The organism is Ferrovibrio sp. (assembly GCF_002796975.1).
In the GTDB taxonomy this organism is placed as follows: Bacteria; Pseudomonadota; Alphaproteobacteria; order Ferrovibrionales; family Ferrovibrionaceae; genus Ferrovibrio.
In genome coordinates this window covers 91,124-145,944 of record NZ_PEKV01000004.1, presented here as the reverse complement: position 1 = coordinate 145,944, position 54,821 = coordinate 91,124, and the positions used below count along the sequence as shown (strand labels likewise).

The 54,821-nt window shown below is 63.9% G+C and carries 55 protein-coding genes and 2 pseudogenes (1 of these 57 cut by a window edge); 33 read left to right on the top strand and 24 right to left on the bottom strand.

Annotated features, from left to right (window positions below):
• Both CTR53_RS03355 and hppD read right to left on the bottom strand, forming a co-directional pair.
• Positions 1–1,054: the 5' portion of a homogentisate 1,2-dioxygenase gene (locus CTR53_RS03355; RefSeq protein ID WP_290809382.1), read on the bottom strand. Its footprint begins 98 nt before the window's first position; the window shows 1,054 of its 1,152 coding nt (coding positions 1–1,054); it begins with the start codon at positions 1,052–1,054; its stop codon lies off the left edge, out of view.
• Between the two features lie 23 nt (positions 1,055–1,077).
• A complete protein-coding gene (gene hppD, locus CTR53_RS03350; protein ID WP_290809381.1) occupies positions 1,078–2,145 on the bottom strand; it encodes a 4-hydroxyphenylpyruvate dioxygenase in 1,068 nt (355 codons plus the stop codon).
• Positions 2,146–2,258: 113 nt separating this feature from the next.
• Between hppD and CTR53_RS03345 the strand changes: the two genes are divergently transcribed.
• Positions 2,259–2,702, top strand: a complete 444-nt coding sequence (locus tag CTR53_RS03345; RefSeq protein WP_290809380.1) for a MarR family winged helix-turn-helix transcriptional regulator — start codon at positions 2,259–2,261, stop codon at positions 2,700–2,702.
• 8 nt (positions 2,703–2,710) lie between these two features.
• Here CTR53_RS03345 and CTR53_RS03340 read toward each other — a convergent pair whose 3' ends face one another.
• Positions 2,711–3,343, bottom strand: a complete 633-nt coding sequence (locus CTR53_RS03340; RefSeq protein WP_290809379.1) for a DedA family protein — start codon at positions 3,341–3,343, stop codon at positions 2,711–2,713.
• Between the two features lie 20 nt (positions 3,344–3,363).
• On the bottom strand, positions 3,364–4,347 hold the full coding sequence (gene thiS / locus CTR53_RS03335) for a sulfur carrier protein ThiS (RefSeq protein ID WP_290809378.1): 984 nt from the start codon (positions 4,345–4,347) through the stop codon (positions 3,364–3,366).
• 246 nt (positions 4,348–4,593) lie between these two features.
• Here thiS and maiA point away from each other — a divergent pair, with 246 nt between their 5' ends.
• The 3 genes from maiA to CTR53_RS03320 are packed head-to-tail and all read left to right on the top strand — an operon-like array spanning position 4,594 to position 7,715.
• Positions 4,594–5,238 (top strand): maleylacetoacetate isomerase, encoded by a 645-nt coding sequence (maiA, locus tag CTR53_RS03330; RefSeq protein WP_290809377.1) that lies wholly within the window; start codon positions 4,594–4,596, stop codon positions 5,236–5,238.
• A 4-nt stretch (positions 5,239–5,242) separates the two neighbouring features.
• Positions 5,243–6,304: a TAXI family TRAP transporter solute-binding subunit gene (locus CTR53_RS03325; RefSeq protein WP_290809376.1), complete on the top strand. Its 1,062-nt coding sequence runs from the start codon at positions 5,243–5,245 to the stop codon at positions 6,302–6,304.
• 10 nt (positions 6,305–6,314) lie between these two features.
• The gene (locus CTR53_RS03320; RefSeq protein WP_290809375.1) at positions 6,315–7,715 is read left to right on the top strand and encodes an ATP-binding protein; all 1,401 of its coding nucleotides are present in this window, start codon (positions 6,315–6,317) and stop codon (positions 7,713–7,715) included.
• A 4-nt stretch (positions 7,716–7,719) separates the two neighbouring features.
• Here the strand turns inward: CTR53_RS03320 and gph are convergent, their stop codons facing one another.
• Positions 7,720–8,388, bottom strand: a complete 669-nt coding sequence (gene gph / locus CTR53_RS03315; RefSeq protein ID WP_290809374.1) for a phosphoglycolate phosphatase — start codon at positions 8,386–8,388, stop codon at positions 7,720–7,722.
• Positions 8,389–8,516: 128 nt separating this feature from the next.
• Between gph and glmU the strand changes: the two genes are divergently transcribed.
• Genes glmU through CTR53_RS03285 form a run of 6 tightly spaced genes read left to right on the top strand, consistent with a single transcriptional unit; the run spans position 8,517 to position 15,661 of the window.
• Positions 8,517–9,866, top strand: coding sequence for a bifunctional UDP-N-acetylglucosamine diphosphorylase/glucosamine-1-phosphate N-acetyltransferase GlmU (gene glmU, locus CTR53_RS03310; protein WP_290809373.1), 1,350 nt, complete (start codon positions 8,517–8,519; stop codon positions 9,864–9,866).
• A gap of 12 nt (positions 9,867–9,878) precedes the next feature.
• Positions 9,879–11,705: a glutamine--fructose-6-phosphate transaminase (isomerizing) gene (glmS, locus tag CTR53_RS03305; RefSeq protein WP_290809372.1), complete on the top strand. Its 1,827-nt coding sequence runs from the start codon at positions 9,879–9,881 to the stop codon at positions 11,703–11,705.
• 14 nt (positions 11,706–11,719) lie between these two features.
• Positions 11,720–12,325, top strand: coding sequence for a protein-tyrosine-phosphatase (locus CTR53_RS03300; RefSeq protein ID WP_290809371.1), 606 nt, complete (start codon positions 11,720–11,722; stop codon positions 12,323–12,325).
• On the top strand, positions 12,312–13,670 hold the full coding sequence (gor, locus tag CTR53_RS03295; protein WP_290809370.1) for a glutathione-disulfide reductase: 1,359 nt from the start codon (positions 12,312–12,314) through the stop codon (positions 13,668–13,670). Before CTR53_RS03300 ends, gor begins: the two co-directional genes overlap by 14 nt.
• A 1-nt stretch (position 13,671) precedes the next feature.
• Positions 13,672–14,196 (top strand): bifunctional adenosylcobinamide kinase/adenosylcobinamide-phosphate guanylyltransferase, encoded by a 525-nt coding sequence (gene cobU / locus CTR53_RS03290; RefSeq protein WP_290809369.1) that lies wholly within the window; start codon positions 13,672–13,674, stop codon positions 14,194–14,196.
• 4 nt (positions 14,197–14,200) lie between these two features.
• Positions 14,201–15,661 (top strand): cobyric acid synthase, encoded by a 1,461-nt coding sequence (locus CTR53_RS03285; RefSeq protein WP_290809368.1) that lies wholly within the window; start codon positions 14,201–14,203, stop codon positions 15,659–15,661.
• Here the strand turns inward: CTR53_RS03285 and cbiB are convergent.
• Positions 15,645–16,664 carry an adenosylcobinamide-phosphate synthase CbiB gene (gene cbiB / locus CTR53_RS03280; RefSeq protein WP_290809367.1) on the bottom strand — a complete coding sequence of 340 codons (1,020 nt, stop codon included), beginning with the start codon at positions 16,662–16,664 and terminating at the stop codon, positions 15,645–15,647. The genes CTR53_RS03285 and cbiB overlap by 17 nt on opposite strands.
• Here cbiB and cobD point away from each other — a divergent pair.
• Positions 16,645–17,700 carry a threonine-phosphate decarboxylase CobD gene (cobD, locus tag CTR53_RS03275; RefSeq protein ID WP_290809366.1) on the top strand — a complete coding sequence of 352 codons (1,056 nt, stop codon included), beginning with the start codon at positions 16,645–16,647 and terminating at the stop codon, positions 17,698–17,700. The genes cbiB and cobD overlap by 20 nt on opposite strands.
• Here the strand turns inward: cobD and CTR53_RS03270 are convergent.
• Genes CTR53_RS03270 through CTR53_RS03255 form a run of 4 tightly spaced genes read right to left on the bottom strand, consistent with a single transcriptional unit; the run spans position 17,690 to position 21,534 of the window.
• The gene (locus CTR53_RS03270; RefSeq protein WP_290809365.1) at positions 17,690–18,475 is read right to left on the bottom strand and encodes an ABC transporter permease; all 786 of its coding nucleotides are present in this window, start codon (positions 18,473–18,475) and stop codon (positions 17,690–17,692) included. The genes cobD and CTR53_RS03270 overlap by 11 nt on opposite strands.
• Positions 18,472–19,335, bottom strand: a complete 864-nt coding sequence (locus tag CTR53_RS03265; RefSeq protein WP_290809364.1) for an ABC transporter permease — start codon at positions 19,333–19,335, stop codon at positions 18,472–18,474. The genes CTR53_RS03270 and CTR53_RS03265 overlap by 4 nt, the downstream gene beginning before the upstream one ends.
• Positions 19,332–20,426, bottom strand: coding sequence for an ABC transporter ATP-binding protein (locus CTR53_RS03260; protein WP_290809363.1), 1,095 nt, complete (start codon positions 20,424–20,426; stop codon positions 19,332–19,334). Before CTR53_RS03260 ends, CTR53_RS03265 begins: the two co-directional genes overlap by 4 nt.
• A gap of 1 nt (position 20,427) precedes the next feature.
• Complete coding sequence (locus CTR53_RS03255; protein WP_290809362.1) at positions 20,428–21,534, bottom strand: polyamine ABC transporter substrate-binding protein; 1,107 nt, start codon at positions 21,532–21,534, stop codon at positions 20,428–20,430.
• Positions 21,535–21,783: 249 nt separating this feature from the next.
• Between CTR53_RS03255 and CTR53_RS03250 the strand changes: the two genes are divergently transcribed.
• Positions 21,784–22,830: a glycosyltransferase family 1 protein gene (locus CTR53_RS03250; protein ID WP_290809361.1), complete on the top strand. Its 1,047-nt coding sequence runs from the start codon at positions 21,784–21,786 to the stop codon at positions 22,828–22,830.
• Positions 22,831–23,044: 214 nt separating this feature from the next.
• Here the strand turns inward: CTR53_RS03250 and CTR53_RS21185 are convergent, their stop codons facing one another.
• Entirely contained in the window at positions 23,045–23,746 is a 702-nt protein-coding gene (locus tag CTR53_RS21185) for a hypothetical protein (protein WP_367158937.1), read from the bottom strand.
• 239 nt (positions 23,747–23,985) lie between these two features.
• On the opposite strand from CTR53_RS21185, the gene CTR53_RS21180 reads away from it, so the two are divergent.
• The 3 genes and pseudogenes from CTR53_RS21180 to CTR53_RS03240 all read left to right on the top strand — a co-directional run bounded on the left by CTR53_RS21180 (position 23,986) and on the right by CTR53_RS03240 (position 25,569).
• On the top strand, positions 23,986–24,102 hold the full coding sequence (locus CTR53_RS21180; RefSeq protein WP_367158936.1) for a LuxR C-terminal-related transcriptional regulator: 117 nt from the start codon (positions 23,986–23,988) through the stop codon (positions 24,100–24,102).
• 623 nt (positions 24,103–24,725) lie between these two features.
• Positions 24,726–24,959: pseudogene (locus CTR53_RS03245) on the top strand (2-hydroxyacid dehydrogenase); the annotation flags it as partial.
• A 106-nt stretch (positions 24,960–25,065) separates the two neighbouring features.
• Complete coding sequence (locus tag CTR53_RS03240) at positions 25,066–25,569, top strand: NAD(P)-dependent oxidoreductase (RefSeq protein WP_290809360.1); 504 nt, start codon at positions 25,066–25,068, stop codon at positions 25,567–25,569.
• Positions 25,570–25,577: 8 nt separating this feature from the next.
• On the opposite strand, the gene CTR53_RS03235 is transcribed toward CTR53_RS03240, so the two are convergent.
• The gene (locus CTR53_RS03235; protein WP_290809359.1) at positions 25,578–26,471 is read right to left on the bottom strand and encodes a transglycosylase SLT domain-containing protein; all 894 of its coding nucleotides are present in this window, start codon (positions 26,469–26,471) and stop codon (positions 25,578–25,580) included.
• A gap of 122 nt (positions 26,472–26,593) precedes the next feature.
• Between CTR53_RS03235 and CTR53_RS03230 the strand changes: the two genes are divergently transcribed.
• From CTR53_RS03230 to CTR53_RS03205, 6 genes are all read left to right on the top strand, one after another.
• Positions 26,594–27,718 carry a hypothetical protein gene (locus CTR53_RS03230; RefSeq protein WP_290809358.1) on the top strand — a complete coding sequence of 375 codons (1,125 nt, stop codon included), beginning with the start codon at positions 26,594–26,596 and terminating at the stop codon, positions 27,716–27,718.
• 33 nt (positions 27,719–27,751) lie between these two features.
• Entirely contained in the window at positions 27,752–28,156 is a 405-nt protein-coding gene (locus CTR53_RS03225; protein WP_290809357.1) for a rhodanese-like domain-containing protein, read from the top strand.
• On the top strand, positions 28,153–29,289 hold the full coding sequence (locus CTR53_RS03220) for a CaiB/BaiF CoA-transferase family protein (protein WP_290809356.1): 1,137 nt from the start codon (positions 28,153–28,155) through the stop codon (positions 29,287–29,289). Before CTR53_RS03225 ends, CTR53_RS03220 begins: the two co-directional genes overlap by 4 nt.
• Positions 29,290–29,351: 62 nt before the next feature.
• Positions 29,352–30,134 (top strand): SDR family oxidoreductase, encoded by a 783-nt coding sequence (locus tag CTR53_RS03215; RefSeq protein WP_290809355.1) that lies wholly within the window; start codon positions 29,352–29,354, stop codon positions 30,132–30,134.
• 151 nt (positions 30,135–30,285) lie between these two features.
• Positions 30,286–30,879 (top strand): TetR/AcrR family transcriptional regulator, encoded by a 594-nt coding sequence (locus CTR53_RS03210; RefSeq protein ID WP_290809354.1) that lies wholly within the window; start codon positions 30,286–30,288, stop codon positions 30,877–30,879.
• Positions 30,876–31,298 (top strand): PaaI family thioesterase, encoded by a 423-nt coding sequence (locus CTR53_RS03205; protein ID WP_290809353.1) that lies wholly within the window; start codon positions 30,876–30,878, stop codon positions 31,296–31,298. The genes CTR53_RS03210 and CTR53_RS03205 overlap by 4 nt, the downstream gene beginning before the upstream one ends.
• 97 nt (positions 31,299–31,395) lie before the next feature.
• Here the strand turns inward: CTR53_RS03205 and CTR53_RS03200 are convergent, their stop codons facing one another.
• Positions 31,396–31,863, bottom strand: a complete 468-nt coding sequence (locus CTR53_RS03200; protein ID WP_290809352.1) for a carboxymuconolactone decarboxylase family protein — start codon at positions 31,861–31,863, stop codon at positions 31,396–31,398.
• A gap of 230 nt (positions 31,864–32,093) precedes the next feature.
• Between CTR53_RS03200 and CTR53_RS03195 the strand changes: the two genes are divergently transcribed.
• The 7 genes and pseudogenes from CTR53_RS03195 to CTR53_RS03165 all read left to right on the top strand — a co-directional run.
• Entirely contained in the window at positions 32,094–33,641 is a 1,548-nt protein-coding gene (locus CTR53_RS03195; RefSeq protein ID WP_290809351.1) for an acyl-CoA carboxylase subunit beta, read from the top strand.
• A complete protein-coding gene (locus CTR53_RS03190) occupies positions 33,638–34,930 on the top strand; it encodes a GTP cyclohydrolase II (RefSeq protein ID WP_290809350.1) in 1,293 nt (430 codons plus the stop codon). Before CTR53_RS03195 ends, CTR53_RS03190 begins: the two co-directional genes overlap by 4 nt.
• 5 nt (positions 34,931–34,935) lie before the next feature.
• Positions 34,936–36,171 (top strand): URC4/urg3 family protein, encoded by a 1,236-nt coding sequence (locus CTR53_RS03185; protein ID WP_290809349.1) that lies wholly within the window; start codon positions 34,936–34,938, stop codon positions 36,169–36,171.
• Between the two features lie 25 nt (positions 36,172–36,196).
• Positions 36,197–36,835 carry a uracil phosphoribosyltransferase gene (gene upp, locus CTR53_RS03180; protein ID WP_290809348.1) on the top strand — a complete coding sequence of 213 codons (639 nt, stop codon included), beginning with the start codon at positions 36,197–36,199 and terminating at the stop codon, positions 36,833–36,835.
• Positions 36,836–36,930: 95 nt separating this feature from the next.
• On the top strand, positions 36,931–37,581 hold the full coding sequence (locus CTR53_RS03175) for a FecR domain-containing protein (protein ID WP_290809347.1): 651 nt from the start codon (positions 36,931–36,933) through the stop codon (positions 37,579–37,581).
• Between the two features lie 496 nt (positions 37,582–38,077).
• Entirely contained in the window at positions 38,078–39,208 is a 1,131-nt protein-coding gene (locus CTR53_RS03170; protein ID WP_290809696.1) for a type III PLP-dependent enzyme, read from the top strand.
• Between the two features lie 365 nt (positions 39,209–39,573).
• A pseudogene (locus CTR53_RS03165) lies at positions 39,574–41,115 on the top strand (PAS domain-containing sensor histidine kinase); the annotation flags it as partial.
• Between the two features lie 45 nt (positions 41,116–41,160).
• Here CTR53_RS03165 and CTR53_RS03160 read toward each other — a convergent pair.
• Both CTR53_RS03160 and CTR53_RS03155 read right to left on the bottom strand, forming a co-directional pair.
• Entirely contained in the window at positions 41,161–42,129 is a 969-nt protein-coding gene (locus tag CTR53_RS03160) for an NADPH:quinone oxidoreductase family protein (RefSeq protein WP_290809346.1), read from the bottom strand.
• On the bottom strand, positions 42,126–43,298 hold the full coding sequence (locus CTR53_RS03155) for an MFS transporter (protein ID WP_290809345.1): 1,173 nt from the start codon (positions 43,296–43,298) through the stop codon (positions 42,126–42,128). The genes CTR53_RS03160 and CTR53_RS03155 overlap by 4 nt, the downstream gene beginning before the upstream one ends.
• A gap of 130 nt (positions 43,299–43,428) precedes the next feature.
• Between CTR53_RS03155 and mtnA the strand changes: the two genes are divergently transcribed.
• From mtnA to CTR53_RS03140, 3 genes are all read left to right on the top strand, one after another.
• Entirely contained in the window at positions 43,429–44,523 is a 1,095-nt protein-coding gene (mtnA, locus tag CTR53_RS03150; RefSeq protein WP_290809344.1) for an S-methyl-5-thioribose-1-phosphate isomerase, read from the top strand.
• A gap of 116 nt (positions 44,524–44,639) precedes the next feature.
• Positions 44,640–46,694 carry a bifunctional aldolase/short-chain dehydrogenase gene (locus tag CTR53_RS03145; protein WP_290809343.1) on the top strand — a complete coding sequence of 685 codons (2,055 nt, stop codon included), beginning with the start codon at positions 44,640–44,642 and terminating at the stop codon, positions 46,692–46,694.
• Positions 46,691–47,245: a septation protein A gene (locus CTR53_RS03140; protein ID WP_290809342.1), complete on the top strand. Its 555-nt coding sequence runs from the start codon at positions 46,691–46,693 to the stop codon at positions 47,243–47,245. The genes CTR53_RS03145 and CTR53_RS03140 overlap by 4 nt, the downstream gene beginning before the upstream one ends.
• Positions 47,246–47,248: 3 nt before the next feature.
• Here the strand turns inward: CTR53_RS03140 and CTR53_RS03135 are convergent, their stop codons facing one another.
• Positions 47,249–47,470 carry a biotin/lipoyl-binding carrier protein gene (locus CTR53_RS03135; protein ID WP_290809341.1) on the bottom strand — a complete coding sequence of 74 codons (222 nt, stop codon included), beginning with the start codon at positions 47,468–47,470 and terminating at the stop codon, positions 47,249–47,251.
• A gap of 92 nt (positions 47,471–47,562) precedes the next feature.
• On the opposite strand from CTR53_RS03135, the gene CTR53_RS03130 reads away from it, so the two are divergent.
• Positions 47,563–48,381: an SPOR domain-containing protein gene (locus CTR53_RS03130; protein WP_290809340.1), complete on the top strand. Its 819-nt coding sequence runs from the start codon at positions 47,563–47,565 to the stop codon at positions 48,379–48,381.
• 7 nt (positions 48,382–48,388) lie between these two features.
• On the opposite strand, the gene CTR53_RS03125 is transcribed toward CTR53_RS03130, so the two are convergent.
• From CTR53_RS03125 to CTR53_RS03110, 4 genes are all read right to left on the bottom strand, one after another.
• Positions 48,389–48,955 carry a hypothetical protein gene (locus tag CTR53_RS03125; RefSeq protein WP_290809339.1) on the bottom strand — a complete coding sequence of 189 codons (567 nt, stop codon included), beginning with the start codon at positions 48,953–48,955 and terminating at the stop codon, positions 48,389–48,391.
• A gap of 7 nt (positions 48,956–48,962) precedes the next feature.
• The gene (locus CTR53_RS03120; protein ID WP_290809338.1) at positions 48,963–49,523 is read right to left on the bottom strand and encodes a response regulator; all 561 of its coding nucleotides are present in this window, start codon (positions 49,521–49,523) and stop codon (positions 48,963–48,965) included.
• Positions 49,524–49,815: 292 nt separating this feature from the next.
• Positions 49,816–51,636, bottom strand: a complete 1,821-nt coding sequence (gene typA, locus CTR53_RS03115; protein ID WP_290809337.1) for a translational GTPase TypA — start codon at positions 51,634–51,636, stop codon at positions 49,816–49,818.
• A gap of 173 nt (positions 51,637–51,809) precedes the next feature.
• Positions 51,810–52,541: a LysR substrate-binding domain-containing protein gene (locus CTR53_RS03110; protein WP_290809336.1), complete on the bottom strand. Its 732-nt coding sequence runs from the start codon at positions 52,539–52,541 to the stop codon at positions 51,810–51,812.
• Between CTR53_RS03110 and CTR53_RS03105 the strand changes: the two genes are divergently transcribed.
• A complete protein-coding gene (locus CTR53_RS03105; RefSeq protein WP_290809335.1) occupies positions 52,540–53,082 on the top strand; it encodes a hypothetical protein in 543 nt (180 codons plus the stop codon). The genes CTR53_RS03110 and CTR53_RS03105 overlap by 2 nt on opposite strands.
• Here the strand turns inward: CTR53_RS03105 and CTR53_RS03100 are convergent.
• From CTR53_RS03100 to CTR53_RS03085, 4 genes are all read right to left on the bottom strand, one after another.
• A complete protein-coding gene (locus CTR53_RS03100; RefSeq protein ID WP_290809334.1) occupies positions 53,033–53,413 on the bottom strand; it encodes a hypothetical protein in 381 nt (126 codons plus the stop codon). The two genes, CTR53_RS03105 and CTR53_RS03100, sit on opposite strands and share 50 nt — an antisense overlap.
• Before the next feature lie 8 nt (positions 53,414–53,421).
• Positions 53,422–53,781: a hypothetical protein gene (locus tag CTR53_RS03095; protein WP_290809333.1), complete on the bottom strand. Its 360-nt coding sequence runs from the start codon at positions 53,779–53,781 to the stop codon at positions 53,422–53,424.
• 179 nt (positions 53,782–53,960) lie between these two features.
• Positions 53,961–54,539: a PAS domain-containing protein gene (locus CTR53_RS03090; protein ID WP_290809332.1), complete on the bottom strand. Its 579-nt coding sequence runs from the start codon at positions 54,537–54,539 to the stop codon at positions 53,961–53,963.
• Between the two features lie 20 nt (positions 54,540–54,559).
• Positions 54,560–54,820 carry a SelT/SelW/SelH family protein gene (locus CTR53_RS03085; RefSeq protein WP_290809331.1) on the bottom strand — a complete coding sequence of 87 codons (261 nt, stop codon included), beginning with the start codon at positions 54,818–54,820 and terminating at the stop codon, positions 54,560–54,562.
• Position 54,821 lies beyond the last annotated feature (1 nt).

Below are 54,821 nucleotides of genomic sequence, written 5' to 3'. Positions count from 1 at the left end.
GGGTATCCAGCATCACGGCGACCTCGTCGGTCTCTTTCTTCGTTGCCTTGGCGCCGGCTGCGAAAGCCTTCGGATGCGGGCCATGGGTGAAGCCGCAGGGATGCAGGCTGATCATGCCGGGATGGATGTTGTCGCGGCTGAAGAAGCTGCCCTTGTGATAGAAGATGACTTCGTCATAGTCGTCGTTGTTGTGGAAGAACGGCACTTTCAGCGCCTCCGGATCGCTTTCGATCGGGCGTGGCACGAAGGTACAGACGACGAAGCGCGAAGCCAGGAAGGTGGTATGCGCGCTGGGCGGCAGATGATAGCGGTGGCTCATCAGCGGGCGGATGTCGCGCCAGTTCAGCTTCACCACGGTGAGGTCACCCTTCCAGCCCACGACGTCGAGCGGATTGAACGGATAGGTGACGGTGGAAAGCTGGCCGCGCCGCTTGATCACGATGCGCCACTGCCGCGGTGTCTTCTGCTGCGCCAGGAAAGCCTCGTCCAGTTTCGGAATCTGCAGCACGCCGGGATCGAAGATGGCATGCGGCCCGACCAGGCCCTTGTCGGGCAGGCGGTAGCTGTCGTTGGTCGCCTCGATCAGCAGGAGTTTGCTCAACGTCTTCGGCTCCAGCCGCCACATCGTGCCGCGTGGCAGCATGATGTAGTCGCCTTCGTTGTAGGTGATATGGCCGAAGTCGCAGAACAGCGAGCCTTCGCCGTCATGGACGAAGATCAGCTCGTCGCCGTCGCCGTTGCGCACCAGATGATCCATCGCCCTGTCCATTGCCAGATGGCGATACTGGCAATGCGGATTGCTCAGCAGCGTGCGCGCCTTCCAGACGCAGTCGACGGTATCGGCGAATTTTGCCGTGTCGAAGGCGCGGGGTTTGAGCGGTCCTTCCCAGTCGATCCAGCCGGTTGGCGGATTCTGGTGATAGAGATGCGCGGCCGGGCCGAAGAAGCCCTCCTTGCTCATCTCGCGTTCGTAAGTGCCCTCGGGGAGCGCGACATGGGCCTGTTTCGCCGCAACGCCCTCGGCGTGGCTCATCGGGATCCAGTTCTTTGTCATGACGCGTCTCCTCCGTAACTCTCTTAATTCGCCTTCAGCACGCCGCGACGGATCTGGTCGAGTTCGATTGATTCGAACAGCGCCTTGAAGTTGCCTTCGCCGAAGCCGTCGTTGCCCTTGCGCTGGATGATCTCGTAGAAGATCGGCCCGATCACGTTATCGGTGAAGATCTGCAGGAGAAGCCCCTGGCCCTTGGTCGGCGCGCCGTCGATCAGGATCTGCAGTTCCTTCAGGCGGGCGACATCCTCGCCATGGCCGGGCAGGCGGTCGTTGATCTGGTCGAAGTAGGTGTCGTTGGTCGACTGGAAGGGCAGGTCGCGACTGCGCAGTGCGCTCACCGTACCGTAGATATCGTCGGTGCCCATCGCCACATGCTGGATGCCCTCGCCGTGATAGGCATTCAGGTATTCGGCGATCTGCGACTTGTCGTCCGAGCTTTCGTTGATCGGGATGCGGATCTTGCCGCAGGGGCTGGTCATCGCCTTCGATTTCAGGCCGGTCAGCTTGCCCTCGATGTCGAAATACTTGATCTCGCGGAAATTGAAGAGGCGTTCGTAGAACTCGGCCCACTCGCCCATGCGGCCGCGATGCACGTTGTGGGTCAGGTGATCGACGTAGGTGAGGCCGACGCCCTTGGGGTTGCGCTCGGTTCCCTCGATGGGCACGAAGTCGACATCGTAGATCGTGCCGCGCGCGCCATAGCGGTCGACGAGGTAGATCAGGCTGTCGCCGATGCCCTTGATCGCCGGGATATTCAGTTCCATCGGGCCGGCCTGCGCCTCGACGCCCCAGGCACCGAGTTCGACGGCGCGCTTATAGGCCTTGGGCGCATCCTTGACGCGGAAGGCCATGGCGCAGATCGAGGGGCCGTGGATGCGGGCAAAGCTCTGCGCAAAGCTGGCCGGCTCGGCATTGAGGATGAAGTTGACATCGCCCTGGCGGTAGAGCGTCACGTTCTTGGAACGATGGCGGGCGACGGCCTGGAAGCCCATACGCTCGAACAGGGCCGCCAGCCTGGCAGGTTCCGGCGCGGCATATTCGATGAACTCGAAACCATCGGTCTGCATCGGATTGTCGAAAAGATCGGCCATGGAACGTATCCTCCCGGGCACGGAATCGATGTTGCGGTTGGACTGTATATTAGTTACAATTGAAACTAAATTCAAGGCCACCGACGAAGCGTGGCCGCGTTGAAGCAGGGGACATGGCTAAAACCACACTGCATCTGGAGAAATTCCTGCCTTACCGGCTGTCGGTGGTGACCAACCGCATCTCCGGCGCGCTGTCGCGCCACTATGCAGACCGTTTCGGCATCGGCATTCCCGAATGGCGGGTGATCGCCAATCTCGGTCGCCATCCCGGCATCACGGCGAATGACGTGGTCGAGCAGTCGGCGATGGACAAGGTGACGGTGAGCCGCGCCGTGGCGGCGCTGGAAAGCAAAGGCTTGCTGGCGCGCAAGCGCGACATCAATGACAAGCGCAAGTCGCGGCTGACGCTGTCGGCGAAAGGTCAGGCGGTCCATGCCGAGATCGCGCCGCTGGCGCTGGGCTTCGAGCGCGACCTGCTGACGGCGCTGTCGCCGGACGAAGTCGCGCAGCTCGAACGCATCATCGACAAGCTGAACGGCAAGATGGACAGTTTGTAAGGCTGTCTCTACTCGGTCGAAACCGGCGGTGTGACCTGCTTCTGCTGCTGGGCGGCGACCTTGGCCTCGAAATTCGCCTTGCCGCGGCGGTGCACGAAGAACAGCACCGTGCCGACCACCGCGAAGATGCCCAGCATGATCAGGCCGAAATCCTTGGCGATGTTGCCGAGCATCGCCTCGAAGGCGACGCCGAGCAGGTAGCCGGCCCAGGAAAACACGTTGGCCCACAGGCCGGCGGCGATGAAATTCAACCCGGCGAAGCGCGGCCAGGAAATCAGGCTCATGCCCATGGCCAGCGAGGAGAAATTGCGTACGCCGTAGATGAAGCGGAAGCTGAGAATGAAGCCGACATGGTATTTGTGCAGCATGTCGAGTGCGACGTTGACGCCGCCCTGCAGGCGCGGGAAGCGCTTGAGCAGTTTGTGGCCCCATTTGCGGCCGATCCAGAAATAGAGCTGATCGCCGCAGAAACTGCCGACCCAGGCCGCGACGATCAGCCAGTGAATATGGAGCAGGCCCTGGCTGGCGGCGGCGCCGGCGAAGATGACGAAGGTCTCGCCTTCCAGAAAGGTCCAGATGAAGGTGAGAATGTAGAACCACTCACGATACTGCTGGATGAGGGCGTAAATATCGATGTCCACGGTCGCTCGGCCTCGCGCGGTCAGATCAGGCCGGCGAGCGGCGAGGAGGGATCGGCATAGAGTTTCTTCGGCATGCGGCCGGCCTGGTAGGCCAGCCGGCCGGCTTCGATTGCCAGCTTCATGGCGCGCGCCATGCGGATCGGATCCTTGGCCTCGGCAATGGCGGTGTTCATCAGTACGCCGTCGCAGCCCAGTTCCATGGCCACGGCGGCATCGGAGGCAGTGCCGACGCCCGCATCGACCAGCACCGGCACTTTGGCATTCTCGATGATGATGCGGATGGTGACCGGGTTCTGCAGGCCCAGCCCCGAACCGATCGGCGCGGCCAGCGGCATGATCGCGCAGGCGCCGAGGTCTTCCAGCTTCTTGGCCGCGATCGGATCGTCGGCGCAGTAAACCATGACGTCGAAACCGTCCTTGACCAGCGCCTTGGTGGCTTCCAGCGTGGCTTCCATATCGGGGTACAGCGTCTTCTGGTCGCCCAGCACTTCAAGCTTGACCAGCTTCCAGCCGCCGGCTTCGCGCGCCAGCCGCAGCGTGCGGACAGCATCGTCGGCAGTAAAACAGCCGGCGGTGTTGGGCAGGTAGGTGTATTTCTTCGGGTCGACGTAATCGACCAGCATCGGCTTGTTGCGGTCGGTGACATTCACGCGCCGCACCGCCACCGTGACGATCTCGGCGCCGGAGGCCTCGATGGCCAGCCTGGTCTCTTCGAAATCCTTGTACTTGCCGGTGCCCACGAGAAGCCGCGAACGGAAGCGCTGGCCGGCCACCTCGAAGTAGTCATCGTTGCCGAGTGGCGCGTTGCCGCCGCCGATGAAATGCACGATCTCGATCTTGTCGCCGTCGTTCAGGCCGGTGGCGGTATAGGCGGAGCGCGGCACGATCTCGCGGTTCAGTTCGATGGCGATCTTGCGCGCATCAAGTTCGAGCGAGGACAGCAGTTCGGCCACCGTGCCTGCGCCGGTCATGTCCCGCATCTCGCCGTTAATCGTCAGGCGCATCTCGACTTTACCCTACTGGCCCCCAAAAACACCCGGCCCTCCGGCCAAGGTCTGTGCCTGGCGCCGGCTCGGCCCCAATCCTCGCCGCCTGCTCCGGCAGCCCCCTTCAGATGGGAGTGTCGCGGAGCGCAGACAATAGAGCGCGGTATGCTGCCGCGGCAACCCTTTCGGGTGAGCGCGGAGACCCATCAAGGCTTTGTAACATAACGGCGACTGGGCTAGAATCCCGATCAGGAGGAGGCAAGCATGCTGCTGTACGGCTATTTCCGGTCTTCGGCCGCCTATCGGGTCCGGATTGCGCTCAATCTCAAGGGCCTCGCCTACGACCAGACCTTTGTCCATCTTGCCAAGCTGGAACAGCTTGCTGAGAGCTTTGCAGCGATCAATCCGCAAAAACTGCTGCCCGTCCTGAAGCCGGACAACGACGGTCCGCTGCTGACCCAGTCGCTGGCGATCATCGAATATCTGGAAGAAACCCATCCGCAGCCGGCGCTGCTGCCGAAAGACCCGCTGAAGCGCGCCCGGGTGCGCGCACTGGCGCTCGCCGTGGCCTGCGAAATCCACCCGATCAACAATCCCCGCGTGCTGCGCTACCTGACCGGCAAGCTGGGTGTCAGCGAAGCGCAGAGGGACGACTGGTATCGTCACTGGGTCGAGGAAGGCCTGCAGGCGATCGAGCAGATGCTGGTCTCCAGTCCGCAGACCGGCCGTTTCTGCCATGGCGACACGCCGACGCTGGCCGATCTCTGCCTGGTGCCGCAGGTCGCCAACGGGCGGCGCTTCAAGGCCGACCTGTCGGGCTGCCCCACAGTGGTGCGCATCGATGCCGAATGCCAGAAGCTGAAAGCCTTCGCCGATGCGGCGCCGGCCAACCAGCCGGATGCCGAATAACCGGATGACATCACGCCCCGCCAGCCGCCGCTTCGGCGCCTGCATCGGCGCAGCGATGGTATTTGCAGCCCTGATGTCCGATGCGGCGCCAGCCGGGGCGCAGAGTTCAGCTGTTCCGGAGAATACCAGCCTGCTGCGCATCGGCACCGGCGGCCAGTCCGGGACGTATTTTCCCATCGGCAGCCTGATCGCCCGGGCTGTCAGCGACATGCCGGTCGGTCCCGGCTGTGCGGTGGCGGATGCGCGCGATGGCCGCTGCGGCGTGCCGGGCCTGGTCGCGGTGGCGCAGACCTCGAACGGTTCGGTCGCCAATGCCGTCGGCCTGCAGAACGGCGAGATCGAAATGGCGCTGGTGCAGGCCGATGTCGCCGACTGGGCCTTCAACGCACAGGAAATCTTCGCCGGCAAGGGTAAGCACGACCGCCTCCGTTTTGTCGCCCACCTGTATTCCGAGGCTATGCATGTCGTCGTGCGGCGCGAGGCCCGCATCAGCGTCGTCAGCGACCTGCGCGGCCGCACGGTGGCGATGGACGAGCCGGGCTCGGGCACGCTGGTGCATGTGCGCAACCTGCTGGGGGCCTATCGCCTGTCGGAAACCGATCTGCGCCCGGTCTATATCAAGCCCGACCTGGCGCTGCCGCGCCTGCTGATCGGCCAGCTCGATGCGTTTTTCATCGTTGCCGGCTGGCCGACCAAAGCGGTGAGCGACACGCTGGCCAGCGGGCAGGCCAGTCTGGTTGGCATCGACGCCGATGCGGCAAACCGCCTGGTGCGGCAGAATCCCTTCCTCAGCTATGGGCAGATACCCGCCGGCACCTATCCGGGGCAGCCTGCTGTGTCGACACTGATGGTGGGGGCGCAGTTGCTCGTGCGCGCCGATCTGGCCGACGAACGCGTCTATGCTGTGCTGGAGGCATTGTGGAATCCCCGCGGTCAGGCCCTGCTCAGTGCCGGCCATCCACGCGGCACGGATGTCCGTTTCGCCGATGCCCTGACAGGCCGCACCCTGCCGCTGCATTCCGGCGCCGAGCGTTTCTATCGCGCCCACGGCAGCCTGGCCAACTGAGCGCATCTGCATGCTTGGCCGTCGCCAGATCACTTTCATCATCGTGCTTGTCGTGCTGGGCGCGCTCGGCGTTGCACTCTATGTGCAGAATGCCCTGACTTCGGTGGCGCGTGACCTGCCTGTCACCCTGCTCGATCAGGAACGCGATGCCGAGACCATGATCCGCGAGGTGGCCAATCTCGCCTGGGCCATAGAGGCCTGGCAGCATGATCCGCAGGGCGATAGCCGGGCACGCGTGGTGGCGCATCTGATTTCGGCGCGCGCCCGCGCCGACGCGCTGCGTGCCAACTACAATCTCGATAACATGGTGGGCGCGGCCGGCATGCACGCGGTGGCCAGCCCGGCCTTGCAGGACCTCGGGCGCTGGCTCGATGAGGGCGTGCCGGGCCAGCCGGCCGGCTCGCCGGCGGTGCTGGCGCTGATGCAGGCGCGGGTGCGCGATGCCGAATTCCGGCTGATCGCGCTGCTGGACCAGTCGCGCGGCACGGCGCGCGAGATGCTGCTGAACCAGGAACGCCGGCTCGACCGCTTTGCCGATGGCGTCGGCCTTCTCACGGCTTTCATCGCCATGCTGGTGATCGGCCTGCTGGTGCTGCTGTTCCGTGAGCGCCGCGTGGTCGACCTGAAGGAGCAGGCCGAGCTGACGGCGCTGGCCGCCAAGCGTTCGGCCGAGGAAGCCAACCGCGCCAAGTCGGAATTCCTCGCCAATATGAGCCACGAGCTGCGCACGCCGCTGAATGCCATCATCGGCTTCTCGTCGATCATCCGCAACGAGATGCTGGGCAAGGTGAGTATCCCGCGCTATCGCGAATATGCCGGCGACATCCATGCCAGCGGCGAACATCTGCTGGCCATCATCAACGATATCCTCGATCTGTCGAAGGTGGAGGCAGGCAAATACGAGCTGGCCGAGCAGGATTTCGATGCAGACGAGATCATGACGGCAGCGTTGCGTCTGGTGCGCGAGAAGGTCGAACGCAGCGATATCGATCTGAAGGTCAATCCGCCGAATACAGTGGTGCAGTTGAGCGCAGATCGCCGTGCGCTGCTGCAGGTGCTGATCAACCTGCTGGCCAATGCGCTGAAATTCACCGAGCGCGGCCGTATCACATTGTCGGGCGAGATGACCGACGGCGGCGGCTTTGTCTATACGGTGGCCGATACCGGCATCGGCATGACGCCGGCGCAGATCAAGATCGCGCTGCAGCCCTTCGGTCAGATCCAGAATGCACTGACGCGCGCGCAGTCGGGCACCGGACTGGGGCTGCCGTTGAGCGACCGCATGGTGCGCATGCATGGCGGCTGGCTGGAAATCCAGAGCACGCCAGGCCAGGGCACGCGCGTCAGCGTGCATCTGCCGCCGAGCCGTGTGATCGGCGGCGGCTTCCAGGCCGCGGCGAACGAGAAGTAGGCGGCTACCCGCCCAGCGCCACCAGCGCCTCGGGCAGTTCCGAGAAATGGTCGATCAGCCGGTCGCCGCCGAGATCCTTTGCCGGAATCTGCGTATATCCGAAGCTGACCACCACGCAGGGCAGGCCGGCGGCCTTGGCCGCATTCACGTCGTTGGCGGAATCCCCTACCATCGCGGCCCAGGCGAACTCCGTGCCGAGTTTATCGAGTGTGCCACGGATATGGCCGGGATCGGGCTTGCGCACCAGCAGGCTGTCGCCGCCCACCACGGCGCCGAAGAAGCCGCTCAGGCCAAGCTGGTCGAGCAGGCTGCGGCTCAGGGCTTCGGGCTTGTTGGTGCAGACCGCGAGCGCATAGCCCTGCTCGGCCAGCGCAGCGAGGCAAGTGGCGACGCCGGGAAACGGCCGGCTGGTCTCGGCGATATGGCGGCCGTAATAGATCATGAAATCGTTGAATGCGGCCTCGAACGCGGCCGGGTCGGGCATCCCGCCACTGGCTCTGAAACCCTTCTCGATCAGGGCGCGGGCACCGTCGCCCACCATGCTGCGCACCGACTCAAGCCCGATGGCTGGCCGTCCGGCCTGGGTCAGCGCATAGTCGGTGGCGGCGGCAAGGTCCGGCGCGGTATCCACCAGCGTGCCGTCGAGATCGAACAGAATTGCCTTGTGAGTCATGGTGTTACAATTCGAAAGACCCTGAAACAGACGGAAAGACGATTTGATTTCCGTTGCCTAGGGCGGCTATGACACTGTCCGCCGCGCCGAAAGGCGGCGAATCGCGTTTTTGTACACGGAAGCAAAGCATGGCGAAACGGCCAGTAGCAGTCATCATTCTGGCAGCAGGCCAGGGCACGCGCATGAAGTCGGCGCTGCCCAAGGTGCTGCACCCGGTGGCCGGCCGCGCGATGCTGGGCCATGTGCTGGACGCTGCGGCCACGCTGAAGCCTGATCGTATCGTGGTCGTCACCGGCAAGGGGCAGGAGGCCGTCGCTGCCGCTGCCCAGCCGGCGAAGATCGCGATCCAGCATCCGGCGCGGGGCACCGGCCATGCCGTGATGGCGGCGCTGCCGGCACTCAAGGGTTTCAAGGGCGATGTCATTGTGCTGTTCGGCGATACGCCGCTGCTGACGCCAGATCTGGTGAAAAACCTGCTGGCGGCGCGGCGTGGCAGGGGCGATCCGGCTGCCGTGATCGTCGGCTTCCGCCCGGCCGATCCGGCCGCCTATGGCCGTTTGATCGTCGACGCGACGGGTAAGTTGCTCAAGATCGTCGAATTCAAGAATGCGTCCGCGGATGAGCGCGCCGTGCGGCTGTGCAATGCCGGGTTGGTGGCCTTCGATGGCGCGCGTCTGCCGGCTTTGCTCAGGAAGCTGACCGACAGGAACGCGCAGGGCGAATTCCTGCTCACCGATACGGTTGAGCATGCCAGTGCGAAAGGCTGGACCTGCCGCGTGGTGGAGGCCGATCCGGTCGAGGTGATGGGCATCAACAATCGCGCCGAACTCAGCGTCGCCGAAGCGGCGATGCAGCAGCGCCTGCGCGTGGCCGCCATGGCCGGCGGCGTGACCATGACCGCACCGGAGACGGTTTTCCTGCGCAAGGACACGCAGTTCGGTCGCGACGTCACCATCGAGCCCTTCGTGGTCTTCGGCCCAAAGGTGAGTGTGGGCGACAATGTCGTGATCCGCAGCCACAGCCATATCGAGGGTGCGACGATTGCCGCGGGTGCCACCATCGGGCCTTATGCGCGTCTGCGTCCGGGTGCGAAGATCGCAGAAGACGCACATATCGGCAATTTCGTCGAGATCAAGAATGCGGCCATCGAACGTGGGGCCAAGGTCAATCACCTGACCTATATCGGCGATGCCCGCGTGGGATCGAAGGCCAATATCGGCGCCGGCACCATCACCTGCAATTACGACGGCTTCGACAAGCACCATACCGATATCGGCGCGGGGGCCTTCATCGGGTCGAATGTAGCCCTGGTCGCACCAGTGAAAATCGGCGATGGCGCCATTGTCGCGGCCGGCAGTGTGATTACCCGCAATGTCCCGGCCGACGCAATCAGCCTCGGCCGCGGCCGTCAGGAAGATAAACCGGGCAAGGCAGCCGCCTTCCGCCGCATCAAGACGGCAGCCCGCAAGAAGAAGTAAGGAGTTTCCAGCATGTGTGGAATTGTCGGTGTCGTCGGCACGCGAGATGTCGTTCCTCTGCTCGTCGACGGCCTGAAGCGGCTGGAATATCGCGGCTATGACTCGGCCGGTGTTGCCACGCTGGTGAAGAATGGCACGCTGGAGCGCCGTCGCGCCGAGGGCAAGATCGTCAACCTGCAGCAGCGTCTCCAGGATGAGCCGCTGCAGGGTCTGATCGGCATTGCGCATACGCGCTGGGCCACGCATGGCGTGCCAAACGAATCCAATGCGCATCCGCATGCCACCGAGCGCGTCGCGTTGGTGCATAACGGCATCATCGAGAATTACCGCGAACTGGGCGAGGAGCTGGTTGCCAAGGGGCACGAGTTCCAGAGCCAGACCGATACCGAAGTGGCGTTGCGCCTGATCGACCAGTATCTGGTCGAAGGGCTGAAACCGGAAGACGCCGTGAAGACCGCGCTGGGTCGTCTGCGTGGCGCTTTTGCGCTGGCCATCCTGTTCCATGGCGAGACCGACCTGCTGATCGGCGCACGTCGCGGTGCGCCGTTGGCCGTCGGTTTCGGTAATGGCGAGATGTATCTCGGCTCGGATGCCCTGGCGCTGGCGCCGCTGACCGACAGGATCGCCTATCTCGACGAGGGCGACTGGGTGGTGCTGAGCCGTGATGGCGCGCGTTTCTTCGACGCCGACAACAGGCAGGTCCAGCGCACCGTTCGGCCGACCGCGATCAGCGGCGCGATGATCGGCAAGGGCAACTACCGCCATTACATGCTCAAGGAAATCTACGAGCAGCCGGCGGTGATGGGCGACACCATCAACACCGTGGTCAGTCCAGCCGATCGCTGGGTGCATCTGCCCGATCTCGGCATTGATCTGGCGAAGATCAGCCGCATCACCATCGTGGCCTGCGGCACCTCGTATTATTCCGGCCTGGTGGCGAAATACTGGCTCGAACGCTATGCCCGCATCGGCGTCGAGGTCGATGTCGCGTCCGAATTCCGCTATCGCGAGGCGCCGGTCGACCCCAACAGCCTGTCGATCTTCATTTCGCAGTCGGGCGAGACGGCCGACACGCTGGCTGCCTTGCGCTATGTGAGAGCCAATGGCGGTCGCACGCTGGTGATCGTCAACGTGCCTGAAAGCAGCATGGCACGTGAAGCCGATGGCGTACTGCCGACCAAAGCCGGTCCCGAGATCGGCGTCGCGTCCACGAAAGCCTTCACCTGCCAGCTGGTGACGCTGGCCGCCTTCAGCCTGGCAGTCGCCCGTGCCCGCAAGGCCCTGAGCGAGGCGGAAAGCGCCAAGCTGATGGCCGCGCTGATGGAAGTGCCGGCTCAGGCCGCCGAGGTGCTGAACCACGACGAGGAGCTGCAGGCGCTCGCCGAGAAGATCATGGATGCGCGCGATGTGCTGTATATCGGCCGCGGCCCATGCTTCCCGCTGGCGCTGGAAGGGGCACTGAAGCTGAAGGAAATCTCCTATATCCATGCCGAAGGCTATGCCGCCGGCGAACTGAAGCACGGTCCGATCGCGCTGATCGACGAACAGGTGCCGGTGATCGTGATTGCGCCGAGCGACGCGCTATTCGAAAAGACAATTTCCAACATGCAGGAAGTGATGGCGCGCGGCGGCAAGGTGATCTTCATGTCGGACAAGACCGGCCTGTCGCATGTCGATGAGCGCACCTTCGCCACCGTGGTTCTGCCGCAGGTCGAACCCTTCGTGGCGCCGATCCTCTATGCCATTCCGGTCCAGCTGCTGGCCTATCATGTCGCCGTGCTGAAGGGCACCGATGTCGATCAGCCGCGCAACCTCGCGAAATCCGTCACTGTTGAATAAGGAGATATGGCTGGATGAGTACCGTTGAACGTGGGTTGATGCCGTTCCGTATCAGCATCTGCGGTGTGGCCGAACTGCATGAATTCGCCGGTAATGTCAGCCATATCCTCGGCATCCTGGACCCCGGTACGCCGCAGCCGGAAGGTTATGTGCATCATCCGAAGGCGCTGCGCGACGAATTCCGCTTCTATGATATTGTTACGGAAGAAAGCAGCCGCGCGCTGCCCACCGAGGCCGATGTCACCGACATCCTGAAAGTGGGCGAGAAGCTGGCGGCCCAACCGGTGCAGCATCTGCTGGTGCATTGCTACGCCGGCGTGTCGCGCTCGACCGCCTCGGCCGTCACGCTGATGGCCCAGCGCAATCCGGCCCGCGCTGCCGATATCTTTGCGGCATTGGGTGATATCCGGCCCAGGGCCTGGCCCAATACGGTCATGATCGGCCATGCCGACCGCCTGCTGGGCCTGGGCGGCACGCTTGTCGAAGCGCTCCGGCTGCACCACATTGCGGTAGCCCACCGCTATCCCGAGGTTCGGACCTTGATCTCCAGCGTGGGGCGCGGGCATGAGTTGCCGGCGGAATATCACGCAAAAGGATCGGTCCCGGATGAGCCAGTATGATTTTGACCTTTTCGTAATCGGCGGCGGTTCGGGCGGCGTACGCGCCGGGCGTATCTCGGGCGGTTACGGCGCTCGGGTCGCGGTGGCCGAGGAATACCGCTACGGCGGCACCTGCGTGATCCGCGGCTGCGTACCGAAGAAGCTGCTGGTCTATGGATCGCAATTCGCGCATGACTTCGAGGATGCCGCCGGCTTCGGCTGGACGGTCGGCGAGACCAGGTTCGACTGGGCAACGATGATTGCCAACAAGGACAAGGAAATTGCCCGGCTGGAAGGCATCTATCGCAAGCTGTTCGAGAATGCTGGCGCCAGGACCTTCGATGGCCGCGCCACCCTGAAGGATGCGCATACCGTCCTGATTGGCGACAAGAGCGTCACCGCCGACAAGATCCTGATCGCCACCGGCGGTCATCCTGTGAAGCCGGCCGTTCCAGGTGCCGAGCTGATGATCACCTCGAACGAGGCCTTCCATCTCAAGGAGCAGCCGAAGCGGATCGTCATCGTCGGCGGCGGCTATATCGCGCTGGAATTCGCTGGCATCTTCAACGGTTTCGGTTCCAGGGTGACGCTGCTCTATCGCGGCGAGCAGATACTGCGCGGCTTCGACGAGGATATCCGCAGCCATCTGGCCGGCGAGATCGGGAAATCTGGCATCGACCTGCGCTGCAAGACCGATCTGACGAAGATCGAGAAAACGAAAGACGGCGCCCTGCTGGTGCATCTGACCGATGGCAGCACACTGGAAGTCGATGCCGTGCTGGCTGCCACCGGTCGCAAGCCCAATACCGGTGGATTGGGCCTCGAAGTGGTTGGCGTCAGGACCGATGCCGAAGGCGCCGTGGTGGTGAACGAATATTCGCGCAGCAGCGTGGAGAATGTCTACGCGGTGGGCGACGTCACCAACCGCATCAACCTCACGCCGGTGGCGATCCGCGAAGGCCATTGCTTCGCCGACACGGTGTTCGGCAAGAAGCCGCGCTCGCCCGATCATGCCGACGTGCCGGCGGCCGTGTTCAGCCAGCCGCCGGTCGGCACGATTGGTCTCAGCGAGACCGATGCGCGCGCCAAATACGGTGAGGTCGATGTCTACCGCACCAGCTTCCGCCCGTTGAAGGCGACAATTTCGGGCCGCGACGAGCGCGTGATGATGAAGCTGGTGGTGGACGCCAAAACGGACCGCGTGGTCGGGGCGCATATGGTGGGCGAAGACGCCGGCGAAATCATGCAGGGGCTGGCGATTGCCATCAAGGCCGGCGCGAAGAAAGCCGATTTCGACGCCACCATCGGCATTCATCCCACGGCGGCGGAGGAATTCGTCACCATGCGCGAGAAAGTGAAGGCCTGATATGACCGTGCGCGCCGATGCGAGGATCACCCTGATCCTGGGCGGCGCGCGGTCGGGGAAGTCGCGTCTGGCCGAACAACTGGCCGAAAAGCGCCCGGGCCGGCTGGTCTATATCGCCACCGCCGAAGCCTGGGACGACGAGATGAAGGCGCGGATCGCTGAACACAAATCCCGTCGGGACGACCGCTGGCATAGTATCGAGGCGCCGATTGCCGTGGCCGAAGTGCTGCGCGCGCTGCCGCCGGATACCGGCGCCGTGCTGGTCGACTGCCTCACGCTCTGGCTGTCCAACCTGATGCATGCCGGCCGCGATCTCGGCGCCGAGATCGCCGGGTTGCTGACGGCGGTGAATGCCGTGAAGTTCCCGGTTCTGCTGGTGTCGAACGAAGTGGGGCTGGGCATCGTGCCTGACAATAAACTCGCGCGCGATTTCCGCGATGCACAGGGCCGCCTCAACCAGGCTGTCGCCGCCGCGGCCGATCATGCGATTTTCATGGCTGCGGGATTGCCGCTCGTGCTGAAATAGCACGATGAAACAAGCTCGCGCGCTGATGTTCCAGGGCACCGGCTCCGATGTCGGCAAGTCGGTGCTCTGCGCCGGCGTGATCCGCACGTTGGTGAAGCGTGGCCATCGTGTGCTGCCCTTCAAGCCGCAGAATATGTCGAACAATGCCGCCGTCACGGCGGATGGCGGCGAGATCGGCCGTGCCCAGGCCTTGCAGGCCCGCGCAGCAAACGTGCCGGCCAGCGTGCATATGAACCCCGTGCTGCTGAAGCCGCAGGGCGACCGCACTGCACAGATCGTGGTGCAGGGCAAGGTTTATGCGCAGGCCGACGGGCGCAGCTATCTCAACCGCAAGGCCGAACTCTGGCCTTTCGTGGCCGAGAGCTATGCCAGGCTGAAAGCAGATGCCGATTTCGTCATCGTCGAAGGCGCGGGTTCGCCGGCCGAGGTCAATCTGCGCGCCAACGATATCGCCAATATGGGGTTTGCCACCCGCGCCGATGTGCCGGTCGTGCTGGTCGGCGACATCAACCGCGGCGGTGTGATCGCCTCGCTGGTGGGAACGTCGGTGCTGCTGGAGCCGGAAGAACTGGCAATGATTGTCGGCTATGTGATCAACAAGTTCCGCGGCGATGTCAGCCTGTTCGACGACGGGCTGAAGATCATTACGCAGCGCACCGGCTGGCAAAGCTTCGGCGTGCTGCCCTTCCTGTCCGAAGTGGCGCGTCTACCAGCGGAAGACGCCGTGGTGCTGGATGATCCACAGGCCGAGACGGGCGAGATCGTGATTGCCGTGCCGCTGCTGAAGCAGATCGCCAATTTCGACGACTTCGATCCGCTCAAGCAGGAGCCGGGCGTGCGCCTGGTTTTCGTACCCCCGGGCCAGACATTGCCCACCGAGGCGGCGCTGGTGATCCTGCCGGGCTCGAAGGCCACGATCTCCGATTTAAAATTCCTGCGCGCACAGGGCTGGGATGTCGATCTGGTCGCGCATCTGCGGCGCGGTGGGCGTGTACTCGGCATCTGCGGCGGTTACCAGATGCTGGGCCGCAGCATTGCCGATCCACAGGGCGTCGAAGGCGCAGCCGAAACGGTCGAGGGGCTGGGGTTGCTCGCCGTGGATACCGTGCTGGCCGGCGCCAAGACGCTGACTGAAACCGATGGCTTCGAGCGTTCCACCGGCGAGGCGGTGCGCGGCTACGAAATGCATGTCGGCGACACGCAGGGCGAAGATACTGCGCGGCCGTTGCTGCGCCTGTCCGGCCACCATGATGGTGCGGTCTCCGCCGATGACCGCATCGCCGGCTGTTATCTGCACGGGTTGTTCGCCAGCGATGCTTTCCGGGCCGCTTACCTGTCGCAGCTTACCGGCCGCAACATGGCGGTGCGCAATTACGAGGCCGGCGTGGACACCGCACTGGATGCATTGGCGGCCGGCATCGAGCAGCATCTCGACGTTGACGGCCTGATTAAAGCAGCGCGATAAGGGCGCCTGCCAGCGTGGCGCCGAACAGCAGCAGCCCGGCAATTGCATAAAGCCTGAGGGCGCGACGGATATCGGCCGCTGAGGCATCGCTGCGGCCATCACCCATCCAGTGATCGTCCACCATACCTTCGGCATAGCGGCGCGGCCCGGCCAGTTTCAGCCCCAGTGCGCCGGCCATCGCCGCTTCGGGCCAGCCGGCATTGGGTGAACGATGCCGGCCGGCATCGCGTTCGACGGTGGTAAAGGCGTTGGTTGCCGAGGCGCCGGGCAGGATCGCGGCGGCAACGATCAACAACAGGGCCGAAAGCCGCGAGGCCGGCAGGTTGACCAGATCGTCGAGCCGCGCGGCAGCCCAGCCGAAGGCACGATAGCGGTCGGATCTGTGGCCGATCATGCTGTCGGCAGTGTTGATCGCCTTGTAGAGCGCGATGCCGGGCAGGCCGCCGATGGCGAGCCAGAAAGCAGGCGCCACCACACCATCGGAGAAATTCTCAGCCAGGCTCTCGATGGCAGCACGGCTGACGCCAGCTTCATCCAGGCTTTCCGGGTCGCGACCGACGATCATCGCCACAGCCGCGCGACCGCCGTCGATGCCGTCCCGCTCCAGGCCGCGCGCCACGGCGATCACATGGTTCCACAGATTGCGCGAGGCCAGCAGGCTGGCGGCGAGCACGGCTTCGAGGATCCATGCATCGGCCGGCAGCAGGCTGTGAAGGACGGTGCGGATCACACTGACGACATACCAGACCGCGACCAGCAGCACGACCAGCGCGACAATGCCGCCGAGGCGGCGCAGCAGGTTGGAGCGGGCCGGATTGTTGAGATGGCGTTCCAGCAGCCCGATCAGCGCGCCGATCCACACCACCGGATGACGGATTGCACGATGCAGTGCATCGGGCCAGCCGAGCAGGGCTTCGAGGCCAAGCGCGACAACAAGAATCCAGAGGTTGATTGCAGCCGGGTACACCGTAAGATCGCCGCCGATGACAGATGACCCTACCATGGGCGCTCCGGTAGCTTCCGGTCAACCTACGCACGCCATGTCACATGGCGGCGATCTCAGCACCCTGCGCCAGGCTTACGCAGGCGACTGGATCGATCTCAGCACCGGCATCAATCCGTTTGCATGGCCGATCCCGCAGCTGCCGTCCGATTCATGGACGCGGCTGCCCGGCCAGGACGACATGGATGCGCTGCTGCAGGCGGCGCGGCAGGCCTATGGCGCGCCCAGCGGAGAAGCGGCCGGCATCGTCGCCGTGCCCGGCACGCAGGCGGCGATCCAGCTGCTGCCGCGCTTGTTCGCGCGCCCCGATGGCGTGCCGGTGCGGATCGGCATTCTCGGTCCGACCTATGGCGAGCATGCGCATGTCTGGCGCTCAATGGGGCATGTCGTGGTCGAGATCGACGGTGTGCCGGGCAGCCTGCAGGGGCTGGATATCCTGCTGGCAGTGAACCCGAACAATCCGGACGGTCGTGGGTTGGGTCTGCCACTGCTGCGGCGCTGGCATGCCGAACTCGCCGCGCGCGGCGGCTGGCTCATCCTGGACGAGGCCTTTGCCGATGTGGCGCCGGAAGTCTCGCTTTGCATTGATGCCGGCAAGCCCGGCCTGGTGATCCTGCGCAGCTTCGGCAAGTTCTTTGGCCTCGCCGGGTTGCGGCTGGGTTTCGTGCTGGGGCCCGGGATGGTTACCGAGGCGATCCGTATCGCGGCCGGCCCCTGGGCGGTCAGCGGCCCGGCATTGCAGATCGGCACGGCCGCGTTGCTGGATATCGACTGGCAGGCACGGATGCGCGAAGACCTGCGCGCCCGCGCGCGCCGCTTCGACCAGATGATGCGCGATCGCGGTATCCATGTGCTGGGTGGCACCTCACTGTTCCGGCTCGCCAAGATCACCGATGCCGCCGGCTTTGCCGCTGCGCTGCGCGGGCAGGGTATCCATGTGCGCGTGTTCGACACTCAGCCGCAGTGGATGCGGTTCGGCCTGCCGGCCGACGAGGCGGAATTCTGGCGGCGCTTCGACGCCGCGCTCAATTCCTAGAAACGATCGTCCGCTTGTAGAGCAGGCTGGCGGCGATGACGAAGACGCTGACCAGCGCGATCAGCAGCGTGGAAATTGCGTTGATCTCGGGCGAGACGCCCAGCCGCACGGCCGAGTAGACCCGCACCGGCAGGGTCGTGGCGCCGGGTCCGTTGACGAAGGAGGCCAGCACCACGTCGTCCAGCGACAGGGTGAAGGCCAGCAGCCAGCCGGCGACCAGCGCCGGCAGCAAAGCCGGTACGGTGACCAGCAGGAAGGCGCGTACCGGTCCGGCACCGAGGTCGCGCGCGGCAGCTTCGAGATCCGGATCGAGGCCGACCAGCTTGGCCTGCACGATCACCAGCACGAAGGCGGCGCCCAAAGTGGCATGGGTGAACATCACCGTCAGCAGTCCGCGTTCGATATCCAGCGACACGAACAACAGGAGGGTGGCGACGCCGAGGATCACTTCGGGCAGCACCATCGGCGCCAGCATCAGGCCGGCGAGCACCTGCCTGCCGGGGAAACGGCCGAGCCGGGTGAAGGCCAGCGCGCCGAGCGTGCCGACCAGCGTGGCCAGCGTGGCGGCGGCGGCGCCGATCTGCAGCGAATGCAGAGCCGCTTCCAGATAGGCCGAACTGGAAAACAGCACGCGATACCAGTGCAGCGAAAAGCCGCCCCAGACCGTGACCAGCTTGGAAGCATTGAAGGAAAAAACGACTACCAGCAGGATCGGCAGGTAGAGGAAGGCGAGGCCGAAGGCCAGCGTGGCGATATTGACGCGACTCAGCTTCATCGCGACGCCTTGCCGAGTTCCAGCCGCTGCAAGGTCATCGCCGGCACCAGCAGCAGCAGGGTGAGCACGACTGCCAGCGCGCTGGCCAGCGGCCAGTCGCGGTTGGAGAAGAATTCGGTCCACAGCGTCTGGCCCAGCATGATGGTGGCCGAGCCACCGAGCAGGTCGGGGATGACAAACTCGCCCGCCATCGGGATGAAGACCATCAGGCCGGCAGCGAGAATGCCCGGCCGCGCCAGCGGCACGGTGACCAGCCAGAAGGCGCGGATCGGCGTGGCGCCGAGGTCGATGGCGGCTTCGGTCAGGCGCGGCGATTGGCCGGCGAGGCTGGCATAGATCGGCAGGATGGCAAACGGCAGGTAGCTGTAGGTCATGCCCAGCACGACGCCGAAACCGGTATTGACCATGATGAGCGGCGCGTCGATCACGCCGAGCCAGAGCAGTGCGGCATTGATCAGGCCTTCCGGCTTCAGCAGCGCGATCCAGGCATAGACGCGGATCAGGAACGAGGTCCAGAACGGCAGGATGATCAGCGTCAGCAGCAGCGGCTGCCAGCCGCGCGGCGCCTGCGTCACTGCACGCGCGATGGCAAGGCCGATGATCAGACAGCATAGTGTGGCAAGGCCGGCATAGAGCAGGCTGTTGCTGACGGCCCGCAGGTACAGCACATCCTCCAGCAGCAGGCTGTAATTGATCAGACTGGCGGCCAGCGCGCCATCCTGAAACAGCGGCGTATAGGGCGGTTGTGCCAGCTGCGCCTCGGCGAAACTGATCTTGAGGATCAGCAGCAGCGGCACGATCACGAACACCGCCGTCCACAGCAGCGGCAGAGAGAGAAGACCAAGGCGGCGGGCCGTCACTCCTGACCTCGCAGCGGCACCAGCGCATCAGCGTCCCAGCAGAGCCAGACCTGCTGGTCGAGTTCGAGCAGCGGTTCATGCAGCGCATTGAGCTGCGAGGCCTTCAGCACCTGACCGTCATCCAGCCGGACCGAAATTCCGGTCTTGTCGCCGATATAGTCGATATCTGTGATGGTGCCCGTTGCGATATTGGGTGCGACATTCGCCACGGCTTCTAGCGGTTCGCGCGAAATCTCGATCTGCTCCGGCCGCAGCGACAGTTCCTGCCGGCCATTGCGGGTTGAGCGTTCGGGATCGGCGCTGTAATGCAGCCGCAGAATACCGCTGCGCGCCGAGACCAGACCGCCGCTGCCGCTTTCCACTGCTGCATTGAACAGGTTGGTGTCAGCCATCAGGCTGGCGACGAAACGGTCGATCGGCCGGTCATAGATCCGGCGCGGTGCATCCAGCTGGCGGAAGCGGCCATGGTCCATCACTGCGATACGGTCGGCCAGTGCCATGGCCTCGTCGTTGTCATGGGTGACGAAAACAAAGGCGATTCCGGTCTGGCGGTTGAGTTTGCGCAACTCGGCCTGGGTCTGCTGGCGCAGGCGTTTATCCAGCGCGCCAAGCGGTTCATCCAGCAGCAGGATACGCGGACGCTTCACCAGCGCGCGGGCGAGGGCGACGCGCTGCTGCTGGCCGCCCGACAACTGATGCGGCTTGCGTGTGGCGAAACTGGCGATCTCCAGCATCGCCATGACCTCTGCCGTGCGCGCGGAAACTTCGGAGGCCGGCAGGCCCTCGCGGCGCAGGCCGAAGGCGATGTTGTCGCGGACATTCAAATGTGGAAACAGCGCATAGGACTGGAACATCATGTTGACCGGTCGCTGATGCGGCGGCAAAGCCGTGATGTCGCGGCCATCCAGCAGGATATGGCCGCTGTCCGGCGTCTCCAGTCCGGCAATCATGCGCAACAGGGTGGATTTGCCGCAGCCCGAAGGACCGAGCAGAACAATCGATTCGCCGTTCTCGACACTCAGGTCGAGAGTGTTGACCACAGGTTCGGCGCCGTAGGATTTACAGACACCGGCAAGCTGGAGCAGGGGCACCCTAGTTGCCGCCCTTGATACGGGTCCAGGTGCGGCTGATCGTGCGCTGTTCCGCCTGTGTCGACGGCACGACGGTATAGAGGTTTTTCAGCGCCTCGGCTGGCGGGAATACGTCCTTGTCGGCCGTGGCCTCTTTTGACACCAGCGGCAGCGAGTCAGGAATGGCGTTCGGGTACTGCACGGCATTGGTGATCTTCGCCATTGTCTTGGGCTGCAGCACATAGTTGATGAAGGCATGGGCGTTGTCGGGATTCGGCGCATCGGCCGGGATCACCATCACGTCGAACCACTGCTGCGCGCCCTCCTTTGGCAGCAGATACTGCACGCGCACGCCCTTCTTGGCCTCTTCGGCGCGGGTGCGCGCCTGCAGGATGTCGCCCGAGAAACCGTAGGCGAGACAGGCGTCGCCGTTGGCCAGATCGTTGATGTACTGCGAAGAATGGAACTTGCGGATATAGGGCCGCACTTTCATCAGCACGGCTTCGGCCTTACTGATGCTGGCGGCGTCTTTCGCGTTCGGATCGAGGCCAAGATACTTCAGCGCGGCGGGCAGGATCTCATCTGGTGCATCCAGCATCACCACGCCGCAATCGGCGAATTTCGACACCACTTCGGGATCGAACAGCATGCGTAACGAATAGGAGGGCGGGTTGGGCATACGCTGCCTGATCTTGTCGGGGTTCAGCCCGATGCCGCTGGTGCCCCAGAGATAGATCGCGGCATGCCGGTTGCCGGCATCGTATTTGGCCAGACGCTCCATCTGCGCCACATCGAGTCTGGACAGGTTGGGGATCTTCGTCTTGTCGAGGGGACGCAGCAGCTTCGCCTGCACCTGACGCGCCATGTAGTACTGCGTCGGCACCACGACGTCATAGCCGCTTTTGCCAGCCAGCAGTTTGGCCTCCAGCGTGTCGTTACTGTCATAGACGTCGTAGCGCACCTTGATGCCGGTCTCGGTCTCGAAATCCTTCAGCACCTGCGGATCGACATAGTCCGACCAATTGTAGACGTTGACGACCTTCTCCTGGGCCCGGGCTTCGTGAATGCTGGCGCTAAAGGACATGACGGCCAGCAGGGCGGCGAGGAGGGGCAGGCGAGACAGGCTCATAATACAGCGGCTCCGGTTTCGGTTGCCGGATTATGACAATCCGTCCATGGCCGGGCAACGCCGGGATTCCGATCCATTCCGCCGGTAACCCTTTGCGGATTGTCATCAAGGCTTCACCGCTGTCTCCGACTTATCCCCAGCCTTTCATCGTGCTGTCACCGAATCGCGATGAAATAGGGAATCGGTGATTCAGCCCGGTCATACGGCCCAGTTGCCTGGCGACCTGGTGCGAGGGGGAGAAAGAATGGCATGCGTATTCTGATCGTCTCGGATGCCTGGCATCCGCAGGTCAACGGCGTGGTGCGGACGCTGACCAAGACCCGCGAGGTGCTGGAAAAGCGCGATAATGTGGTCGAGGTGATCGGTCCCGGCGAGTTCCGCCGCGTACCATGCCCGACCTATCCCGAGATCGAACTGTCGATCCTGCCTTATCGCAAGCTGGTGAAACTGATCCAAGCCTTCGCACCGGATGCGATCCATATCGCCACCGAGGGGCCGCTCGGGATGGCGGCGCGCAAATACTGCAAGCGCTACGACCTGATCTTCACCACCGCCTACCACACCAAATTTCCCGAATACGTGCAGGAGCGGACCGGCATTCCGCTCAGCTGGAGCTACGCCTTCATGCGCTGGTTCCACAATGGCGGTGCCGGCATGATGGTGGCGACCGACAGCCTGGCGCAGAGCCTGACCGACCGCGGATTCAAGAATTTGCGCATCTGGTCGCGCGGCGTCGATGTCGAACGCTTCAAGCCACGTCGGAAAGACATCCTCGACCTGCCGCGCCCGATCTACCTCTATGCCGGCCGCGTCGTGGTCGACAAGAATGTCGAGGCCTTCCTCAAACTCAAACTGGATGGCACCAAGCTGGTGGTCGGCATCGGCCCCGATCTGGAAGGCTATCGCGCGAAATATCCCGAAGCGGTGTTCGCCGGCTATCTGGAGAACGGGCATCTCGCCAGCTATTTCTCGGCCGCCGATGTCTTCGTCTTCCCCAGCCTGACCGACACTTTCGGTCTGGTGGTGATCGAGGCGCTGGCCTCCGGCGTGCCGGTCGCGGCCTATCCCGTCACCGGACCGATCGACATCATCGGGCCGCATCCCGAAGTCGGTGCGCTCGACGACGACCTGGAGGTTGCGATCAGGGGTGCGCTGGGCAAGTCACCGGAAGCCTGCCGCGACCTCGCGCTGCAGTATTCCTGGGATGCGTGTACGGACCAATTTTTGCGGAATCTGGTGCCGCTGGAACATCCGGTGCCGCGGGCTTCCGTTACGTCAGCCGCGAAAGCTGCCTGATCACAAATCATTCATCCAGATAGTTGCCTTGTGTGCGGGCGCCAGCTTCCCTCTTGCGACCCGTACGGCAAGCTATAGAACTGTGCCTCCTCGCGCAGAGCGAGTAAAATTGCACGGTCTCAATTCTGAACTTGAGTTTGTACGAACAGTCGCGCATTGACTGCGCGCAATTTGACGTCCGCGGGGAAGCTGAATGTCATATTCCGCGATTAACTCATCGACGTTGCTGCAGAGACTGTATCTCGCGGCGGCCGATGACCAGAATTTGGCGCCGTTTCTGAGCGAGTTTGCGCTTGCCTACAATGCGAGCCTCGCCACGATTGCGACCATGGAGGGCCCGTCGCGCCGCGATGGCCTGCGCGTTTCCGGCTGCGCCAATGAATCCGAAGAGGCGCCGCGCCTGCCGGAATACTATGCGGTGCGCAGCCCGTTCCGTCCGATCATGATGTTGAAAAGCAATCTCGGCCGCGTGCTGACATCCAGCAGCATGCTGTCGCCCGAACGCCAGGCCCGCGACCAGTTCATCAACGAGTTCCTGCGCCCGGCGGGCCATCAGTATCTCGCCACCGGAATCTTTGCCCAGGACGGCGACCGCTTCAATTACTTCGTACTCAATCGCGGCGACCGCTTCGGCGAGTTCGATGACGATGCCGTTGCCGGCCTGAGCGATATGGTTCCGCATCTCCAGACCATGTTCCAGCTGCGCGGCACGATGATCGCGCGCGACCGGCATCTCGATTTCTTCAATGCCTCGATGGCAGAGCGCGGTGTCGGTCTGGTCGTGCTCGACCGCAGCGGCCGTGTACAGTCGATGAATGAGATCGCCTCGTCGATCCTCTGCGACAACGACGGACTGGTGCTTGCGGGCGGGTCGCTGGCCGCCGTCGATGCCGACGACAACCGGAAACTGCAGCATGAGATGTTCTCGCTGCTGAACAGCCCGATCCTGTCGCGGCCGGGCGCCAATGTATTCGTGCGGCGCCGGGCCGGCGGCCGGCCTTACCGGCTGCAGATCATGCCGCTGTCGCTGCGCAAATACTATTTCGCCGGCGATGGCGTGGAACTGGCGATCCAGATTTTCAGCGAGCCGGTGGCAGAGAGCGGCGTCGACGCCGATTTGGCCNNGCAGGACATCCGGTCAAGCGGGTGGCGCAAATGCTGGGCAACAGCGTCAACACCATCCGCGTGCACCGGCGCAACCTGTATCGCAAGCTCGGCGTGGCGCGGCATTACGATCTGGTGCGCCTGCTCGGTCATGGTTTGGGGAATTAGGCGGGAACTGCACGGCCAGGGTCTGCATGCAGCACGGCAGGGGTCCGCAATCCTGCCGACGGATTGCGGCGTCGCATCAATCTTGTTTTTCGCCTGGAAAAATGCTAATATTCCTAATATGAGAACAAGTGTTCGCATACATGAGTATGCGCATCGAAGTTCATTCAACGCCGATACCTGCTGCTGTTGGATATCGTAGATAAGAAAATCAATGCCTTGCGCATATTCGCAAGAAGTTATGCGGGATTCAACGGGACAGAACGGGACGAAACAGGACGAAACGGGATGGAACTGGCCTTGAACAGGACGGAACTGGCCTCGAGTGGGGCGGAACTGGCCCCAACAGAGAGATGGCGAGCTGATATCAGCGGCAGCGATACCACCTGATATGCGATCAGTAAGATCGAAGCCGAACAGCCCGACCAGCTTCGAACCGTAGAGGCGGAAACGATATCCTCGCGCGCGCCGATCTTGTCGGGGATCGGCAGATTGCCGGGCCCGGGAAAGTGGCGCAGGGCCGGCCGTGGCCGGGCCATTTGGTCCAATGGTTCTGCGGCTTGCGGGTGGCGGTATCCCCCCGCTAGGGTTCCTGCCAACTCATATATCAGTTGGAGGAAAGCCCGATGGCCGCCGAAATCCTGCAGACCACCGCCATGCCGCCGGCCATCCAGAAGGTGCTGGACGGCAGCTACACCGTGCACAAGCTGTGGGAAGCCAAGGATAAGGCGGCTTTGCTGAAGGAGATCGCGCCGCGCGTGCGCGGCATGGCCACCTCGGGCGGCGCGGGCGCGAGCCGCGAGCTGATCGAGGCACTGCCCAAGCTCGAAGTGATCTCCAGCTTCGGTGTCGGCTATGATTCCATCGACATCGGCTGCGCCAGGGAGCGCGGCGTCACCGTCACCAATACGCCNNCGCTGGCCGAAGGACAAGTTCCCGCTCACCGACAAGCTGGGCGGCCGCATCATGGGCATCGTCGGCGCCGGCCGCATCGGCCAGGCGATCGCAAAACGCGCCGAAGCCTTCGGCCTGCAGATCGCCTATTTCGGTCCGCGCAAGAAGGCGGAACTGTCCTGGCGCTACTACGACAACCTCGTCGCCATGGCGAAGGATGTCGACATTCTTATGATCTCCTGCCCGGGCGGCAAGGAAACCAACCAGCTGGTGAATGCCGCGGTGATCGATGCGCTGGGCGCCGATGGTTATATCGTCAATATCGCACGCGGCAGCGTGGTGGAGGAACCGGCGCTGGTGAAGGCGCTGGTGGAGAAGAAGATCGCCGGTGCGGGGCTCGATGTGTTTGCCGACGAACCGAATGTGCCGGAGGCGCTGTGGTCGCTCAACACGGTGGCGCTGGCGCCGCATGTCGGTTCAGGCACGCATGAAACGCGCCAGGCGATGGGCGATCTGATGCTGAAAAACCTGGAAGCCTGGTTCGCCGGCAAGCCGGTGCTGACGAAAGTAGTTTGAGGCGGGTGTCAGCTCTCGCTGCTGTCGAAGCTGCTCTTGGGGCTGCCCAGCCCCATCATGCGGTTCTTGTTGCCCAGCATGATCTTTTGCAGCATTTCCATCGCCATCATTTTCATACTCTGGTCGACGAGGCGGCGCTGCTCGTCCAGCTGCGCCTGCACGGCGGAATTGCCATAAGGCGCATTGGCAGCCAGTGCTGAAGACTGGCCGTCCAGCGGCACGGTCTCCAGGCCCTGCGACCTGCTGTCCAGCTTGGCATTGAAGAAGGCGTAGATCTCGCCCAGCGTGCGCGGATTGCCGTCGGTGCCATAGAACACGCCCTTGTTGGCGGATGCTGCGTCGGGCAGCAGCGCAGCGGCGCTCTGGGTCGGGTTTTCCTTCAGCGCACCGAGGAATTTGGTGGCGCCGCCGGGGCCCAGAAAATGGCCGAGATAGAGGTCGACCTTTTTCACATCGACGCCGAATTCGCGGGCCAGAACCTGCTGGTTGCTGCGGGCATATTCGGCCGCCATGGCCGAGGCGATGCGCGGATCGTCGCGCAGGGCCAGAATCTCGCGGCGCGCGTCCGGATCGTTCACGTGCGGCCGGCCGTCGCTGCCGGTGGTGATCTTCTGCGCAAAATCGGCCAGGCCATGCCTGGCGCCGTGATCGCGCACGGTTTCCAGCCAGGTGCTGTCGATGAACTGGAACAGGCCGCGCGCCGAACTGCTCTTGGCCTGGGCATCGGCCTTGAAGCCGCTTTCCTGTCCGGCCTGGGCGACGAGATAGGCAAAGTCCACGCCGGTGCGGCTGCTGGCCTGCTTGAGCGTGCTGAGCAGTTCGTAGCTCACCTGATGGCCGCCGACACGGTAGCTATCGGTGGCGGAATGGGCGGCAGGGCGGAACGGCGAAACAGGAGCCATGGGTGACGCAAACCTGATTGGGACAGGATTATCCTATAGCGGGAGAGGGGAAAGATTCAGTTAATACCCGTGCAATACACTATCCCCTTGTTTGGAAACGGATTTACAGGCAAACAGGCGGTATGAGCGAAGCTTGGGCAGCGGTGGCCGACCGGTTCGACTGGTCGCGGATCGACTGGGCCGTCGATGGCCCCTGGTTCGCCTTGCTGCTGTTGCTGGTCGGCGGCATCGTCCTGCCAGCCGGATTCTATGCGCTGCTCGACCGCTGGGCGGCGTCGCGGCTGCGCATCGACAGTATCGCGCTCGCCACCCGCTATGGCGGCTATATGAATTCCTGGGCGGTGTTTGGCCGGCATGCCAGCGAGTATCGCGACCTGCGTCCGCTGTTCCCCGAGGCGCAGGCCGCCGAGTTGGCGCGTTTCCATGACGGCACTGCCTGCATCGCCGTGCGCTTTCGCAGCTCAGAGGCCGCCGCAGCCGCAGCCGAGCAGCGTTTTGGCAGTTTTGCCTCTGCCGGTGTCGAATATGCCGATGCCGGCGTGTCGTTCCAGACCGAGGCCAGCAGCGAGAAGAAGGGCTATGCGCGCGGCCAGTGGCTGGTGATCGGCGATACGCTGTTTGCTTTCTATGGGCCGGACAGTGCCGCGCTGGCGCGCCGTCGCCATGCCGTCCCTGCATTGCGTGCGCGCCGCTTTCCCGGTCCGCTGCGCCTGGTGCACAGCCGCGCCGGTCATGGTGCGGCAATGCTGGTCTGGCTTGGGCTGCTGCTGGCGGGAGCCGGGCATTTCATAGAAACAGCAGCACGACGCGAGGCAGCGCATGCTCCGATCGCCACGGCCGAGTTGCGCATGCGGCTCTCGGCACTGGATGCCGGCGGTCAGCGTGTTGCCGTCGCCCTGCGGCCGGGCGGCATGATGATTTCCGGGCATGGCGAGGATCTGCGCCAGCGCGATCTCGGCCTGCTGGCCGGGCGTGACTGGCTCACCGGCTTCGATCTTACCTTCGACCGCGAAAGCGGCATCGTCACGGCATTGCCGCTGGTCGGCCGCAGCGGCGAGGCCGAGCGGCTGGGCGCTGCACCGCCACCGCCAAAACGCTGGCACAACAATACGCTGCTGATCGATGGCGATGATGCGCTGCTGGTTGCAGTGCGCGATGCCGTAACGGAAGCCGGCTGGATCTGGCAGTTGCGGCTGGCGCCGCCGTTGCCGCGTGTCGACCGCTCTTGGCTCGGTTTCGGCGACTGACCTATACTGCTCCGCACGACAAAGCGGAGGAATATGATGCGCAAGGGCTACAAGGCCATGCTTGACGAAGCCATGCAGGCCATCGTCACGCTCACACCTGAACAGGCGATTGAGCACCTGAACAAGCCGGATGTGGTGTTTGTCGACATCCGCGACCCGCGCGAACTGGAACGCGATGGCATGATTCCGGGCGCCTTCCACGCCACGCGCGGCATGCTGGAATTCTGGATCGATCCGGAAAGCCCGTATCACAAGCCGGTCTTCGCCGAGGACAAGCGTTTCATTTTCTATTGCGCCGGAGGCCTGCGCTCGGCGCTCGCCACCAAGACGGCGCAGGATATGGGGCTGGAAAAGATCGCGCATATCCATGGCGGCCTTGCCGAATGGAAGAAGGCCGGCCTGCCGGTGAATGAATGGAAGCCGAAGGAAAAGAAATGACCGGGAGCAGTCAGGGCCCTCTCTCTGGCCTGAAAGTCATCGAGATGCCGGCCATCGGTCCGGTGCCGTTCTGCGGCATGCTGCTGGCCGATCTGGGCGCCGATGTGCTGCGCCTCGACCGCATGGGTGAGGTTGACCTCGGCCTGCCGGTCGAGCCGAAATACGAACTGCTCGGCCGTGGCAAGCGCTCCCTGGCGCTCGACCTGAAGGATCCGCAGGCGATTGCGCTGGTGCTCGACCTGATGGCCAAGGCCGATGTGGTGATCGAAGGCTTCCGCCCCGGCGTGATGGAGCGGCTGGGTCTCGGCCCCGATGCCGCGCTGGCAAAGAATCCGAAACTGGTTTACGGCCGCATGACCGGCTGGGGCCAGGAAGGCCCGATGGCGATGGCGGCCGGGCACGACATCAACTACATCGCGCTGACCGGCGCGCTGCATGCCATTGGGCGCAAGGACGGCAAACCGGTGCCGCCGCTCAATCTCGTGGGTGATTTCGGCGGCGGTTCGCTCTATCTCGCCATGGGCATTCTCGCAGCGCTTTATGAGCGCCAGCAGTCCGGCAAGGGTCAGGTGATCGACGCGGCCATGGTGGATGGTGCAGCCTCGCTGATGACGCTGTTCTACGGTCTGAAGGGTGCCGGCATGTGGAGCGATCAGCGCGGCGCGAATATGCTCGACAGCGGCGCGCCATGGTACGATACCTACGAATGCCGCGATGGCGGGCATGTTGCCATCGGCTCCATCGAAGGAAAATTCTATGCCGAGCTGATTGAAAAGCTCGGCATTGATCCCGCCATCCTGCCCAAGCAGCATGACCGGAGGCACTGGCCGTCCCTGCGCGCCGCCATCGCTGCGGCCTTCCGCACCAAAAGCCGCGACGAGTGGTGTGCGATCATGGAGGGCAGCGACATCTGCTTCGCGCCGGTGCTGGGCCTCGACGAAGCGCCGCGGCATCCGCATATGGCGGCGCGCGGGACTTTCGCATCGCCCGATGGTGTGGTGCAGCCGGCACCTGCACCGCGCTTCTCGCGCACGCCGGGCAGCATCGCCCGCAAGCCGCCCACGCGCGGCGAAGGCGGCGAGCAGGCGCTGGCCGAGTGGGGCGTGGCACGCAAGCCCGCGGCAGCCGAATAGCTGGAACAGCCTGCCTGATGGCGCTATGTGTTGAGCGCTGAATTTTACAAGGGAGTGAGACGATGGATTTCGGCATCAAGGGTCGCAACGCATTGGTCTGCGCTGCGAGCAAAGGCCTCGGTTTGGGCTGCGCGCTGGCACTGGCGAAAGAGGGCGTCAACGTGACGATTACCGCGCGCGGTGCCGAGACGCTGGAAGCCGCCGCGAAGAAGATCCGCGAGGCCGCGCCAGGCGTGACGGTGAAGATGGTCGCCGGCGACATTACCACCGAAGCCGGTCGTAACGAGGCGCTGAATGCTGCCGGCGAAATCGACATCCTGATCAACAACGCGGGTGGTCCGCCGCCGGGCGATTTCCGCGACTGGGACCGCGAGCACTGGATCAAGGCGGTGGATGGCAACATGATCACGCCGATCCTGCTGGCCAAGGCGGTGGTCGACAAGATGGCGGCACGCAAGTTCGGCCGCATCGTCAATATCACCTCCAGCGCCGTGAAGGCGCCGATCCCAGTGCTCGGCCTGTCGAACGGCGCGCGCTCGGGCCTGCATGGCTTCATGGCCGGCATGTCGCGTCAGGTGGCGAAGGATGGCATCACCATCAACAATCTGCTGCCGGGCCGTTTCCTGACCGACCGGCTGAAGCAGACCATCGGCGCTGCCAGCAAGAAGCAGGGCGACGAGCTGGAAGCCGAGATCGTCAAGCAGGCGACCACCATTCCGGCCGGTCGTTTCGGCACGGCGGAAGAGTTCGGCCAGGTCTGCGCCTTCCTCTGTTCGGCGCAGGCAGCGTATTTCACCGGCCAGAACGTGCTGCTGGACGGCGGCAATTATCCGGGCAGTTTCTAAAGGAACCATCGTCATCCCCGCGAAGGCGGGGATCCAGACAAAGGTCAGACTGGGTTCCCGCTTTCGCGGGAACGACGAATAAGGATAGGGGCCGTCTGGCCCCCTTTTCTTTGTCCTTGTTATCATTAGACCAGTCTATATAATTTCGCGCATGGGTAAGACTGCGACTCTGCTTCCGGTAAAAAAGCCGGCCACCACGCGCGAACGCTTCGTTGCCATGACGGCGAAACTGATGTCGCGGCGTGGGTATGCGGCCACGGGACTGAACGAGATTGTCGAGAAAAGCGGTGCGCCGAAGGGCTCGCTCTATCACTTCTTTCCCAGGGGCAAGGAGCAGCTGGCGGCTGCTGCGGTCGACTGGTCGGCCGAATGCTTCAGCCACACGCTGGACGAGGCTATCGAACGCACCGGCTCGGCGGCCGACGCGGTGCAGGCGCTGTCGATGCAGTTCGCCATCTGGCTGGAGGAGTCCGCCTTTCGCGACGGCTCGCCGCTCACCATCGTGGCCGTCGAGACCGGTGCCTTCAGCGAGCCGCTGCGGCTCGCCTGCCAGCGCGGCTACCAGTCGGCGGTCGATGCGCTGGCCGACAAGTTGCGCCGCGATGGCAAGCCGGCCAGAGAGGCCAGCGATCTCGCACTCTGGGCGCTGGCCTCGCTGGAAGGTGCCATCATCCTGTCGCGCACCCAGCATTCCACTGAGTCGCTACGCCGCATCGGCAAGCTACTGCAAAGGGCACTGAAATGAGCAACAGCGTTCCGAAGAGCCAGCTTTCCCGCGAGATGATGGAGCAGGCCATCGCGATCAGTCCTTTCACCAACTGGGTGGGGACGAAGCTGCTCGATTTCGGTCCCGGCCGGGTGAAGATCTCGGCCGCGATCCGCAAGGAGATGACGCAGCACCATGGCTTCGCGCATGGGGCCATCGTCGGCTACATGGCCGACACGGTCTGCGCCTGGGCGGCGGCGTCTGTCGTAGGCGATGTGGTGACGGCGGAATACAAGCTCAATCTGCTGGCGCCGGCCATCGGCGAGGAACTGACGGCGGTGGGCGAGGTGATCAAGGCCGGCGGGCGCCAGGTGGTGACGCGCGCCGATGTCTATGCGGTGAAGGACGGCACCGAGAAGATCGTCGCCACGGCACTGGCGACGATCGCAAGGGTGTAATGTTCCACTAAGGTCGTCATGCCCGGGCTTGACCCGGGCATCCCATTTTTAAATGGGATCCGCGGATCAAGTCCGCGGATGACAGCAGAAGGTGGTCTTACGCTGCCGGCTTGTCCTTCTCACTCACCGGATGGCTGGCGCGGAAGCCGACCTGCAGTCGGTTCCATACATTGATCGCACCGATCAGCAGGGTGAGCTGCACCTGCTCGGCATCCGAGAACTGCGCTTTCACCAGTTCGTAATCGGCATCCGGCGCACCGGTCTGTGCCACCAGGGTCAGCGCCTCGGTCCAGGCCAGGGCGGCGCGTTCGCGGTCGCTGTAGAGCGGGCTCTCGCGCCAGGCGTTCAGCATGTACAGGCGCATCTCACTGTCGCCATGCTTGCGGGCGTCGGTGGTGTGCATATGGATGCAGAAGGCGCAGCCGTTGATCTGCGAGGCGCGCAGCTTCACCAGATGGCGCAGGCTCTCTTCCAGGCCGCTTTTCGCGATGCTGGCTTCCAGGGCCATCATCGCCTTCACGCCTTCGGGGGCCAGCTTGATATGGTCGTTCAGTCGGGGGAGCATGAGTCTCTCCTGTGAGGGTTTCGCTGCATAGACGTGGCAGGAGGGCCAGCTGTGACAGGGACGGCAGAAATCAATCGGCTGCGACCGAAAAGCGCAGGCTTTCCCCCCTCGTATTAAGGATGGCGCGTTAAGGTTTGGCGGCGGGCCGCTATCGGGCCATCGAGGCCGTTGTGGACCGCCGGGGGCGGCGTTACACTCCATCGCTTTCCAGTGCCAACGAGGCCTGTTTTATGAGCTGGGAAGCTGAAGTCGCCGAGTTGCGGCGACGTGAAGAGATGGCCCGCCAGATGGGCGGGGCCGAGAAGATCAAACGCCAGCATGACGGTGGCAAGCTGACGGTGCGTGAGCGCATCGAACGGCTGCTCGATTCCGGCTCTTTCCACGAGGTCGGTGCGATTGCCGGGCGCGGCCGCTACGGCGTCACCGGCGAGCTGGAAGAGTTCAGCCCGACCAATTTCGTTTTCGGCCGCGGCAGGATTGACGGCCGCCCGATGGTGGTGGGCGGCGACGACTTTACCGTGCGCGGCGGGGCTGCGGATGCGTCGATCTGGCAGAAGCAGGTGCATGCCGAGCAGATGGCACGCGAACTGCGCATCCCGATGGTGCGTCTGGTCGACGGCACCGGCGGGGGCGGTTCGGTCAAGTCGCTCGAGATGGAAGGCCGGACCTACGTTCCGCTGATGCCTGGCTGGGAGCATGTCGTCGCCAATCTCTCCACCGTGCCGGTCGTGGCACTGGCGCTCGGCTCTGTGGCCGGCCTTGGTGCCGCGCGGACGGTCAGCAGTCATTTCTCGGTGATGGTGGAGGGCATTTCGCAGATGTTCATCGCCGGGCCGCCGGTGGTGGCGCGCACCGGCGTCGAGATGACCAAGGAAGAACTCGGCGGCACCGAGATCCATGAGCGCGCCGGCGCCATCGATCTGGCGGTGGCCAGCGAGGAAGAGGCCTTCGCCGCCGCGCGCCGTTTCCTGTCTTATCTGCCGCAATCGGTCTACGATCTGCCGCAGCGCATTGAACCGCAGGACGATCCGCAGCGCCGCGAGGAGAAGCTGCTTTCCATCGTGCCGCGCGACCGCCGCCGTGTGTACAAGACCCGCGACATCGTCAATGCCACAGTGGATGCCGACAGCTTCATGGAGATGGGGCGGCTCTATGGCCGTTCGGTGATCACCGGGCTGGCGCGGCTGGATGGCTGGCCGGTCGTCATTCTGGCCAGCGATCCCTATCACTATGGCGGCGGCTGGACGGCGGATGCCGCGCACAAGATCACGCGTTTTGTCGATCTGGCTGAGACCTTCCATCTGCCGGTCGTGCATTTCGTCGACATTCCGGGTTTCCTGATCGGCCCGGAAGCCGAGCAGAGCGGCACCATCCGTCATGGCGCCCGCGCGCTCACGGCGGTTTATCAGGCCACCGTACCCTGGTGCTCGATCATCATGCGCAAGGCCTTCGGCGTCGCCGGTGCGGGCCATTCCAATCACACGCGGCTGCGCTATCGTTATGCTTGGCCGTCGGGCGACTGGGGCAGCCTGCCGCTGGAAGGCGGTATCGAGGCAGCCTACCGCGCCGACCTCGACAAGGCGGAAGACCGTGAGGCGTTGCTGAAAGAGATCGAGGCGCGCCTGAACCAGGTGCGATCGCCGTTCCGCACCGCGGAAGCCTTCCTGGTCGAGGAGATCATCGACCCGCGCGACACCCGTCCGCTGCTGTGTGAATTCGCCAATCTCGCCGCGCCGCTGCGCACGGCGGGCCCTCCTAGCTTTGGGTACAGACCATGAGTGACATTTCCGATATCCCACCCAATCTACCAAACGAGAAGAAGCCGGCGCCGAAGTCGATCGTTCTCACTTCGCATCCGAGCACCAATGTCGGTGCCAAGCCGCTGCCGATCGAATGGGGCGCCGCCGATCCGCAGCAGCGCGGACCGATTGTCGCGACGCTGAAGAATCCCGGTGGCAAGAATGCCGTGGGCACGCATTCCGGTGCCTATTCGCTCTATCGCGCGCTCGCGGTGGCGGCCGGCCAGCTCAAGGCCGAGCACAAGCCCGACCTGACCAATACCGCGCCGGCCGAGCCGCTCGGCCCGTTCCCGCAATGGGCCGATCCGGAAAAGATCGTCTCGCTCGATCCCTGGGGGCATATCACCAGCCAGGTTTTCGGCGCGCAGATCAATGCCGGCTGGGACATCCGCCCGACCATCGCCGTGACCAAGGCGCATATCAACATGCCCGAGCTGCACGATGCCGTGCGCGCTGGTCGCATCAAGCCCGATGGCAACATCCTTGCCGCCAATGGCGATGTGAAGGTGACCAAGGTGGCGGTCGAGCCGGTCTGGTATCTGCCCGGCGTGGCCAGGCGTTTCAAGATCAGCGAGACCGAACTGCGACGTGGCCTGTTCGAGCAGACCGGCGGTATGTTCCCCGAACTGGTGACGCGCGGCGACCTGAAGGTCTTCCTGCCACCCATCGGCGGCATGACTGTCTATCTGTTCGGCGACGTCGCCAAACTGGGCAAGCCTCAGACCAAGATCGCCTGCCGCATCCACGACGAATGCAACGGCTCGGATGTGTTCGGCTCGGATATCTGCACCTGCCGGCCATATCTGGCGCACGGGATCGAGGTCTGCATCGAAGAGGCCCAGCAGGGCGGCGTGGGCGTGATCGTCTATAACCGCAAGGAAGGCCGCGCACTCGGCGAAGTGACCAAGTTCTTAGTCTACAACGCACGCAAGCGGCAGGAGATGGGCGACCGCGCCGAAACCTATTTCCAGCGCACCGAATGCGTCGCCGGCGTGCAGGACATGCGCTTCCAGGAGTTGATGCCCGACATCCTGCACTGGCTCGGCATCAGCCGCATCGACCGGCTGGTTTCGATGAGCAACATGAAGTTCGAGCCTATAGTGTCCAGCGGCATCCAGGTGGTCGAGCGCGTGCCGATCCCGGACGAACTGATCCCGGCCGATGCCAGGGTGGAGATGGACGCCAAGAAGGCGGCCGGTTACTTCACCGACAAGGTGCCGGACGAAGACGAGTTGAAAAAAGCCAAGGGCCGCGGTCTGGAGGAGTAGTACCAGTGAGTAATCTGCACGATCCGGCCCAGGCGGTTGCCTGGCTGCGCACCACCAAGGCTGTCCGCGAGCGCTGCCATGCCATGTTCGGCCTGGCCGAGCGCGACGCGATGCCGAATTTTGAGCTGCATCTTTCAGCGCTGCCGGCGGCGGCCGACTATGTGGCCGAGACGATCAGGCAGAACTATCCCACGCTGCAGATTCCCTATCATGCGCGTTGGCGGCATTTCGCCGCCAACGGCATCGACCGCTGGGGCCAGTTGGTTGGAAGCCTCGGCGGCCTCGACCGAGACGAGATCGCCCGCATCCGCTTCGATCTCTGCGTGACCAGCGTGCTGCTGGACGCCGGTTCCGGCCCGCAGTGGAAGTATGACGAAGACGGCCGCACGGTCACGCGCTCGGAAGGTCTGGCGGTCGCCAGCCTGCATGCTTTCCAGGCCGGGCTGTTCTCGGGCGACAAGTCGAAGCCTTTGCGCGCCGATGCCGCCGGGCTGCTGCCGCTGGCGCCCAACGCCATTGCGCACGCCTTCCAGGTCTCGGATAGCAATCCGCTAGTGGGCGTGGAGGGACGGGCAGCTCTGATGCGCAACCTGGGCCAGGCGCTGAAAAACCGGCCCGACCTGTTCGGCAGCGATGCCCGTATCGGCGGTCTGTACGACTACCTGCTAGCCAATGCAGTGAAGGACGGCAAGCTGCCGGCGACGGCCATTCTCGCCGCCGTGCTGGAGGGCCTTGGCCAGATCTGGCCGTCCCGTATCACGCTGGGTGGGGCCAATCTTGGCGACGTCTGGCGCCATCGCGGCCTGATGAGCGATGATCTCACTTCCGGCCTGATCCCCTTCCACAAGCTGTCGCAGTGGCTGACCTATTCGCTGGTGGAAGTCTTCGAGGATGCCGGGATCACGGTCACCGGTCTGGATGAACTGACCGGCCTGCCGGAATACCGCAACGGCGGCCTGTTCATCGATCTGGGTGTGCTGGTGGTGCGCCATGACGCCCTGAAGAAATTTCCCATCCCCGTCGAGGACGAGGCCGTGGTGGAGTGGCGGGCGCTGACCCTGGCACTGCTGGACCATATTGCCGGTCCGGTGCGGGAACGGCTCGGTAAGACGGCGGCCGAGATGCCGCTGGCCCGCATTCTGGAGGGCGGCACCTGGGCTGCCGGGCGCCGGATTGCGAAGGAGAAGCGCGCCGATGGTGGTCCGCCTCTGATCATCGCCAGCGACGGTACGGTTTTCTGATTTCATTCTCGGGGGAGAGTTACCGATGAACGCGTTTCCCAATGCCACCGTGGTCATGCATCCGCTGGTGCAGCACAAGCTGACCCTCCTGCGCCGCAAGGAGGTCTCGACCGCCGAATTCCGCCGCCTGGTGCGCGAGGTCAGTCTGCTGCTGGCCTATGAGGTCACCCGCGACCTGCCGCTGGAGAAGGTCGATATCGAGACGCCGCTGGAGCATATGAAGGCCCCGCTGCTGTCGGGCAAGAAGCTCTGCTTCGTCTCTATCCTGCGCGCCGGCAACGGCATCCTGGATGGCATGCTCGACCTGGTGCCGTCGGCCCGTGTCGGTCATGTCGGCCTCTACCGCGATCCCGAGACGCTGGTGCCGGTGGAATATTACCTCAAGCTGCCCGACGACGTGGCGCAGCGCCTGGTGATCGTGGTCGATCCGATGCTGGCGACCGGCCACTCCGCCGCCGCCGCGGTTACCCGGCTGAAGGAAGCCGGTGCCCAGCAGATCAAGTTCGTCTGCCTGCTGACCGTGCCCGAGGGGCTGCGGGTAATGCAGGAGGCCCATCCCGATGTGATGGTCTACACCTGTGCGGTCGACCGACAGCTGGACGACCATGGCTATATCCGCCCGGGCCTCGGCGATGCCGGCGACCGCATCTACGGCACCAAATAGCCGGAAATAGCGGGCGGCTTCGTAGCCGCCGTCACAGCCATCTGGCCGAGCATCCGGCATAGTCGGGGCAATCCGACAACCCGAGGTGCCGTGTCATGGCTGCCATGCTTATTCGCCGCGCGCTGCGCGTTTCTCTGACTCTCACCGTTGCCGTTGCTGCCGGCCTCGCCGCTTCGGCCTGGGCCGGGCAGGCGCTGGCTGCCTCCGACCTGAATGGCGGCCAGACCGCCGCCACGGCGATTGCTGCCGTCCGCGCCGCGCCGCGCGTGGTGGGGCAGGAGAGTCGCCGCGACCTGCCGATCGTGCTGGGCAACCGGCTGGTCAGCGGCCCGGGTTCGGGGCTCAAGTTCACCCTCGACGACCGTTCCACGGTCATCATCGGCCCCAACAGCGCCATCACGGTGGACGAGTTCGCCGCCGACCGTGTGGTGCTGCGGGTCGAGCGCGGCAGTTTCCACCTCGATTCCGCCAATCCCGGGAATGTCTATGTCGTGCTGCCGGGCGGTACCGTGTCGGTGAAGGCCGCCACCGTGGCCGGCCGCATCCTGCCCGACTGCGCCGAAGTGGCACTGCTGAGCGTCGGCCGCGCGGACGTCGCCGCGCCCGGGGGCGCCAGTGTGCGTCTGGACAAGATCGGCGACTTCACCCGCCTGACCGGCTACGCCCCGCCGAGCCAGCCGGCGCAGCTGCCGCCCCAGCGCCTGCAGGATTTCGTCGGCCTCACCAGCCAGATCGCGGCGCGCTGAAGCCTCGCGGCGGCGATAGACTCGGCCTTGATGTCGCACCGCGACGAGCCGTCGTAGCGCTCAAATCCTGCCGCGCGTCGCTTCCCGCACTGCTTACCAAATTTTTATCGGCCGTCGCCGGCGTTGCCGTGCAAAAGCCGGAGAGAGCAGAGAAAGCCGCAAGCCATGCGGCTTTCTTGCACTCGTCTGTCACGTCGGCGTAGCGCTGCTGTGACACGCAGAACACGGTGCCGGCAAAAAATTTTTGGGCAGGGGCAATTTCCTATTGCAATGGGGGGGAGATGTTGTAAATACCGCTTCAACGACGCACCCGCACGTGCCGATGGCCCCTGGCAGGTTATGCAACGACGAACGCGTCCTTTTTGGTCGCACAGCTTGAAAGGCTGTGCCGGTTTAAAGCCGGTCCGAGAGGGAGGTTTCGATGCTTGCAGCCGCTGGCCGCACCAATACCCGTCTGCGACGTTCCGCCGCAAAACCCCGTGTTGAGCCCGGTCAGCTGACCCCGAAGCTCCAGCGTTTCCTGGCGGAAGCCAAGGACACCGAACCCTTCGTGGTCGTCGACATCGACGTCGTCGAGCAGAACTACCGCGAACTGCGCCGCCTGCTGCCGCTGGCCAAGGTCTACTACGCTATCAAGGCAAACCCGGCCCCGGAAATCCTGCGCCGCCTGCGTACGCTCGGCTCGAGTTTCGACACCGCCTCGGCCAACGAAATCCGGCAGTGCATGGACCAGGGCGTCAGCCCGGACCGCATTTCCTTCGGCAACACCATCAAGAAGAAGCGCGACATCGCCTGGGCTTTCGAGCAGGGCGTGCGCCTGTATGCCTTCGACTCGCTCTGCGAACTGGAGAAGCTGGCCGAACTGGCGCCGGGCTCGCAGGTCTTCTGCCGCGTGCTGATGGAATGCGAAGGTGCCGAATGGCCGCTGTCGAAGAAATTCGGCTGCGCTCCCCGCATGGCCGCCGACCTGCTGGTCAAGGCGCGCGAGCTGGGGCTGGACCCCTATGGCATTTCCTTCCATGTCGGCTCGCAGCAGACCGACCTTAACCAGTGGGACAAGGCGGTTGCCCAGGTTTCGCAGATGTTCAGCGTGCTGCAGCAGCACGACGTCGACCTGCGCATGGTCAATCTCGGCGGCGGCTTCCCGGCGAAGTACCGCACCGATATCCCGATGCTGGAAGCCTATGCCCAGGCGATCAGCGACGCGATGACCAAGCATTTCGGCAACAAGATCCCCGAGATGATCATCGAGCCGGGCCGCGGCCTGGTGGGTGACGCCGGCGTGATCCAGGCTGAGGTCGTGCTGATTTCCGAGAAGGACTACGACGACGACCGTCGCTGGGTCTATCTCGACATCGGCAAGTTCTCCGGCCTGGCCGAGACCATGGACGAGGCGATCAAGTACCGCATCCTGACCCCGCGCGATGGCGGCCCGACCGGCCGTGTGTCGCTCGCCGGCCCGAGCTGCGACAGCGCCGACATCCTGTATGAGAAGGCCGAGTATCAGATGCCGCTGGCGCTGGAAGTTGGCGACAAGATCCAGATACTGTCCACCGGCGCCTATACGACGACGTATTCGTCGGTCGGCTTCAACGGCTTTCCGCCGCTGAAGAGCTACTGCATCTGAGCAGGCTGTTTCCGACGGTTTCGTGGGTTCGAAAGGGCCGGTCGCGCAAGCGGCCGGCCTTTTTTCGTGATTTTTGCTACCTGAGTGCGCATAACGCACGGCAGACACCCTACTGCTGCTTATCTAAATCCCGTCAGGATCAGTGAAATTGCCGATTTCCTGTTGCGGCCGGGACCGGCCTGTGTGACAAATTTTGCGCTCGAAAAACGCGCATAAAGATAAGAATCGGCTTAACAGGTCGGGAGCTTGGTTCGGATGCAGTGGTTGTATCATCGGAACCTGAGCTTGCCAAATCGGTTCGGCCCTCGGGCATCGCGAACAGGGGGAGAGCGGTGACACAGCCGCCATTCGGTGAAGACAGGTTCATGGCGGCGCTGGCCCGCCATCGCGATGCCGTGGACGAGTCCCCCGAAGCCGTCGTTACCGAAAACCACCTGCTGCATGCCGCCCTCGACACGATGGGCGAGGGTTTCGCGGTCTGGGATGCCGGCCCCAATCTGGTGCAGTTCAACCGCCGTCTGCCGGATCTGTTCGGCCTGCCTGTCGATCTGCTGCGGCCGGGCCTGCCGGCGAAGGAATTCCTCGGGCTGCTGGTCTCGCGCGGCGTGCTGACGATCCGGGCCGAAGAGGCTTCCGCCTGGATCAATGCCTATATCGACGCCTCGACTCGCGCCGACCGCAAGCAGGAAGTGCGGCTGACCGACGGTACCTGGCTGAATTTCGACTGGCGCCGACTGCCCAGCGCTGACGGCAGCATCGGCTATGTCTCGGTCTTCACCGACATCACGGTGCGCAAGCGGGCGCAGATCCGTCTGCGGCAGGCCGAAGCCAAATATCGCCAGATTTTCGACAACGTGCATGAAGGCATCGTGCAGGTGACGCCGGAAGGCCGCGTGCTGGCGATCAACCGGGCCGGTGCCGCCATCTTCGGCTTCTCCTCGCCGGAAGAGATGCTCGCCACCGTGACCCGCGCCGGCGAACAGCTCTATGTCAATCCCGAACGTCGCAAGGAACTGCTCAAGCAGCTTGAGCGGCACGGCCTGGCACGCGACTTCCGTTCCGAGATGCGCCGGCATGACGGCGCCACCGTCTGGGTTTCCAAGACGCTGCGCCGCGTCACCGACGAGACCGGCAACCTGGTGATGATCGAGGGCATGTTCCGCGATGTCAGCCTGCAGCGCCGCAACGAGCAGCAGCTGATGCTGGCCAAGGAGCAGGCCGAAGAGGCCAACCGCGCCAAGTCCGACTTCCTTGCCAACATGAGCCACGAGCTACGCACGCCGCTCAATGCCATCCTCGGTTTCAGCCAGGTGCTGATGGATGAGATGATGGGGCCTCTTGGCAATGCGAAGTACCGCGAATACTGCCGCGACATCGTGCTGAGCGGCGAGCATCTGCTGGCGCTGATCAACGACATTCTGGATATGGCCAAGGTGGAATCCGGCAAGATGTCGCTGGACGAGGAATGGGTCGACCTGAACGAAAACCTGGAGGCTGCGTTGCTGCTGGTGCGTGAGCGTGCCGCCAACAGCCGCATCACCATGACCAAGAAAGTGCCAGATCCGGCGCCGGCTTTGTGGGGCGATATGCGCCGCCTGCGTCAGGTCTGGATCAACCTTGTCAGCAATGCGGTCAAGTTCACACCGCAGGGCGGCAGTGTCGAGCTCCGCTGTGAATTACTGGCCGATGGTCGGCTGGAAGTGGCCGTCACCGATACCGGTATCGGCATCGCGGAGGAAGATATCGAACGCGTGCAGCAGCCGTTCAGCCAGGTGGCCAATGCGCTGTCGCGCAGTCATGAAGGCACCGGCCTCGGTCTGTCGCTGTCCCGCAGCCTGGTCGAACTGCATGGCGGTGAGCTGTTTATCGCAAGCCGGCTGGGCGAGGGCACCACGGTCAGCGTCACCCTGCCGCCCGAGCGTCATCGTCCCGGTCCTCTTGCAGGGGGGCCGCTAGCGGGGCTGCAGAACCAGTTTGCCGGCGGCTTTGCGGTTGGCGAGCTGTCGCAGGGCAGCGGCAGCTTCATCAAGCCGGTAGACTCTGGCGATCAGCGGCCGACCTCCCTCGCTGCCGACTAGCCACTCCTTCATGCCATGATCCAGAGCTTTGGCGGCGGCCGGTACGCGGCGCGCCTGCTCACCAGCGCGCACGCCGATCAGTTCTGCTTCCCGGAGCAGCAGGCGGTTGGCGGGCAGGCGCGGAATCGCGCCCCCGGCAAAGCCGATCACCAGCCAGCGGCCGCCCGGCTTGAGTGCGCGCCACGCCGTGCTGGAAACCTCGCCACCCACCGGATCGAACACCACGTCAGCCTGCACGGATTTCTCCCAGCCTTCCGCGGCAGGGTCGATGCACAGCGCCGCGCCGGCTTTCTGCGCGGCGGCGCGCTTTTCCGCTGACGAAGCAACCGCAATCACCTGCGCGCCGCTCCGCGTCCCTAAAGTGACGGCCGCGAGGCCGGTGCCGCCACCGGCGCCCAGCACCAGCAGTGTCTCGCCGGGCCTCAACCTGCCGCGCCAGAGCAGCGCGATCCAGGCCGTGCTGGCGCAGACGGGAAAGCCAGCAGCCTCCTCCCAGCTCCAATCCGCCGGCTTGGGCCACAATGCGGCGGCAGGCGCGACCAACTCTTCGGCATAACTGCTGGCGGCGCGCAGCAGTACGGCATCGCCGGTGCGCCAACCCGTCACGTCGGGCGCTGTCTCGATGATTTCTCCAGCAGCCTCGAAGCCCGGCACGAAGGGCAGCGGCGGCTTGTGTTGGTATTGACCGGCCACCTGCAGGAGATCCGGGAAATTGACGCCGACGGTGCGGACGCCGATGCGTACCTCGCCAGCCTTTAGCGGCTGGCGCGGCAGTTCGGCCAGTTCGAGCGCCTCCGGCGGACCAAGGCGGCGAACCAGCATGGCGCGGTAGGCCTCGGTCACGGCTGTTCCTTTGGATGGATACTGCGCCAGCCCAGCGTCAGCGTGACGATGAGGATAGCGCCGCCGATCCAGTAGGGCACATTGATGCCGATGCGGTCGAACAACCAGCCGCCCCAGAGCGGTCCGAAGGTACGGCCAAGCGCAGCCAGAGATTCCATGGTGCCCAGCGCGATGCCCTGCTGCGTCGCCTCGGTGCTGCGCGAGGCCAGGCTATTGATCGTGGGGCCAATCATCGCAACGCCAGTTGCCGTCAGAACAATCGAGAAGGCCATCGTTGGCGTGGAGACGATCCAGTGCGCCATCGCGGTGCCGGCGGCCAGGTTGATCATGCCCATCGTCAGCAGTTTGCGCTCGCCGAACAGCCGGGTCAGCGGTCCGATCAGGAAGCCCTGCATCGAAAGCACGATGGTGCCGATGAAGGTGAAGGCGATGCCGACTTCATAGGCATGCCAGTCCAGCCGCGCGGCGGAAAAGAGCGGAAACAGCACTTCGATCTGAGAGAAGACGAAATTGATGCTGAAGTTGATCGCGATTAATGCCACCACCACGCGGTTGAGCTGCCGCAGCGGTGCGAAGGGATTGCGCCATAGCGCCAGTCCGGCCAGCGTATGCGAGGCATTGGGGCGGGTTTCGCGGACCGTAAAAATGGCCAGCAGCAGAGCGATCCCCGAACTGGTGGCGGCAGCCAGGGCCGGCAGGGTGTAATTCGGGTGCTGCGGATCCGGGCCGACCAGCAAGCCGCCGATCAGCGGGCCCAGGATCATGCCTATACCAAAGGCACCGCCGATCAGGCCCATGCCGCGAGCACGCTGTTCGGGCGGGGTGCTGTCAGCAATGATCGCACGGGCAATCGATATCTTGCCACTGCCGATGCCGGCGACGGTGCGGGCCAGGAAAATGGTCAACAGGCTGTCGGCAAACGCCAGCCAGATATAACCGATGACCGTGAGCGCCATGCAGGCGAGGAAGACCGGCCGGCGGCCCATGCGATCCGACAGACCGCCGAGCGGCGTGGCAGACAGGAACTGGGCAATGGAAAAGACCGCTGCCAGCATGGCAATCGTGACGGGCGAAGCACCGAAACTGGTTGCGTAGAACGGCAGCAGCGGCAGGATCAGCCCAAAGCCGATCAGGTCGATCACGACGGTAAGCAGCAGGACCGGCAGCATTCAGGGAAACTCGCGAAAAAGACTGGAGAAACCTGTGTGACAAGGCGGCTTTTGCCGGCCATCCGGCATTGCCCCTGGAGGCCGGGTCCGCTACTTTCCGCGCGTTTTCCGGCCATTTGCAGGGCGAGATATGAAGGTTAAGGGCGTAGCCTACCGCACAATCTGGGTCAACGGCGACGGCTGGTCGGTCGGCATCATCGATCAGACCAGGCTGCCGCATGCCTTCGTCACCACCAACCTCACCACCTGGGAAGAGGCGGCCCATGCCATCAAGGCGATGATCGTGCGGGGCGCCCCGCTGATTGGCGCCACTGGCGCCTATGGGCTGGCGCTGGCCATGCGGGCCGATCCTTCGGATGCCATGCTGGAAAAGGCCTACACGGTCATCAACGAGACGCGACCGACCGCAATCAACCTGAAATGGGCACTGGATCGCGTGCGCAACGCGATCCATAACCAGCCCGCCGCCAACCGCGCAGCCGTGGCCTATCAGGTCGCCGCCGAGATTGCCGACGACGATGTCGCCACCTGTTCCTCCATCGGCGATCACGGCCTGAAGATCATCGACGCACTCTATGAAAAGGCCGGGCGCAAACGCACCATCAATATTCTTACCCACTGCAATGCCGGCTGGCTCGCCACGGTGGACTGGGGAACCGCGATTGCGCCGATCTACAAGGCGCATGATGCCGGCATCCCCGTGCATGTCTGGGTCGATGAAACTCGTCCGCGCAACCAGGGCGCGTCGCTCACTGCCTGGGAGCTGAACAGCCATGGCGTACCGCATACCGTGATCGTCGACAATGCTGGCGGCCATTTGATGCAGCATGGCCATGTCGATATGTGTATTGTCGGCACGGATCGCACCACGCGCGCGGGCGATGTCTGCAACAAGATCGGCACTTATCTGAAGGCGCTGGCCGCACATGACAATGGCGTGCCTTTCTACGTGGCGCTGCCGCACTCCACTATCGACTGGACGATCCGCGACGGCGTGAAGGAAATCCCCATCGAGGAACGTGCGCAGGAAGAGGTCACGGTGATGAGCGGTCGCACCTCCGATGGCGAGATCGTGCCGGTCACCATTACGCCGGAAGGCAGCAAGGCCGCCAATTTCGGCTTCGATGTCACGCCTGCGCGGCTTATGACAGGCCTGATCACCGAGCGCGGCGTCTGCGCCGCCAGCGAGGCCGGTTTGATGAAACTGTATCCCGAGTTTGCGTAGTTCTGTTTCCGTCGCTCCCGCGAAAGCGGGAGCCCAGTCCTTCCATCACTGGATTCCCGCTTTCGCGGGAATGACGAGTTAAAAAAATTGGACTTTGAAAGTACAGGAACTGCCCCATGAAGAATCTCTGGTCCGACCGCGATGCCAAGACGGCGATTGCCCATTACGCCAAGCAGGGCGTGAACAAGGATCTGGCGCTTCGGACATACACGACGCGCCTGCTCGGCGGCGTGCCGGACTTGGTGCAGCATGGCGGCGGCAACACTTCGGTGAAGACCACGATGCCCGATCCGCTCGGCAAGCCGGTCGATGTGCTCTGTGTGAAAGGCTCGGGCTGGGATATGGCGGTGATCGAGCCGCCGGGACTGCCCGCCGTGCGGCTGCAGCCGCTGCAGGAGCTGATCGCCCTGAAGCAGCTGACCGACGAAGACATGGTCAACATCCAGCGTTGCAACCTGCTGGACAGCACCTCACCCAATCCGTCGGTGGAAACGCTGTTCCATGCTTTCCTGCCGCACAAGTTCATCGACCATACCCATGCCTCCGCCGTGCTGGCGATCACCGACCAGCCGGATGGCGCAGAGATCTGCCGCAAGCTCTATGGAAAGCGAGTCGCGCTGGTGGACTACGAAATGCCGGGCTTCGGCCTTGCCAAGAAAGCTGCCGCCGCTTTCAAGGCCAATCCGCAGGCGCAGGGCCTGATCCTGCTCAAGCATGGCATCTTCACCTTCGCCGAGACGGCGAAGGAGGCCTATGACCTGATGATCGAGTTCGTTTCGAAAGCAGAGAGGCATCTTGCCAAGGGCAAGAAGACCGTCTTCACGCCGGCACGCGCGCTGCCCAAGAAGCTGGCAACTGCCGAAGACGTGCTGCCGATCCTGCGCGGCCTGCTCAGCATTCCGGGCAACGACGACGGTGCCGTTACGCGCTGGGTCTTCAACCTGCGCAACAGCGATGAGATTCAGGCCTTCGCACGCGGCAAGGATGTGATGCGCTACAGCCAGGCCGGCACGGTGACGCCGGATCACGTGATCCGTACCAAGCCCTGGCCGCTGGTGCTGCCGGCGGCCGAAGCCGGCAAGCTGGAGGCCTTCAAGGCGGAAGCGCAGAAGGCGGTCGAGACTTACATCAAGAAGTACAAGGCCTATTTCGAGCGACACAATGCCAAGGCAGTGCCGAAGAAGATCATCCTCGATCCTATGCCGCGCGCGCTGCTCATTCCCGGCCTCGGTCTGGTCGGGGTGGGCAAGACCCGCAAGGATGCGGTGATCGCTGGCGATGTCGCCGAAATGGCGGTCAGCATCATCACCAAGGCTGAAGCCATCGGCCGGTTCACCAGCATCAAGGAGCGCGACATCTTCGATGTCGAATACTGGTCGCTGGAACAGGCCAAGCTGGGCAAGGGCGGCGAGAAGCCGCTGTCGCGCCAGGTTGTAATCGTTACCGGCGGAGCAGGGGCGATTGGCGCTGCCACGGCGAAGGCGATGGCGGCCGAAGGCGCCGAAGTTGCCGTCTTCGATCTCGATGGCGCCAAGGCCGCTGAAGTGGCCGGGAAACTCGGCGGCATTGGTGTGGCCTGTGACGTTACCGACCCGAAGGCGGTACAGGCGGCGTTTGCCAAAGTCGTGCAGCATTTCGGCGGCGTCGATATCGTTGTTTCCAATGCCGGCAATGCCTGGGGTGGCAAGATCGGCGAGGTCTCCGACGAATTGTTGCGCAAGTCGTTCGAGCTGAACTTCTTCAGTCATCAATATGTGGCGCAGGCCGCAACGAAGGTGATGCTGGCGCAGAAAACCGGTGGCTGCCTGCTGTTCAATGCTTCCAAGCAGGCGGTCAATCCCGGCCCGGATTTCGGCCCCTATGGTTTGCCCAAGGCAGCGACGCTGTTCCTGTCGCGGCAGTATGCGCTGGACTACGGCGCGCAAGGCATCCGCTCTTCCGCCGTGAACGCCGACCGCATCCGCTCAGGACTGCTGACCGACGAGATGGTGGCCAAGCGCTCGAAGGCTCGTGGGGTCAGCGAGAAGGACTACATGTCAGGCAACCTGCTGGGGCGCGAAGTGAAAGCAGCCGACGTGGCGCAGGCCTTTGTGCAGCTGGCTGTCGCAGCCAAGACCACGGCGGCCGTTGCTACAGTGGATGGCGGCAATATCGCGGCAGCCTTGCGGTGAGCCAGCGTACCGCACCGGGCTGGCTACAGCCCGCCACTGAATACGGGCCGCTGGCGCTGTTCTTCGTGGTCTATCTCAGCCAGGGGCTGATGCCGGCGACGGCGGCCTTGCTGGCGGCCACGGTCGTGGGCCTGGTGTTGTCGTGGTTCTTCCTGCGTCGCCTGCCGTGGCTGGCGGTTGTGGCTGCAGCCGGCGTCGGCATCTTCGGCGGTCTGACATTGTGGCTGCAGGACGACAGCTTCATCAAAATGAAGCCGACCATCGTGAATGCTATCTTCGCGGTGGTTCTGCTTGGCGGCCTGGCAGTGAACAAGCTTCCGTTGCAAAAAGTGCTCGGCAAGTCGATCACGGTGGATGAGGCCGGCTGGCGCGCGCTCTCCTTGCGCTGGGGGCTGTTCTTCATCCTGCTGGCGGCGCTGAACGAAGCGGTCTGGCGTACACAGAGCGAAGAGTTCTGGGTCACCTTCAAGGTTTTCGGGCTGATCGGCCTGACCGTGCTGTTCTCAGTCTCACAGCTGCCGCTGATCCGCCGGCACTGGACCGGGGATTGATCTTCAGATTTCCAGCCTGGCCAGCACCTGGCCTTCCTTGACGCTGTCGCCCTCGGCGACGGTCAGGGCGCCCAGCTTGCCCGCCTTGGGCGCCTCGACGGGAATCTCCATTTTCATCGATTCAAGGATCATCACGACGTCACCGGCGGCTAGGCTGGCGCCGGGCGCCGCCTCCAGCTTCCAGACTTTGCCGGTCACTTCGGCCTTGATGTCGATCACAGGCATGATTCCTCCTTGTTTTAACCAAGTTTCTACCTTGGCCGGTCATCTTGGATAAGCCTAAAATGGGGGCGAACGGGCCTTCAGAAGGAATGTCCATGACCTGCCGTAACGTCATTGCGCTATTGCTTGCTGCCGGCCTGCTGGCCGGCTGCGAGGGTTTCAAGCGCGGCAACTACGAACTGCAGAGGCAGCTCGGCATGTATCCGGTCGATCCGCCGCGCGAGGAAACACCGCTGCCGCCGCCCGGCACCGTGGCGCAGGCCAGCTGGGCCGCGCAGCGCGCGGCCACCAGCGAAGGGCGCAACCAGAGCAACACCACCCCGGTCAATTATCAGGATGCCGAGAGGCTGGCGGCCGAGGCTGACCGCGTCGCGGCGGCAAAAGCGCCGTCGCCGGCTGACAAGCCGCCGGCGCCTGCACCGCGCAGCCCGGCGGGGCGTGCCGCGCCTGCGACCAGTTTCACCGCCCCCCCGTCAACGCCTGTTGCGGGGCCGACAGTGGTCGCCAGCGCGCCGGGACTGCCGGCCGGCTATACACCATCGCCGGCTGCTGTGGACGATCCCGCCAGGGCGCAGGAGCTGCAGAAGCTGGCTGCTGCCACCGGTGCCGCGCCGACGCCGCCTGAAATGGCGGGCAGTATGAAGGATATGACTTCTGTCGTGGCGCCGGGCTGGCGGGCGCATCTTGCCTCGCATCGCACGGAATCTGCCGCGATCAACGAATGGCAGGAATTGCTCAAGGGCAATCCATCGCTGTATGGCCAGTATGATCCGCTGGTCGAATGGGTGGATACGCCCAGCCGCGGCGCCTTTGCACGGCTGGTGCTGGTCGGCTTTGCCGAGCGCAAGGATGCCGATGCGGCCTGCGCAAAAATTCGCTCCTCGACGCGCTACTGCGCCAGTGTGAGGAACTAAGTGCTGCTCAGTGCGGTTGGGCAGTGCTGCCTGCGCCCGGCTTGACTGGCAGTTGCGGGCGCGGAAATTTCCCCACGATCTTCTTTAATCCGGCCAGCATTTCCATCATTCCGTCCGGGCTGGTCTGGCCCTGATCGGCGGCGCAGACCAGCCGTAGGACCGCCTGATGCGTGGCAATTGCCTGGGCGTTGTAAAGTCCGGCGGCATGCAGACGGTAGAGCAGTTCACACATGCTGTCGGCGGCGTCGGTCACCAGCGGCGCATTGAAGGTGCCGCCGAGATCCCGGATCTGCATGGCAAGGCCGTAAGCTGCCTGCAGAGCCTCCGGGATGCTGCCCGGCAGTTCGTCCAGGATCTGATCCAGCTGCTGCAGGGCATCGCTGACCCAGCCGTGATAGCGGTTCCGCTCGGCCTGCAGGAAAGCATCGGCAGCCTTCAGTGCCGCGGCGGCCGGCTTGCCGCCTTCGCGCAGCGCCAGCATCGAGAAGCGGGACTTGATCTTGAGAATCTGGACATCGGCGGGCTGTGAGGCCGGTGCGGCGTCGGTTTCGCCGCCGTTCGACGGATTGCTCATCACAGCCTCAATGAGCCAGCGCCGGGGCTCGGACCGGAGCAGCGGCAGGATGCGACGCCGGCATCTTACCAGGCGCACCGCCACGGCGGTCAGCATCGCCCAGCATCGGACCTTCCTTGAACCGGCGATCCGGTCCGATATAGACCGGCGACAGCACGAAGGGACGCGGATCTTCCGCGATCCAGAGCAGGCGATCGTAGATCATCTTCGGCGAGAGCGGCTTGGCGAGCACCAGATTGGCGCCGCAGTCGCGTGCGCGCTCGACATTCTGCGCCTGGGCGTGGCTGGTCAGCACGATCACCGGTGTATGGCGATTGGGATTATGATTGTCGCCGCGGATGTGCTTCACCAGGGCGAAGCCATCGAGCTGCGGCAGGTTCCAGTCGCAGATCAGCAGGTCGGTCATTTCGGCACGGCTGCGCGCCAGCGCATCATCGCCGTTACCGGTAACAGCTATATGCTGCGCGCCAAGGGCATGCAGGATGCCGTGCAGGATGCTCTGGAAGTAGCTGTTGCCATCCGCGACCAGGAAGCGAAGGCTTTGCAGGTTCAGGGCCGGTTTCGTCATGATTGCTCCGGGGAGGGCGCGTGGACGTGGACTGGCAGCGACGGGTGTGACTCGCCTCTTCGGGCTATTTCTAGTCGTATCATCCCAAACTCGAAAACCCTTCTCAAGAGAATATCTGTTTAGGGTTGTGTTTGTGAGTCTGTAATAAACGCTAATGTGTAGATTAAAGCAGGATAGAAAGCCGCGGTATATCAACCGCTTACGGGTATTTGGACCGAAGCAGGCAAAGAAAAAGGCCGGGCATCGCCCGGCCTTATCCACAGAAGAGTTGGTTAGATTTTCTACCGCAGGGTCAGGCGGCGTCGGCAGCGCGCGATGCACGCTTACGATCATTCGGGTCGAGCAGTTTCTTGCGGATGCGCACGCTCTTCGGCGTCACTTCCACCAGTTCATCGTCGCCGATGTAGCTGATCGCCTGCTCCAGCGTCATCTTGCGCGGCGGGGTGAGGCGCACAGCCTCGTCCTTGCCGGATGCGCGCATGTTGGTCAGCTGCTTGGCCTTCATCGGATTGACTTCGAGGTCGTTGTCGCGGCTGTTTTCGCCGATGATCATGCCTTCATAGACCGGCGTGCCCGGATCGACGAACAGGGTGCCGCGCTCTTCGATATACCACAGTGCATAGGCGACGGTTTCGCCGGTGCCGTTGGCGATCAGCACGCCGTTGCGGCGGCCCGGAATGGTGCCGCGATGCGCGCCATAGCCATGGAACAGCTTGTTCATGATGCCGGTGCCGCGCGTGTCGGTCAGGAACTCGCCGTGATAGCCGATCAGGCCGCGCGAGGGGGCATGGAAGGTGATGCGGGTCTTGCCGCCGCCCGACGGACGCATGTCGCGCAACTCGGCCTTGCGCAGCGACATCTTTTCCACGACCACGCCGGTAAAGGCGTCGTCGACATCGACATGCACTTCCTCGATCGGCTCCAGCAGGTTGCCCTGCTCGTCCTTCTGAAACAGCACGCGCGGACGGCTGATCGATAACTCGAAGCCTTCGCGACGCATCACTTCGACCAGTACGCCAAGCTGCAGTTCGCCGCGGCCGGCGACCTGGAAGGCATCCTTCTCTTCGGTTTCGCGGATATGGATGGCGACGTTGCCTTCGGCTTCGCGCAGCAGACGGTCGCGGATCACGCGGCTCTGCACCTTGCTGCCTTCCTTGCCGGCAAAGGGCGAGTTGTTGACCGAGAAGGTCATGGCCAGCGTCGGCGGATCGATTGGATTGGCCGGCACCGGCTCGGTGACAGCGGGTTCGCAGATGGTGTCGGCCACCGTTGTGGTGGTCAGGCCGGCAATGGCGACGATGTCGCCAGCATCGGCTTCTTCCACCGGCACGCGTTCAATGCCACGGAAGGCCAGCAGCTTGGTGACGCGGCCCACTTCGATCTCACTGCCATCGGCGCGCAGCGAATGGATCGGAGTGTTGACCTTCAGCTTGCCCGAATAGATGCGGCCCGTAAGGATGCGGCCGAGGAAATTGTCGGCTTCCAGCGTGGTGACCAGCATGCGGAACGGCTTGTCGAGTTCCACCGTCGGCGCGGGCACATGGCGCACGACTAGGTCGAACAGCGGGGCCAGATCCTTACGCGGGCCTTCCAGGCTGTCATCGGCCCAGCCGCTGCGGCCCGAGGCGAACATGCAGGGGAAGTCCAGCTGCTCTTCGGTCGCGTCCAGCGCCGCGAACAGGTCGAAGACCTCGGAATGCACTTCGACTGGACGGGCATCCTGGCGGTCGACCTTGTTGATGACGACGATCGGCCGCATGCCGAGGCCGAGCGCCTTGCCCAGCACGAACTTGGTCTGCGGCAGCGGGCCTTCGGCGGCGTCCACCAGCAGCACCACGCCATCCACCATCGACAGGATGCGTTCGACTTCGCCGCCGAAATCGGCGTGGCCGGGGGTGTCGACGATGTTGACTCGGGTGCCGTGCCATTCGACCGAGGTGCACTTGGCGAGAATGGTGATGCCGCGCTCGCGCTCCAGGTCGTTGCTGTCCATGACGCGCTCGGCGACCTGCTGGTTCTCGCGGAACGAGCCGGACTGGCGCAGCAGGGCGTCAACCAGGGTGGTCTTGCCATGGTCGACGTGGGCAATGATGGCGATATTGCGGATTTCCATGCGGCTTACACAAAAGGCCCGGTCGTCCACTGGGGCGGTCGGGCGCGATTCCTTTAGATTTCAGCTAGGGTTGGGCGGGTATATACGGCCCGGACCCGATTGTGACAAGTGTAGATTTGTTGCGCCGCAATGACGGCGGCGCAGGGATGCCATGCATAACCGGGAGTGCCGGATTATCCCTTTCCTACCCGCAGCTTAGTCTGTCTGGCCGGCATCTGCGCCAGCTGCACCGTTTTGGCTGTTTCGGCCGCCAGCCAGGCGGTGAAAGCCTGCAGCCGCAGATCCCGCGACAGCGCCGCCGGCCAGCGTGCCAGATGCACCTTGCTGGACGGCAGCGCCCAGCCCTCGCCGAGCGGGCGCACCAGCCGGCCATCCTGCAGGGCGTCATGCACCAGCAGGGAGCGTCCCAGCGCCACGCCGCCGCCTTCCAGCGCCGCCGCAATCGCCAGGCCGATCTCCTCGAAACGCAGGCGCGGCTTCGGTTTGGCATTGAGGCCCAGCAGGCGGAACCAGGTGCTCCATTCCCATTCTGCGCCCTGGCCGTTCTCGGCCGACTTATAGAGCAAAGGCAGTTCGGTCAGCTTCGTCGGGTCACGCAATGGCTTTTTGGCGATCGACGGCGCGCAGACCGGGAAGATCTGCTCGCGGAACAGCAGTGTCTGTGTACTGCTGTTGCGCGCCTCTTCCGGCTTCACCCAGTGGATACGCAGGTCGAGGTCGCCGCCACGCGCCTCGGCCTGGGCTCGCGTGGTGAAGATTGCCAACTCGATCTCGATGCCGGGATGCCGGCGGCTGAACTCGGGCAGGCGGCGCACCAGCCAGTGCTGCGCCAGTGCCGCACTCAGTCCGACACGCAGTCGTGCCGGACGTGCCGCGCTGCGGCTGCGTTGGCGTAAGCCGGACATGCTCTCGAAGATGTTGCCAAGGCCTTCGGCAAGAGCGGCGCCGGCCGATGTCGGCGTCACCCCGGCGCGCGAGGTGCGCTCGACCTACTGCTCCATGGTATACGGCAAGCAGTTGACCGCCGATCTCGGCAGTAAGGAGATGGTGCCGGTCGTGCAGCGTGATTTCCGGTCGGCCGGTTTGCCACCGCGTGACGTCGCTATGCTGATCTATGCCGAGAAAGTGGCCCGCGATGCTTCGCAGGTGACACCGGCAGATGTCGACGCCCTGCGCACAGCCGGTTTCACAGATGCAAATATTTCCGAAATCGCGCTCTGCACCGCCTTCCGCTGCTTCATCGGGCGGTTCTTCGATGCAGTGGGGCGGGACCGGAGGCAGCCTTCCTCAATGACGATCCGACCTGGCGCGCCGCGCTGGCGGTGGGTAAGCCGGCCTGAAGATTCTCGTAGCCGGCCGGATTTAAGACCCGGCAGGCGAGAAATCGAAATGACGGTCAGACCAGGATATTGGCGACCAGACCGGTCTGCTCGCCTTTCTTGTTGATTTCATCTTTGAACTTCTTCTCCAGAAGTTCGCGGAACTCGTCCTCGATCGCCTTGCGCTCTTCCTCCGACAGCGACGCCAGCGACTTCTCGTCCAGGCCTTTGCTTTCGAGGAACTGCTTACGGATGCGCTCGGGCACCGACAGCTTGGCGTAATCGAGGAACTGCTCGCGCGCATCCTTGGCCAGTTCCGGCGGGGCAGCGCCCAACGCAGACGCCCCCTGTTTGGAGGACTCTTCCTGACCTTTGGCGTAATCCGCCGGCTTGACGCCGCCGGCCTGGTTGATGCCGTAGTAGGGATTGGTGAAATAGTTCGAAATTGCGGAGGTCATGTCGCTCCTCAGGCAACCAGATTGACCAGGCCACCCGACGTTTTGCCGGTCATTGCCCGCACATGATCTTCCGTTTTCTTGCGGAGGGTTTCTTCGAGCTGGCTGCGTTGCTGCGCATCCATATCGGCCGCATTCTGGGCCACTGGCTGCTCGTCGAACCAGGCCAGCCGCATTTTGCTGGCGTCTTCAATCTTGGCGAAGTCGAGGAGCTGCTGCTGATCCTTGCTGAGAACCAGCGGCTTCAGCTCGCTGGTCTGCTCCGGCGGCGGCTCAGGGGCAAAGATGCTGCTGACGGCATCAATGGCCTTGGTCGCGGCCATGCCGCCCAGCATTGCAAGCGGATTGAACCCGCCGATCGCACCCAACATGGAATGTCTCCTCGTCCTCTGCAGACTGAGAAGCAATCGACATGCCATGCGTGACTACCGGTGATCCGCGGCGAATACTGCGGATTACAGCGAAATCACATTGCTGCGGGATATGGTGAACGGCCGTTAACCGGAAAGTTTTGCCGGGCAATGCCGGACAGGCGGCGAGAGTTGCCGCGTCATGCCGCCGCCTCGATCACCCGGATTTCCGGCGTCACGCTGCGCCAGTCGCCGTGCCAAGGGCCAGGTTCGGCGCGGCGCTGCCAGAACTGGCAGACAAACAGCAAATCGGGTTCGCCGTCAGCCGTGCCGCTCGTCAATGGCATGATCAGGCGATAGGTGATGGCATTCACGAAATCGCCCTTGTCGTGATACAGGCTGGAAGAATAGACCGGTCGGCGCTGGCCCAGCGCCACACGATTCATCTGCCGCACATAGTCGTGGTAGTCGGCGGGCACGACGTCGTTGAGAAATCGCCCGGTCAGTTCGCGACCGGTGTAGCGGGCAATGTCGGTGCCGGTGAGGCGAAAGCGGTAGCGGTCGGTGCCGTCCTGGATCACGCGTTCGATCAGCAGGATGTTGGGCAGCAAAGCCGGAAAATCGATCGGATCGATGGTGGCGCGGGCAGGCACACTGTTACCGCTGCGGCGCGCGAACCAGTAGTCTGCCAGCCGGCGCAGCCGTTCATCGGGCAGTCCGGCAATCGTACCGGCCGAAACCTCCAAAGTGCTGTGCGGCAGTTGCGTAAAAATCTGCATACGGCGCAGCCCGGTTCAAGCTAACGATCAATATGCCCCAGATCGCGGCCGGGATCGAGGCGGTCGCGTACCAGCTGCTTCAGCGTCTTCGCATCGGGAAACCCGCCGTCGCGCTTGCGGTCCCAGATCGTCTCGCCGTCATAGGCGATGGTGAAGGTGCCGCCGGTGGAGGGCGTCAGCGCCACTTCGGCGAGATCCTCGGTGAATGTGGACAGCAGTTCCTGCGCCATCCAGGCGGCGCGCAGCAGCCACTGACACTGCGTGCAGTAGGTGATGACGATG

What these genes read in the sequence shown, in the direction of transcription:
- CTR53_RS21185 (WP_367158937.1), bottom strand. Translation starts at nt 23,746, where the DNA reads ATGCTGCAGTTTCCGGTTGTCGTCGGCATCGACGGCGGCCAGCGACCC.
- CTR53_RS03285 (WP_290809368.1), top strand. Translation starts at nt 14,201, where the DNA reads ATGAAACAAGCTCGCGCGCTGATGTTCCAGGGCACCGGCTCCGATGTC.
- CTR53_RS03250 (WP_290809361.1), top strand. Translation starts at nt 21,784, where the DNA reads ATGCGTATTCTGATCGTCTCGGATGCCTGGCATCCGCAGGTCAACGGC.
- CTR53_RS03195 (WP_290809351.1), top strand. Translation starts at nt 32,094, where the DNA reads ATGAGCTGGGAAGCTGAAGTCGCCGAGTTGCGGCGACGTGAAGAGATG.
- CTR53_RS03145 (WP_290809343.1), top strand. Translation starts at nt 44,640, where the DNA reads ATGAAGAATCTCTGGTCCGACCGCGATGCCAAGACGGCGATTGCCCAT.
- cobD (WP_290809366.1), top strand. Translation starts at nt 16,645, where the DNA reads ATGACAGATGACCCTACCATGGGCGCTCCGGTAGCTTCCGGTCAACCT.
- hppD (WP_290809381.1), bottom strand. Translation starts at nt 2,145, where the DNA reads ATGGCCGATCTTTTCGACAATCCGATGCAGACCGATGGTTTCGAGTTC.
- CTR53_RS03210 (WP_290809354.1), top strand. Translation starts at nt 30,286, where the DNA reads ATGGGTAAGACTGCGACTCTGCTTCCGGTAAAAAAGCCGGCCACCACG.
- CTR53_RS03135 (WP_290809341.1), bottom strand. Translation starts at nt 47,470, where the DNA reads ATGCCTGTGATCGACATCAAGGCCGAAGTGACCGGCAAAGTCTGGAAG.
- maiA (WP_290809377.1), top strand. Translation starts at nt 4,594, where the DNA reads ATGCTGCTGTACGGCTATTTCCGGTCTTCGGCCGCCTATCGGGTCCGG.
- CTR53_RS03205 (WP_290809353.1), top strand. Translation starts at nt 30,876, where the DNA reads ATGAGCAACAGCGTTCCGAAGAGCCAGCTTTCCCGCGAGATGATGGAG.
- CTR53_RS03175 (WP_290809347.1), top strand. Translation starts at nt 36,931, where the DNA reads ATGGCTGCCATGCTTATTCGCCGCGCGCTGCGCGTTTCTCTGACTCTC.
- upp (WP_290809348.1), top strand. Translation starts at nt 36,197, where the DNA reads ATGAACGCGTTTCCCAATGCCACCGTGGTCATGCATCCGCTGGTGCAG.
- CTR53_RS03200 (WP_290809352.1), bottom strand. Translation starts at nt 31,863, where the DNA reads ATGCTCCCCCGACTGAACGACCATATCAAGCTGGCCCCCGAAGGCGTG.
- mtnA (WP_290809344.1), top strand. Translation starts at nt 43,429, where the DNA reads ATGAAGGTTAAGGGCGTAGCCTACCGCACAATCTGGGTCAACGGCGAC.
- CTR53_RS03155 (WP_290809345.1), bottom strand. Translation starts at nt 43,298, where the DNA reads ATGCTGCCGGTCCTGCTGCTTACCGTCGTGATCGACCTGATCGGCTTT.
- CTR53_RS03190 (WP_290809350.1), top strand. Translation starts at nt 33,638, where the DNA reads ATGAGTGACATTTCCGATATCCCACCCAATCTACCAAACGAGAAGAAG.
- gph (WP_290809374.1), bottom strand. Translation starts at nt 8,388, where the DNA reads ATGACTCACAAGGCAATTCTGTTCGATCTCGACGGCACGCTGGTGGAT.
- CTR53_RS03345 (WP_290809380.1), top strand. Translation starts at nt 2,259, where the DNA reads ATGGCTAAAACCACACTGCATCTGGAGAAATTCCTGCCTTACCGGCTG.
- cobU (WP_290809369.1), top strand. Translation starts at nt 13,672, where the DNA reads ATGACCGTGCGCGCCGATGCGAGGATCACCCTGATCCTGGGCGGCGCG.
- CTR53_RS03215 (WP_290809355.1), top strand. Translation starts at nt 29,352, where the DNA reads ATGGATTTCGGCATCAAGGGTCGCAACGCATTGGTCTGCGCTGCGAGC.
- CTR53_RS03240 (WP_290809360.1), top strand. Translation starts at nt 25,066, where the DNA reads ATGGGCATCGTCGGCGCCGGCCGCATCGGCCAGGCGATCGCAAAACGC.
- CTR53_RS03320 (WP_290809375.1), top strand. Translation starts at nt 6,315, where the DNA reads ATGCTTGGCCGTCGCCAGATCACTTTCATCATCGTGCTTGTCGTGCTG.
- CTR53_RS21180 (WP_367158936.1), top strand. Translation starts at nt 23,986, where the DNA reads ATGCTGGGCAACAGCGTCAACACCATCCGCGTGCACCGGCGCAACCTG.
- gor (WP_290809370.1), top strand. Translation starts at nt 12,312, where the DNA reads ATGAGCCAGTATGATTTTGACCTTTTCGTAATCGGCGGCGGTTCGGGC.
- CTR53_RS03090 (WP_290809332.1), bottom strand. Translation starts at nt 54,539, where the DNA reads ATGCAGATTTTTACGCAACTGCCGCACAGCACTTTGGAGGTTTCGGCC.
- CTR53_RS03235 (WP_290809359.1), bottom strand. Translation starts at nt 26,471, where the DNA reads ATGGCTCCTGTTTCGCCGTTCCGCCCTGCCGCCCATTCCGCCACCGAT.
- CTR53_RS03100 (WP_290809334.1), bottom strand. Translation starts at nt 53,413, where the DNA reads ATGACCTCCGCAATTTCGAACTATTTCACCAATCCCTACTACGGCATC.
- CTR53_RS03255 (WP_290809362.1), bottom strand. Translation starts at nt 21,534, where the DNA reads ATGAGCCTGTCTCGCCTGCCCCTCCTCGCCGCCCTGCTGGCCGTCATG.
- CTR53_RS03270 (WP_290809365.1), bottom strand. Translation starts at nt 18,475, where the DNA reads ATGAAGCTGAGTCGCGTCAATATCGCCACGCTGGCCTTCGGCCTCGCC.
- CTR53_RS03125 (WP_290809339.1), bottom strand. Translation starts at nt 48,955, where the DNA reads ATGAGCAATCCGTCGAACGGCGGCGAAACCGACGCCGCACCGGCCTCA.
- typA (WP_290809337.1), bottom strand. Translation starts at nt 51,636, where the DNA reads ATGGAAATCCGCAATATCGCCATCATTGCCCACGTCGACCATGGCAAG.
- CTR53_RS03230 (WP_290809358.1), top strand. Translation starts at nt 26,594, where the DNA reads ATGAGCGAAGCTTGGGCAGCGGTGGCCGACCGGTTCGACTGGTCGCGG.
- CTR53_RS03120 (WP_290809338.1), bottom strand. Translation starts at nt 49,523, where the DNA reads ATGACGAAACCGGCCCTGAACCTGCAAAGCCTTCGCTTCCTGGTCGCG.
- glmS (WP_290809372.1), top strand. Translation starts at nt 9,879, where the DNA reads ATGTGTGGAATTGTCGGTGTCGTCGGCACGCGAGATGTCGTTCCTCTG.
- CTR53_RS03325 (WP_290809376.1), top strand. Translation starts at nt 5,243, where the DNA reads ATGACATCACGCCCCGCCAGCCGCCGCTTCGGCGCCTGCATCGGCGCA.
- CTR53_RS03225 (WP_290809357.1), top strand. Translation starts at nt 27,752, where the DNA reads ATGATGCGCAAGGGCTACAAGGCCATGCTTGACGAAGCCATGCAGGCC.
- cbiB (WP_290809367.1), bottom strand. Translation starts at nt 16,664, where the DNA reads ATGGTAGGGTCATCTGTCATCGGCGGCGATCTTACGGTGTACCCGGCT.
- glmU (WP_290809373.1), top strand. Translation starts at nt 8,517, where the DNA reads ATGGCGAAACGGCCAGTAGCAGTCATCATTCTGGCAGCAGGCCAGGGC.
- CTR53_RS03130 (WP_290809340.1), top strand. Translation starts at nt 47,563, where the DNA reads ATGACCTGCCGTAACGTCATTGCGCTATTGCTTGCTGCCGGCCTGCTG.
- CTR53_RS03105 (WP_290809335.1), top strand. Translation starts at nt 52,540, where the DNA reads ATGCTCTCGAAGATGTTGCCAAGGCCTTCGGCAAGAGCGGCGCCGGCC.
- CTR53_RS03095 (WP_290809333.1), bottom strand. Translation starts at nt 53,781, where the DNA reads ATGTTGGGTGCGATCGGCGGGTTCAATCCGCTTGCAATGCTGGGCGGC.
- CTR53_RS03300 (WP_290809371.1), top strand. Translation starts at nt 11,720, where the DNA reads ATGAGTACCGTTGAACGTGGGTTGATGCCGTTCCGTATCAGCATCTGC.
- CTR53_RS03110 (WP_290809336.1), bottom strand. Translation starts at nt 52,541, where the DNA reads ATGTCCGGCTTACGCCAACGCAGCCGCAGCGCGGCACGTCCGGCACGA.
- thiS (WP_290809378.1), bottom strand. Translation starts at nt 4,347, where the DNA reads ATGCGCCTGACGATTAACGGCGAGATGCGGGACATGACCGGCGCAGGC.
- CTR53_RS03220 (WP_290809356.1), top strand. Translation starts at nt 28,153, where the DNA reads ATGACCGGGAGCAGTCAGGGCCCTCTCTCTGGCCTGAAAGTCATCGAG.